Origin of the sequence: Afipia sp. Root123D2, assembly GCF_001425835.1 — a bacterium.
GTDB lineage: Bacteria > Pseudomonadota > Alphaproteobacteria > Rhizobiales > Xanthobacteraceae > Afipia.
Genome location: NZ_LMDP01000003.1, coordinates 579,630 through 637,300, shown reverse-complemented (window position 1 = coordinate 637,300; position 57,671 = coordinate 579,630). Strand labels below are relative to the sequence as shown.

General features: G+C 62.0%; 47 protein-coding genes and 1 tRNA gene (2 of these 48 cut by a window edge). 20 read left to right on the top strand and 28 right to left on the bottom strand.

Going from position 1 to position 57,671, the window contains the following annotated elements:
* From ASC80_RS18185 to ASC80_RS18175, 3 genes are all read right to left on the bottom strand, one after another.
* On the bottom strand, window positions 1-1,099 hold the 5' portion of the coding sequence (locus ASC80_RS18185; protein ID WP_056300175.1) for a malonyl-CoA decarboxylase. It extends 296 nt beyond the left edge of the window; the window shows 1,099 of its 1,395 coding nt (coding positions 1-1,099); its start codon is at window positions 1,097-1,099; its stop codon lies off the left edge, out of view.
* Window positions 1,100-1,168: 69 nt separating this feature from the next.
* Window positions 1,169-2,086: a pirin family protein gene (locus ASC80_RS18180; protein WP_056300172.1), complete on the bottom strand. Its 918-nt coding sequence runs from the start codon at window positions 2,084-2,086 to the stop codon at window positions 1,169-1,171.
* 112 nt (window positions 2,087-2,198) lie between these two features.
* Window positions 2,199-3,569, bottom strand: coding sequence for an MmgE/PrpD family protein (locus ASC80_RS18175; protein WP_056300169.1), 1,371 nt, complete (start codon window positions 3,567-3,569; stop codon window positions 2,199-2,201).
* A gap of 209 nt (window positions 3,570-3,778) precedes the next feature.
* On the opposite strand from ASC80_RS18175, the gene ASC80_RS18170 reads away from it, so the two are divergent.
* Window positions 3,779-6,088: a Tex family protein gene (locus tag ASC80_RS18170; RefSeq protein WP_056300166.1), complete on the top strand. Its 2,310-nt coding sequence runs from the start codon at window positions 3,779-3,781 to the stop codon at window positions 6,086-6,088.
* 48 nt (window positions 6,089-6,136) lie between these two features.
* Here ASC80_RS18170 and gyrB read toward each other — a convergent pair whose 3' ends face one another.
* The 5 genes from gyrB to rpsT form a co-directional block, all read right to left on the bottom strand.
* A complete protein-coding gene (gyrB, locus tag ASC80_RS18165) occupies window positions 6,137-8,578 on the bottom strand; it encodes a DNA topoisomerase (ATP-hydrolyzing) subunit B (protein WP_056300163.1) in 2,442 nt (813 codons plus the stop codon).
* Between the two features lie 234 nt (window positions 8,579-8,812).
* Complete coding sequence (gene recF, locus ASC80_RS18160; RefSeq protein ID WP_056300161.1) at window positions 8,813-9,958, bottom strand: DNA replication/repair protein RecF; 1,146 nt, start codon at window positions 9,956-9,958, stop codon at window positions 8,813-8,815.
* 181 nt (window positions 9,959-10,139) lie between these two features.
* Window positions 10,140-11,258 (bottom strand): DNA polymerase III subunit beta, encoded by a 1,119-nt coding sequence (gene dnaN, locus ASC80_RS18155; RefSeq protein ID WP_056300158.1) that lies wholly within the window; start codon window positions 11,256-11,258, stop codon window positions 10,140-10,142.
* Window positions 11,259-11,534: 276 nt separating this feature from the next.
* Window positions 11,535-12,977, bottom strand: coding sequence for a chromosomal replication initiator protein DnaA (gene dnaA, locus ASC80_RS18150; protein WP_056300155.1), 1,443 nt, complete (start codon window positions 12,975-12,977; stop codon window positions 11,535-11,537).
* Window positions 12,978-14,129: 1,152 nt separating this feature from the next.
* Entirely contained in the window at window positions 14,130-14,396 is a 267-nt protein-coding gene (gene rpsT / locus ASC80_RS18145) for a 30S ribosomal protein S20 (protein ID WP_056300982.1), read from the bottom strand.
* A 294-nt stretch (window positions 14,397-14,690) separates the two neighbouring features.
* On the opposite strand from rpsT, the gene ASC80_RS18140 reads away from it, so the two are divergent.
* Together ASC80_RS18140 and msrA are read left to right on the top strand one after the other, a co-directional pair.
* On the top strand, window positions 14,691-15,008 hold the full coding sequence (locus ASC80_RS18140; protein WP_056300153.1) for a hypothetical protein: 318 nt from the start codon (window positions 14,691-14,693) through the stop codon (window positions 15,006-15,008).
* Window positions 15,009-15,135: 127 nt separating this feature from the next.
* Window positions 15,136-15,792, top strand: coding sequence for a peptide-methionine (S)-S-oxide reductase MsrA (msrA, locus tag ASC80_RS18135; protein WP_056300150.1), 657 nt, complete (start codon window positions 15,136-15,138; stop codon window positions 15,790-15,792).
* A gap of 131 nt (window positions 15,793-15,923) precedes the next feature.
* On the opposite strand, the gene ASC80_RS18130 is transcribed toward msrA, so the two are convergent.
* The 6 genes from ASC80_RS18130 to ASC80_RS18105 all read right to left on the bottom strand — a co-directional run bounded on the left by ASC80_RS18130 (window position 15,924) and on the right by ASC80_RS18105 (window position 23,588).
* Window positions 15,924-16,595, bottom strand: a complete 672-nt coding sequence (locus tag ASC80_RS18130; RefSeq protein WP_056300148.1) for a dienelactone hydrolase family protein — start codon at window positions 16,593-16,595, stop codon at window positions 15,924-15,926.
* Window positions 16,596-16,673: 78 nt separating this feature from the next.
* A complete protein-coding gene (locus ASC80_RS18125; RefSeq protein WP_056300146.1) occupies window positions 16,674-17,003 on the bottom strand; it encodes a hypothetical protein in 330 nt (109 codons plus the stop codon).
* A gap of 86 nt (window positions 17,004-17,089) precedes the next feature.
* Window positions 17,090-19,411, bottom strand: a complete 2,322-nt coding sequence (locus tag ASC80_RS18120) for a cation:proton antiporter domain-containing protein (protein WP_244487311.1) — start codon at window positions 19,409-19,411, stop codon at window positions 17,090-17,092.
* 230 nt (window positions 19,412-19,641) lie between these two features.
* A tRNA-Arg gene (locus ASC80_RS18115) sits at window positions 19,642-19,718 on the bottom strand.
* 193 nt (window positions 19,719-19,911) lie between these two features.
* Window positions 19,912-22,089, bottom strand: a complete 2,178-nt coding sequence (gene mdoH, locus ASC80_RS18110) for a glucans biosynthesis glucosyltransferase MdoH (RefSeq protein ID WP_082512657.1) — start codon at window positions 22,087-22,089, stop codon at window positions 19,912-19,914.
* Window positions 22,077-23,588 (bottom strand): glucan biosynthesis protein G, encoded by a 1,512-nt coding sequence (locus tag ASC80_RS18105; protein ID WP_056300142.1) that lies wholly within the window; start codon window positions 23,586-23,588, stop codon window positions 22,077-22,079. Before ASC80_RS18105 ends, mdoH begins: the two co-directional genes overlap by 13 nt.
* Window positions 23,589-23,866: 278 nt before the next feature.
* On the opposite strand from ASC80_RS18105, the gene nthA reads away from it, so the two are divergent.
* The 4 genes from nthA to ASC80_RS18085 all read left to right on the top strand — a co-directional run bounded on the left by nthA (window position 23,867) and on the right by ASC80_RS18085 (window position 25,963).
* Complete coding sequence (gene nthA / locus ASC80_RS18100) at window positions 23,867-24,505, top strand: nitrile hydratase subunit alpha (RefSeq protein WP_056300139.1); 639 nt, start codon at window positions 23,867-23,869, stop codon at window positions 24,503-24,505.
* Window positions 24,502-25,164 (top strand): nitrile hydratase subunit beta, encoded by a 663-nt coding sequence (gene nthB / locus ASC80_RS18095; protein WP_056300137.1) that lies wholly within the window; start codon window positions 24,502-24,504, stop codon window positions 25,162-25,164. The genes nthA and nthB overlap by 4 nt, the downstream gene beginning before the upstream one ends.
* Complete coding sequence (locus tag ASC80_RS18090; protein WP_056300134.1) at window positions 25,161-25,550, top strand: nitrile hydratase accessory protein; 390 nt, start codon at window positions 25,161-25,163, stop codon at window positions 25,548-25,550. The genes nthB and ASC80_RS18090 overlap by 4 nt, the downstream gene beginning before the upstream one ends.
* 209 nt (window positions 25,551-25,759) lie before the next feature.
* A complete protein-coding gene (locus tag ASC80_RS18085) occupies window positions 25,760-25,963 on the top strand; it encodes a dodecin family protein (RefSeq protein ID WP_056300132.1) in 204 nt (67 codons plus the stop codon).
* Window positions 25,964-25,991: 28 nt separating this feature from the next.
* Here the strand turns inward: ASC80_RS18085 and ASC80_RS18080 are convergent, their stop codons facing one another.
* A complete protein-coding gene (locus ASC80_RS18080) occupies window positions 25,992-27,593 on the bottom strand; it encodes a sensor domain-containing diguanylate cyclase (RefSeq protein WP_056300129.1) in 1,602 nt (533 codons plus the stop codon).
* Window positions 27,594-27,815: 222 nt separating this feature from the next.
* Here ASC80_RS18080 and ASC80_RS18075 point away from each other — a divergent pair, with 222 nt between their 5' ends.
* Together ASC80_RS18075 and ASC80_RS18070 are read left to right on the top strand one after the other, a co-directional pair.
* On the top strand, window positions 27,816-28,964 hold the full coding sequence (locus tag ASC80_RS18075) for a DUF3095 domain-containing protein (protein WP_056300976.1): 1,149 nt from the start codon (window positions 27,816-27,818) through the stop codon (window positions 28,962-28,964).
* 110 nt (window positions 28,965-29,074) lie between these two features.
* A complete protein-coding gene (locus ASC80_RS18070) occupies window positions 29,075-30,532 on the top strand; it encodes an MFS transporter (RefSeq protein WP_082512655.1) in 1,458 nt (485 codons plus the stop codon).
* Between the two features lie 5 nt (window positions 30,533-30,537).
* Here the strand turns inward: ASC80_RS18070 and ASC80_RS18065 are convergent, their stop codons facing one another.
* On the bottom strand, window positions 30,538-31,200 hold the full coding sequence (locus ASC80_RS18065; RefSeq protein ID WP_056300971.1) for an MBL fold metallo-hydrolase: 663 nt from the start codon (window positions 31,198-31,200) through the stop codon (window positions 30,538-30,540).
* A 126-nt stretch (window positions 31,201-31,326) separates the two neighbouring features.
* On the opposite strand from ASC80_RS18065, the gene ASC80_RS18060 reads away from it, so the two are divergent.
* On the top strand, window positions 31,327-31,815 hold the full coding sequence (locus tag ASC80_RS18060) for an MmcB family DNA repair protein (RefSeq protein ID WP_056300127.1): 489 nt from the start codon (window positions 31,327-31,329) through the stop codon (window positions 31,813-31,815).
* A 14-nt stretch (window positions 31,816-31,829) separates the two neighbouring features.
* Here ASC80_RS18060 and ASC80_RS18055 read toward each other — a convergent pair whose 3' ends face one another.
* From ASC80_RS18055 to ASC80_RS18040, 4 genes are all read right to left on the bottom strand, one after another.
* Window positions 31,830-32,399, bottom strand: a complete 570-nt coding sequence (locus ASC80_RS18055) for a biliverdin-producing heme oxygenase (protein ID WP_244487309.1) — start codon at window positions 32,397-32,399, stop codon at window positions 31,830-31,832.
* A 384-nt stretch (window positions 32,400-32,783) separates the two neighbouring features.
* On the bottom strand, window positions 32,784-33,311 hold the full coding sequence (locus tag ASC80_RS18050) for an ActR/PrrA/RegA family redox response regulator transcription factor (RefSeq protein ID WP_056300125.1): 528 nt from the start codon (window positions 33,309-33,311) through the stop codon (window positions 32,784-32,786).
* Window positions 33,312-33,460: 149 nt separating this feature from the next.
* Window positions 33,461-34,795 carry an ActS/PrrB/RegB family redox-sensitive histidine kinase gene (locus ASC80_RS18045; RefSeq protein ID WP_056300121.1) on the bottom strand — a complete coding sequence of 445 codons (1,335 nt, stop codon included), beginning with the start codon at window positions 34,793-34,795 and terminating at the stop codon, window positions 33,461-33,463.
* A gap of 83 nt (window positions 34,796-34,878) precedes the next feature.
* Entirely contained in the window at window positions 34,879-35,286 is a 408-nt protein-coding gene (locus ASC80_RS18040; protein WP_056300118.1) for a GFA family protein, read from the bottom strand.
* 230 nt (window positions 35,287-35,516) lie between these two features.
* Here ASC80_RS18040 and ASC80_RS18035 point away from each other — a divergent pair, with 230 nt between their 5' ends.
* Entirely contained in the window at window positions 35,517-36,842 is a 1,326-nt protein-coding gene (locus ASC80_RS18035; RefSeq protein ID WP_056300115.1) for a polyhydroxyalkanoate depolymerase, read from the top strand.
* A 250-nt stretch (window positions 36,843-37,092) separates the two neighbouring features.
* Window positions 37,093-37,932 carry a M48 family metallopeptidase gene (locus ASC80_RS18030; RefSeq protein ID WP_056300112.1) on the top strand — a complete coding sequence of 280 codons (840 nt, stop codon included), beginning with the start codon at window positions 37,093-37,095 and terminating at the stop codon, window positions 37,930-37,932.
* A gap of 119 nt (window positions 37,933-38,051) precedes the next feature.
* On the opposite strand, the gene ASC80_RS18025 is transcribed toward ASC80_RS18030, so the two are convergent.
* Window positions 38,052-40,295, bottom strand: coding sequence for a transglycosylase domain-containing protein (locus ASC80_RS18025; RefSeq protein WP_056300109.1), 2,244 nt, complete (start codon window positions 40,293-40,295; stop codon window positions 38,052-38,054).
* A 198-nt stretch (window positions 40,296-40,493) separates the two neighbouring features.
* Here ASC80_RS18025 and ASC80_RS18020 point away from each other — a divergent pair, with 198 nt between their 5' ends.
* The gene (locus tag ASC80_RS18020) at window positions 40,494-40,925 is read left to right on the top strand and encodes a DUF1330 domain-containing protein (RefSeq protein ID WP_056300106.1); all 432 of its coding nucleotides are present in this window, start codon (window positions 40,494-40,496) and stop codon (window positions 40,923-40,925) included.
* Window positions 40,926-40,931: 6 nt separating this feature from the next.
* Here the strand turns inward: ASC80_RS18020 and ASC80_RS18015 are convergent, their stop codons facing one another.
* Both ASC80_RS18015 and ASC80_RS18010 read right to left on the bottom strand, forming a co-directional pair.
* The gene (locus ASC80_RS18015; RefSeq protein WP_082512654.1) at window positions 40,932-41,297 is read right to left on the bottom strand and encodes a DUF1304 domain-containing protein; all 366 of its coding nucleotides are present in this window, start codon (window positions 41,295-41,297) and stop codon (window positions 40,932-40,934) included.
* Between the two features lie 80 nt (window positions 41,298-41,377).
* Window positions 41,378-44,173: a [protein-PII] uridylyltransferase gene (locus ASC80_RS18010; protein WP_056300103.1), complete on the bottom strand. Its 2,796-nt coding sequence runs from the start codon at window positions 44,171-44,173 to the stop codon at window positions 41,378-41,380.
* Window positions 44,174-44,473: 300 nt separating this feature from the next.
* Between ASC80_RS18010 and ASC80_RS18005 the strand changes: the two genes are divergently transcribed.
* From ASC80_RS18005 to ASC80_RS17990, 4 genes are all read left to right on the top strand, one after another.
* Window positions 44,474-45,448 carry an aliphatic sulfonate ABC transporter substrate-binding protein gene (locus tag ASC80_RS18005; protein ID WP_056300102.1) on the top strand — a complete coding sequence of 325 codons (975 nt, stop codon included), beginning with the start codon at window positions 44,474-44,476 and terminating at the stop codon, window positions 45,446-45,448.
* 122 nt (window positions 45,449-45,570) lie between these two features.
* Window positions 45,571-46,407: an ABC transporter permease gene (locus ASC80_RS18000; protein ID WP_056300099.1), complete on the top strand. Its 837-nt coding sequence runs from the start codon at window positions 45,571-45,573 to the stop codon at window positions 46,405-46,407.
* The gene (locus ASC80_RS17995; RefSeq protein WP_056300095.1) at window positions 46,407-47,189 is read left to right on the top strand and encodes an ABC transporter ATP-binding protein; all 783 of its coding nucleotides are present in this window, start codon (window positions 46,407-46,409) and stop codon (window positions 47,187-47,189) included. Before ASC80_RS18000 ends, ASC80_RS17995 begins: the two co-directional genes overlap by 1 nt.
* Window positions 47,190-47,246: 57 nt before the next feature.
* Entirely contained in the window at window positions 47,247-47,759 is a 513-nt protein-coding gene (locus tag ASC80_RS17990; protein WP_056300093.1) for an OsmC family protein, read from the top strand.
* A gap of 6 nt (window positions 47,760-47,765) precedes the next feature.
* Here the strand turns inward: ASC80_RS17990 and mutS are convergent, their stop codons facing one another.
* Window positions 47,766-50,504 carry a DNA mismatch repair protein MutS gene (mutS, locus tag ASC80_RS17985; protein WP_056300089.1) on the bottom strand — a complete coding sequence of 913 codons (2,739 nt, stop codon included), beginning with the start codon at window positions 50,502-50,504 and terminating at the stop codon, window positions 47,766-47,768.
* A 236-nt stretch (window positions 50,505-50,740) separates the two neighbouring features.
* Here mutS and pcaF point away from each other — a divergent pair, with 236 nt between their 5' ends.
* From pcaF to pcaG, 3 genes are read left to right on the top strand one after another with little or no spacing between them, the layout of a single operon-like run.
* Entirely contained in the window at window positions 50,741-51,949 is a 1,209-nt protein-coding gene (pcaF, locus tag ASC80_RS17980) for a 3-oxoadipyl-CoA thiolase (protein ID WP_056300087.1), read from the top strand.
* A 45-nt stretch (window positions 51,950-51,994) separates the two neighbouring features.
* A complete protein-coding gene (gene pcaH / locus ASC80_RS17975; protein ID WP_056300084.1) occupies window positions 51,995-52,702 on the top strand; it encodes a protocatechuate 3,4-dioxygenase subunit beta in 708 nt (235 codons plus the stop codon).
* A complete protein-coding gene (gene pcaG / locus ASC80_RS17970; RefSeq protein WP_056300082.1) occupies window positions 52,695-53,282 on the top strand; it encodes a protocatechuate 3,4-dioxygenase subunit alpha in 588 nt (195 codons plus the stop codon). Before pcaH ends, pcaG begins: the two co-directional genes overlap by 8 nt.
* Before the next feature lie 9 nt (window positions 53,283-53,291).
* Here the strand turns inward: pcaG and ASC80_RS17965 are convergent, their stop codons facing one another.
* The 4 genes from ASC80_RS17965 to ASC80_RS17950 form a co-directional block, all read right to left on the bottom strand.
* Window positions 53,292-54,803: an MDR family MFS transporter gene (locus ASC80_RS17965; RefSeq protein WP_056300965.1), complete on the bottom strand. Its 1,512-nt coding sequence runs from the start codon at window positions 54,801-54,803 to the stop codon at window positions 53,292-53,294.
* A gap of 47 nt (window positions 54,804-54,850) precedes the next feature.
* Window positions 54,851-56,017, bottom strand: coding sequence for an HlyD family secretion protein (locus ASC80_RS17960; RefSeq protein ID WP_056300079.1), 1,167 nt, complete (start codon window positions 56,015-56,017; stop codon window positions 54,851-54,853).
* A 4-nt stretch (window positions 56,018-56,021) separates the two neighbouring features.
* Entirely contained in the window at window positions 56,022-56,480 is a 459-nt protein-coding gene (locus ASC80_RS17955; RefSeq protein WP_056300077.1) for a MarR family winged helix-turn-helix transcriptional regulator, read from the bottom strand.
* A 130-nt stretch (window positions 56,481-56,610) separates the two neighbouring features.
* Window positions 56,611-57,671, bottom strand: partial view of a patatin-like phospholipase family protein gene (locus ASC80_RS17950; RefSeq protein ID WP_056300074.1) — the 3' portion only. 49 nt of this gene lie beyond the right edge of the window; only the last 1,061 of its 1,110 coding nucleotides appear in the window; its start codon lies beyond the right edge, outside the window — the gene reads right to left on this strand; the stop codon is at window positions 56,611-56,613.

Genomic DNA, 57,671 nt, shown 5'->3' with positions numbered 1-57,671 from the left:
CCGCCAGCAGCACCGGGCGCACCTTTTCGGTCATTTCCGCATCCTCGAACCAGCCGGGCTGATCGATCAGCGCCAGCACATCCTTGTCGTTGGCGTCGAGAACGGTGGATTCGTCCGCGGCGCGCTCGCGCTTCAGCCAGTTGGCGAAGCCGGGCACCGGCGACAGCGTGACGAATGTATTCAGGTCCGGCAGTTCGCGCTTGAGGTCCTCGACCACCTGCTTGATCAGGAAATTGCCGAAGGAAATGCCGCCGAGCCCGCGCTGGGTGTTGGAGATCGAATAGAACACCGCAGTGGTCGCCTGCGATGCCATGATCGGCGCGCGGTCCATTTCGAGCAGCGGCGCGATCGCCGCCGGAATCTCCTTTGTCAACGCGACCTCGACGAAGATCAGCGGCTCGTCGACGAGTTGCGGATGAAAGAAACCGTAGCAGCGCCGATCCGGCGGCGCGAGACGGTTACGCAGATCGTCCCAGTTCTTGATGGCATGAACAGCCTCATAGCGGATGATCTTCTCGAGGATGTTCGCCGGTGTCGTCCAGTCGATCCGCTGCAGCACCAGAAAGCCGCGATTGAACCACGACGCGAACAGGTGCACGAAGTCGCTGTCGACGGGCTGCAACTGCGGATATTCGGACATGTTGCTGAGCAGCGCTTCACGCATCCGCACCAGCGCGGCGGTGCCGCCCGGCGCAAGGTTGAGGCGGCGGATCAGTTCCTGCCGCCGCGGTTCGGCGGCCTCATGCAGGGCGTTGATGGTCTCGGCGCTGAAGCCGTTGGTGCGGACTGCGTCCATGGCTTCTTCGACCAGCTTTTGATCCGGCCCGAACAAATCCGCGAGCGCCTTGAGGAAGGCCAGCCGTTCCGTCTGCGACGCGGCCGCGTAGCCGGCGAGGAGCGTCTGGGCCAGCGCCACGCCGGTTGCTTCGCCGCGACGCGACAACAGCGTTTCACCGAGCTCGATCATCTCGTTTTCGGACAGTGCCCCGGTCGGCGATCCGCTGCGCCCGAGCATCAGCAGGCTGCGGCCGCGTTCGGTCAGCGTGTTGAGCAGGTTGCTCAGGAAGGCCGGCGCGCGTTCAAATCCCAAGGTCGCCATCGTGATCCTCAACTCCTGACAGAACCCGTTGCCGGGCGGCAATTGCGATATTCAACATAAGCGCGAACATCATTCGGGCAATGGAATGAATTCCGTTTCGTCCGGCACATGGGCGAAGCGGCCGGCTTTCCAGTCCTGCTTGGCCTGTTCGATGCGTTCCTTGCTCGACGATACGAAATTCCACCAGATGTGGCGCGGCCCTTCAAGCGCGTCGCCGCCGAGAAACATCATGCGCGCGGCACGGATCGCGGTAATCGTGATGCGATCGCCGGGACGAAAGATCAGGAGACGCGGTCCTTCGAACCGTTCACCGGCGATCTGCACTTCGCCGTCGACCACATAGACAGCACGTTCCTCGTGATCGGTGTCGAGCGGGACTTTCATGCCGGCGTCGAGGCTGACTTCGACATAGAACCACGGTGAAACCATCTCGACCGGCGACGCCGCGCCGAAAGCGGAGCCGGCGATGATACGCGCCTTGAATCCGGTGTCGGTGACGGTTGGCAGGCGGGCGGCATCGTAATGCTGAAACGACGGCGCGATTTCCTCACGTCCTGCCGGCAGGGCGACCCAGCTTTGCAGGCCCAGCATCTGCTGCCCGTTCGTACGCTGCACGTCGGGGGTGCGTTCGGAGTGCGCGATGCCGCGCCCAGCGGTCATGAGATTCATCGCACCGGGCTGGATTTCCTGAATGTTGCCCTCGCTATCGCGGTGCATGATGCTGCCGTCGAACAGATAGGTCACCGTGGCGAGCCCGATATGCGGATGCGGGCGCACATCCATGCCTTGTCCGGCGATGAACTGCACCGGGCCGAAGTGATCGAAAAAGATGAATGGCCCCACCATCTGGCGCTTGCCGTGGGGGAGGGCGCGGCGGACGGCGAAGCCGTCGCCAAGATCGCGGGTGCGCGGCACGATGACGAGTTCGAGCGCGTCGCAGGACTGCGGGTCGCCGAGGATCGGATCGTTGGATGGCATCCAGCTCATGGTGTCGCTCCGTCGTCTGGTCGAGCGAACTATACACCGATCCCGATGACGTGCGAATTGAACGAACGCCGCAGACGCGCAGTCCCGAAATACCGGTCAGGAGGGTCTGTTGTTACTGCCGCGCGAGCCGGATCGCGGAATCGGCACGGTCATGCCGTTCCAGTGACAGGATCGCGTCGGCGAAGCGCTCGGCGCGATCTTTCAGCACCGGGCGGGCAAGCTGCAAAAATTTCTGCCGCATGGCCTGCGCGTCCGGGAACGATGACGGCTCGCCGGACGGATCGGGAACGAGGCGCTCGATCGGTCCGTCGCCGCTGACGATGCTGACGCGCGCGCCGAACGGATGGCGCCGTCCGGTCTCGAGCCGGTCGTCCTGCACCACGTCGATCTTGTCAGACAGCGCCTCGATCGCCGGATCGCCAAGCCGCTTGTAGTCGTCCCAGCCGAAACTGCCCTGGTCGAGCGCTAGCGCGCCGGTGAAGAACATCGAGAACTGGCCGCCGACGACGTTTTTCGGGTGACGCTTGGTGGCGGGATCTCCGGTCAGCGTGATGCCGTTGCGGTGCAGTCCGATCTCGACGCGCTTGATGTTCTCCGGCGTGAGATTGTGCTCGCGGCGCATGGCGATCAGAGCGTCGATCGCGGCATGGGTGTAGCGGCAGCTCGGATAGGGTTTGACGCCGATCTTCATGGTTTCATAGACACTGCCGAGGTCCGCCGTCGCTTTCGCCGGATGGGCGTTGTCACTGTAGCCGACTAGCAAACCATGCTTGCCCTCGACGGCCTCGCTCGAGCCGATGAAGCCTTCGCGGGCCAGTGATGCCGCGACCACGCCGTTCATGGCGGCGGCGCCGACCTGATAGCGCTTGTTCCAGGCGCCGTTGACAAGAAACTGCAGCGATCCCGCCGCCTGGCTGCCCGAGACGCCAAACGCTGCGGCAATCTGGTCCGCCGACAGGCCGAACAGCTTGCCGGCGGCGGCGGCGGCTCCGAAAGTACCTGCAGTCGCGGTGGGATGAAAGCCGCGCGCATAATGGGAGGTGGGGTCGAGCGCATTGCCGAGCCGGCAGCACACTTCGTAACCGGCGACGATGGCGGTCAGCACATCGCGGCCGCTGGCGCCGGTCATTTCCCCCGCGGCGAAGGCGGCCGGTACCACAGGCGCGCTGGGATGCAGCGACGAGTCGGCGTGGGTGTCGTCGAAATCGAGCGAATGGCCGAGCGCGCCGTTGAGCAGCGCAGCGACCGCAGGCGTGTAGGTGCGGGTATCGCCACAAACAGTCGAGTCGCCTTGGCCGTCGAGGCCCAGCGTCTTGAGCATGGCGACGATTGACGGCGTGGAATCGGCCTCGCTGCGGGCGCGCACCGCGCTGCCGAGAAAATCGAGCGTCAGCGTCTTGGCGCGCTCCAGGACTTCGGCCGGAATGTCGTCGTATTTGAGATTTGCGACATAGGAGGCGAGCGTCGCAGTTTCGTTTGCCATGGCTGTGGTTCCTTGCAAGCAGGCCGCAGGCTATGCGTTGTGCGCGTTGCGTTCAAGTCGCGGTCGTTGCATGGCGGTATCGCGATTGCATGGCCGGCGACAGAACCAGTCGCGCGGTTGTGAATAAATCATAGCTGAATAAAGGATGCTTGGCGTGAGCCGTGCAGCGCCACTATGGTCAGCGCCCGTTCACTGATTCCGAGACAGGCATGGCATCCGACGTTACACGTATTGCAGCACTTATCGCCGCCGAGATTGGCGCGCGTCCCGATCAGGCCAAGGTTGCCATCACGCTGCTGGATGAAGGCGCGACCGTTCCCTTCATCGCGCGCTACCGCAAGGAGATGACCGGCGGACTGGACGACTGCCAGCTTCGGTCGCTGTCCGAGCGGCTGGTGTATCTGCGCGGGCTCGATGCGCGCCGTGAAACGATTCTCGGTTCGATCCGTGAGCAGGGCAAGTTGACGGCGGAGCTTGAGACAGCGCTCGCGGGTGCTGCGACCATGGCGGAACTGGAAGACATTTATCTGCCGTACAAGCCGAAGCGGCGGACCAAGGCCGAGATCGCACGCGAGCGTGGATTGGGCCCGCTTGCGGAGACAATTCTCGGCGACAGGGCCGCTGTCCCGGCGGAGTTGGCGAAGGCCTATGTCACGGATGAGGTGAAGGACGAGAAGACGGCTCTTGATGGCGCCCGCGACATCCTGGCCGAACAGTTCTCCGAAAACGCCGATCTGGTCGGACGACTGCGGAGCTACATGAAAGAGCACGCGGTGCTTCGCTCCAAGCTGATTGAGGGCAAGGCGGAAGCTGGTGCGAAGTTTTCCGATTACTTCGACCATGTCGAGCGCTGGACCAATGTTCCCAGCCATCGCGCGCTGGCGATGCTGCGCGGGCGCAATGAAGATCTGCTGACGCTCGACATCGAGGTCGATGCGGATGACAAGTCGCCGGTCAAGCCGGCTGCGCGCATGATCGCCGAAGCCTATCAGATCGGTCGCGATCTCCCCGGAGATCAATGGCTGATGGAGGTCGCAAGCTGGGCCTGGCGCGTAAAGCTCTCGCTGCATTTGATGCTCGACCTGATGCGCGATCTGCGCGAACGGGCGGAAGAAGAGGCGATCAGGGTCTTCGCGCGTAACCTGAACGATCTGTTGCTGGCAGCGCCAGCCGGCTCGCGGCCGACGATGGGGCTCGATCCGGGCATCCGCACCGGCGTCAAGGTCGCGGTGGTCGACGGCACCGGGAAGCTGGTGACGACCACGACCGTCTATCCGTTCCCGCCACGCAATGATGTGCGCGGGACGGCTGCGGAGCTGGCCTCGCTGATCCGCAAGCATGGTGTCGAACTGGTCGCCATCGGCAACGGCACCGGCAGCCGCGAGACCGAAAAGCTGGTCACGGAGATGCTGTCGGACATGCCGGCTCCCAAGCCCCTGAAAGTCATCGTCTCGGAAGCCGGCGCGTCGGTATATTCGGCATCGGCAACGGCGGCGGCCGAATTTCCCGATCTGGATGTGTCGTTGCGCGGCGCAGTCTCGATCGCGCGGCGCTTGCAGGATCCACTCGCTGAACTGGTGAAGATCGAACCGAAGTCGATCGGTGTGGGACAGTACCAGCACGACGTCGATCAATATCGCCTCGCCCGCTCACTCGATGCGGTGGTGGAGGATGCGGTGAACGCTGTCGGCGTGGACCTCAACATGGCGTCGGCACCGCTGCTGGCCCGTGTCTCGGGTCTCGGTGGCTCGTTGGCAGAGGCGATCGTCGCGCATCGCAACGCCAACGGTCCGTTTTCGAGCCGGAAGGATTTGCTGAAAGTCGCGCGGCTCGGTCAACGGACGTTCGAGCAATGCGCCGGGTTCTTGCGGATTCCGAACGGAAGCGAGCCGCTCGATGCCTCGGCGGTTCACCCCGAAGCCTATGGCGTGGCGAGGAAGATCGTTGCCGCATGCGGCCGCGACGTTCGTACATTGATGAGCGACAGCGCGGCACTGAAGGCGCTCGATCCGCGTGTGTTCGTCGATGAACGGTTTGGGTTGCCGACAGTGCGGGACATTCTTGTCGAACTCGAAAAGCCCGGGCGCGATCCGCGCCCGGCGTTCCGCACCGCGACGTTCGCCGAGGGTATCGATGACATCAAGGATCTGAAGCCGGGCATGATGCTGGAAGGCACGGTCACGAACGTCGCCGCGTTCGGTGCGTTCGTTGACATCGGCGTTCATCAGGACGGATTGGTTCACGTCTCCCAGCTGGCGGATCGCTTCGTGAAGGATGCGCATGAGGTGGTGAAGGCCGGCGACGTGGTGAAGGTCCGGGTGGTCGATGTGGACATCAAGCGCAAGCGGATCGGCCTGTCCATGCGCAAGGATGGCGATGGCGGCGTCAAGGCGCCGCAGCGGGAAAGCCGGCCGGCGCGTGATGACACGCCTCGCGGCGGACGCGGGACGGCCGCGCGAAGCACTGCGTCTCAAGGTGCATTTGCCTCCGCGTTCGCCGACGCGCTCAGGCGAAAATAGGCTGAGTACAGCGGATCGTGTGGAGCGCGGCACGCAACGTGCCGTGCCTCACACGTCGACGTTGGCGTCCAGTGAGTTGTCCTGGATGAACTCGCGGCGCGGTTCGACGACGTCGCCCATCAGCTTGGTGAAGATGTCGTCGGCGGCGTCGACTTCGCGAATCTTGACCTGCAGCAGCGAGCGGGCATTGACGTCGAGGGTGGTCTCCCACAACTGCTGCGGGTTCATTTCGCCGAGGCCTTTGTAGCGCTGAAGCGCCACGCCCTTGCGGCCGGCATCCGTCACCGCCTCGAACAGGCTGACGGGACCGTGGATCGGCGTTTCGCTGTCCTTGCGGCGAAGCATGCCGGGGCGCGGATAGGTCTCCTGCAGCGCTGCTGCGTATTCGTCGAGCTTGCGGGCTTCGGCGGAGCCCAGCAGCGCGTCGTCGATCACCGCGACATCCTTGACCCCGCGCACCGTGCGCTCGAACTGGAAACCCTCGCCTTCGACGAACCGGCCGACCCAGCCGCGCTCGACCTCGTCGGCCAGCGCATCGAGGCGTTTGGCGATGTAGTCCGCTGCGGCGGTCGCGGTCTCGAGACTGCTGGTGACGCGGGGATTGAGCACGCCGGCGATCGCCGCCTGCTCGATGACGCTGCGGTTGTAGCGGCTGTGAAGATTGTGGAGCGAGCTACGGATAATGCGCGCATCCTCGACCAGCGCCAGCAGGTCGCGCCCGCGGCGGTCCTCGCCGGTCGACAGTTTGAGAACACAGTCGTCGAGACCGGTCTCGATCAGATATTCCTCCAGAGCCCGTTCATCCTTGAGGTATTGCTCGGACTTGCCGCGTGCGACCTTGTAGAGCGGCGGCTGGGCGATGTAGAGGTGCCCCGCCTCGATCATCTGCGGCATCTGGCGAAAGAAGAACGTCAGCAGCAGCGTTCGGATATGGGCGCCGTCGACGTCGGCGTCGGTCATCACGATGATCTTGTGATAGCGCAATTTCGAGAGGTCGAAATCCTCGCGCCCGATACCGGTGCCGAGCGCGGTGATCAGCGTGCCGATCTGTTCGGACGACAGCATCTTGTCGAAGCGCGCGCGCTCGACGTTGAGGATCTTGCCGCGCAGCGGCAGCACCGCCTGGAACTCACGGTTGCGGCCCTGCTTGGCGGAGCCGCCGGCGGAGTCACCCTCGACGATGAACAGTTCGGACTTCGCCGGATCGCGTTCCTGACAGTCGGCGAGCTTGCCGGGCAGGGAGGCGATGTCGAGCGCACCCTTGCGGCGGGTGAGATCGCGGGCCTTGCGCGCGGCTTCGCGCGCGGCGGCGGCTTCGATCACCTTGCCGACAATGGTCTTGGCTTCGGACGGATGTTCCTCGAACCATGCCGACAGCGCGGCATTGAGCACGTTCTCCACCACGGGCCGCACTTCGGAGGAGACCAGCTTGTCCTTGGTCTGCGACGAGAACTTCGGATCCGGCACCTTCACCGACAGCACGGCGGTCAGGCCTTCGCGGCAATCGTCGCCGGTCAGGGCGACCTTTTCCTTCTTGGCGATGGTTTCGGCATAGCCGGTGACCTGACGCGTCAGCGCGCCGCGGAAGCCGGCCAGATGGGTGCCGCCGTCACGTTGTGGAATGTTGTTGGTGAAGCACAGCACGTTCTCGTGGTAGCTGTCGTTCCACCACATCGCGACTTCGACGCTGATGCCGTTCTGCTCGGCGCGCATGACGATCGGCTCAGGCACCACCGGCTTCTTGTTGCGGTCGAGATATTTGACGAACGCTTCGACGCCGCCCTCGTAGTGCAGCTCTTCGCGCTGCTCGACGGCATGACGCATGTCGGACAGCACGATGTTGACGCCGGAATTCAGGAATGCCAGTTCGCGCAGACGGTGTTCGAGCGTCGCGAAATCGTATTCGACGTTCGTGAACGTCTCGGTCGAAGCAAGAAAAGTCACTTCGGTGCCGCGCTTGCCGCCGGAGTCGCCGACCACTTCCAGCGGTGCCACCGCGTCGCCGTGCTTGAACTGGATGTAGTGTTCCTTGCCGCCGCGCCAGATACGCAGATCGAGCCTGCTCGACAATGCATTGACGACCGACACGCCGACGCCGTGCAGACCGCCGGAGACCTTGTAAGAATTCTGGTCGAACTTTCCGCCGGCATGAAGCTGGGTCATGATGACCTCGGCTGCCGAAATGCCTTCGCCCTTGTGAATGTCGGTCGGGATGCCGCGGCCGTCGTCGCGCACCGTTACCGATCCGTCGGGATTGAGCACCACTTCAACCGCGGTCGCATGACCGGCCAGCGCCTCGTCGATGGCATTGTCGACCACTTCGTAGACCATGTGATGCAGACCGGAGCCGTCATCGGTGTCGCCGATATACATGCCCGGACGCTTGCGCACGGCGTCGAGACCCTTGAGGACCCGGATCGATTCAGCGCCGTATTCCGCACCAGAAGAGGACACTGGTTCGGCGGTCGGCAGCCGGGCTGGTTCAGTCATGGATGAGCCTTCGTGGAGTGGTCGAATCAGGCTGCAAAAATTGCGCCCTCACATGTCAATTTGTGCCATGAAATCGGGTAGCCGCATAGGATAAACTGGCACCCGGCAACATGTTGAATAAATGGGATTTTTTAGCTCTTTTTCAAGTCCGCCGAGAGCCCTTTTTCAGGCTGTGGAAAAGCCTGATTCGTGAACCTCCGGAAGGCCGGGTTTGGGTCCGGCGGACGGATCGTTTCAGCCTCGGGGACGACCGGAAATTTGACCAGCCGCGACGTCGAAAATCTCCGCGTTCGCGCCGACCTCAGCAAATGCCGCAGGATCCGCGCCGGTCATCCAGACCTGCGCGCCGAGTCTGGCGAGTTCCTCGAACAGTGCCGCGCGCCGCCCCGGATCGAGATGTGCGATCACCTCGTCCAGCAACAGTAGCGGCGTGATGCCGGTCATGTCGGCGACGAGACTGGCATGGGCGAGCACAAGGCCGATCAGCAGCGCTTTCTGCTCGCCGGTCGAGGCATCCTTCGCCGGCATGTTCTTCGGCGCGTAGACGACCTGAAGATCAGTAAGATGCGGACCGTTGAGGGTGCGGCCGGCGGCGGCGTCCTTGGCGCGGCTATCGCGCAGGATGTCGCGGTAGCGATCTTCGACCACGGTGGCGGTCTCGGTCATCAGTGCATTTTCCATCCAGCCGTCGAGCGCGATCGCGGCCGAGGGGAACGCTGAGGTTGCTCCGCGCGATGTCAACGCTGCCGCCAGCCGTTGCAGGGTCTGCCCGCGCTGGGCCGCAACCGCGACCGCGAGTTCCGCAGTCTCCCGCTCGATCGCCTCAAGCCAGTGCGCGTCGTAGTCGCGGTCCTCGAGCAGGCGGTTGCGCGAGCGTAACGAGCGATCGAGCGCCGACACGCGCCCGGAGTGATGGCTGTCGATCGCCAGCACCAGACGGTCGAAAAAGCGCCGCCGCTCGGATGCTGCGCCCATGAACAGGCCATCCATCGACGGTGTCAGCCACACCATGCGCAGATGATCGCCGAAAGCTGCTGACGACGACACCGGTTCGCGATCGATCCTGGCGCGGCGTCCGGTGGTGGCGCCGTTCGCGCCCGGCGCGTCGATGCCGGTGCCGAGCGTGGCGAGGCCGAACTCACCTTCGACTTCGGCGGATACCGCCCACGAGCCGTCGCCCTGAATGTCGGCGACGTCATCGAGCGTGGCGCGCCGCAGTCCGCGCCCGGGAGACAGGAAGGAAATCGCCTCCAGGCAATTGGTTTTGCCGGCGCCGTTGGCGCCGACCAGCACCACCAGATCGCCCTGCGTCTGCACGCTCGCCGCGCGATAGCTGCGGAAATGAGTGAGGCTGAGACGCCGGATGCGGGAGACGGTCATAGAGCTACTCTGTCGCCATTCCTGGCGTTAGGCCGGGCATCTGCGCCTTGTAGAACCGCAATGCACGTGACGCACCAAGACGTGGATAGCCGGGACATCGGCAAGCGAAAGCGACGCCGTTTTTCGGACGGCTATCCCCGGCCATGACGACTCTGATGCAGTCTATTTAGACCGAGACGTTCTATACCCGCATCGGCATCAGGACGTACAGCGCGCCCTTGGCGTCCTTGTCCTGCACCAGCGTCGGCGAGCCGGGGTCCGCAAGCCGCAGCACCGCGACCTCGCCCTCGATCTGGGCGGCGATATCCAGCAGATAGCGCGAGTTGAAGCCGATATCGAGCGGCTCGGAGGCGTACTCGACCTCCAGTTCTTCCGTGGCGCTGCCTGAATCCGGGTTGGTTACCGACAGCACCAGTTTGCCGGCTGACAGCGCGAGTTTCACTGCGCGGCCGCGTTCGCTGGAAATCGTCGAGACGCGATCGACCGCCGCCTCGAAATCTTTCTTGTCGACGATTAGTTCCTTATCGTTGTTCTGGGGAATGACGCGGCCGTAGTCGGGGAAGGTGCCGTCGATCAGCTTCGAGGTGAGAACAACATTGGCAATGGTGAAACGAATCTTGCCTTGCGACAGTTCGATGGTGAGTTCGGTTTCGCTGTCCTCGATCAGGCGCTGAACTTCGCCGACGGTTTTGCGCGGCACGATGACGCCCGGCATGCCGGTAGCGGTTTTCGGCAGCGGCAGGTCGATCTGTGCGAGCCGATGTCCGTCGGTGGCCACCGCGCGCAGGGTCGGGGCCTTGGCGGTGCCGGCGCTGTGCAGGTAGATGCCGTTGAGATAGTAGCGGGTTTCTTCGGTCGAGATCGCGAACTGGGTGCGGTCAATCAGCCGCTTCATGTCGGACGCGGCAAGCGCGAACGAATGCGTCATCTCGCCGGCGGCGAGATCGGGGAAATCGCTCTCGGGGAGGGTCTGCAGCGTGAAACGCGAGCGCCCGGCGCGGATCGCGAGCACCGAACGATCGCCGTCGCCTTCGAGCACGATCTGCGAGCCGTCGGGCAGTTTGCGCACGATGTCGTAGAACATGTGGGCCGGGACGGTGGTCGATCCGCCGGTCGCGACTTCCGCAGCAAGCGTTTCGGTGACTTCGAGATCGAGGTCGGTCGCCTTCAGGCTGAGGCGGGCGTTCTCGGCACGGATCAGCACGTTGCCGAGAATGGGAATGGTGTTGCGGCGTTCGACGACGCGGTGAACGTGTCCCAGAGACTTCAAGAGTTGCGCGCGCTCGACGGTCACTTTCATGGCAATTCCGCCCAATCCCGATCTGCATCACTCAATACGGCGCCTGCTCCTTTCGCAAACATGCGCCCACGGATGCGGGCGACGTGCTGGCGGGACACGCGCGATGGAAAATTCCGGGCCGCTCGAAAGGGCCCAGACGTGACACCCATCGGCTCAGCCGTCGTGGCTGCTCCGATGGGGATCGTAAGGTGACGCGGATAGCCGTCCGGCGCAAGAGTGCGCCGTCGCCGGGCGGATATTTCCCCGTGTTTTCAGCGGTTGTGGAGGCTTCGCCGGTCAGTCCTGAAGCTGGCGCTTGAGCAGCTCAACCTCGTCGGACAGTGTCAGATCCTTGGAGACGAGCGCCTCGATCTTGCGCACCGCATGCAGCACGGTGGTGTGGTCGCGGCCGCCGAACCGCCGGCCGATTTCCGGCAGCGAGCGCAACGTCAGGGTCTTGGCCAGATACATCGCGACCTGACGGGGGCGCACCACGTTAGCGGTGCGGCGCGATGACAGCAGGTCCGACCGGCTGACATTGTATTGCCGGGCCACCACCCGCTGAATGTCCTCGATCTTGACCCGCTTCGGCTCCTGCGGGCGGACCAGATCGCGCACCTCGCGTTCGGCCATTTCCAGCGTCACCGGCTGGGCATTGAGCTTGCTGTGGGCGAGCAGGCGGTTGATCGCGCCTTCGAGGTCGCGGCCGTTATGGGTAATGGCGCGCGCCAGATATTCGAGCACCGGAAGCGGCACGTCGAAGCTCGCATGATGAACCCGCGCCGCGGCGACCCGCGATTTGAGGATTTCGAGCCGCAGTTCCTCGCCGAGCGAGCCCATCTCGACCACGAGGCCACCGGCCAAACGCGAGCGGACGCGGTCGTCGAGGCTTTCGAGATCGGAGGGCGGACGATCAGCCGCGATCACTACCTGGCGGCCTGCGTCGATCAGCGCATTCAGCGTGTGGCAGAACTCGGCCTGCGTCGATTTGCCTTGCAGGAACTGGAGATCGTCGATCACCAGCACGTCGATGCCACGCAGTGCTTCCTTGAAGGCCAGCGCCGTCTGGGTCTTCAGCGCGGCGACGAAGCCGTACATGAATTTCTCGGCGGTGAGGTACAGCACCTTGCGCTCGGGGCCGGAATTGCCGGCCCAGGTTACGGCCTGCAGCAGGTGGGTTTTGCCGAGGCCTACGCCGGCATGGATATAGAGCGGGTTGAACATCACGCTGTCGCCGCGGCGGCCTTCGGCGACCTGGCGGGCGGCAGCATGGGCCAGCGTGTTGGAGCGGCCCATCACGAAACTTGCGAAGGTCAGACGCGGGTCAAGCGGCGATCCGCCGAGTGCTTCGTGGCTGGCAGAGACCGGAACGGTCGCGACTGCGCGCAGCTCCGTGGGGCCGCGGTGGTTGCCATTGTCGTTACGGCGCTCGTCCAGCGTTGCCTTGGCGTCCTTTACCGGCGCGGCGCAACGCATCGGGCTGCGCACTGTGAGGTCGATCCGGTGCACGGCTGGCAATTCGGCCTGCCAGCAGGTCAGCACGCGCTCGGCATAATGCGTCTGAATCCAGCTTTTGAGAAAACGCGTCGGCACCGACAGATGCACGCTTTCATCGCTAACGGCTTCCAGATCCATGCGCGCGAACCAGCTCGAATACACATCCTCGCCGACAGTGGAACGCAGCCGCCCCTTCACTCGTGTCCAGCGGTCCTGTTCCGTAGCTGCTGCGTTGCTTGTCATGGATGTCTAACTTTTCTGGTTGAGTTTTTGTAGTTCGATGTCGATGAAGTCGCCGCTCGCTCACTTCTGCCGACAGGCCGTCGTTCGGCGAACGCTGCCGCGGGCACTGTCGAAGGTTGTGAGGTAGGCGGTTGGGCTTAGTGGGGGTTTGGGGGAGGGCGACTTGGCGCCAAGGATGCGCGCGCACTGGCTGGCGACGATGACGTGTCGTGGTCCGCCTGGCGATCAACTGGCATAGCAACTCCCCCTCTCGCCGCGCGCAAGGCGCGGCAAGTTGTCATCGTTTGATCTGTTTCAAATACCGCGCACGCGATCCGGACAGCGCTCTGTCTCGTCCTGCGCAGCGGCTCTTGCCCCGTCCTGCCCGTCTTCATTCCATACCGCTTCCGGCGATCGACCAACTTCGTCAACTGTGCGCCCCTCCGTTGAGGCTGTGCTCGATCTTGAGCGCAGCAGCCGAGAGAATTTTCGACACAGCAATCCGCTCTCACAACCGGGTGAGTGCGAATCCGATCATCGCTTGGGAAACATCGCTAATGTGCACACCGTCGCTAATCTGCACATCCGCCCCGGTTCTCAGGTCGCTCTGACCTGACGAGCCGCGGGCGCCGCGACGACATAGAGATACACGAGGGGATATTTCTCGCAACGGGTTTGATCGCACGACGCTGCATGCCAAACCAAGTTGAGCCTGCCGCAACTGACGGGAAGGAATTTTTTGAACAGACAAGGTTTTGAATCTTCGCGTAGATTCGAAATGCCGATCAGCTGTCACAAAACCTGTAAGCACGAAAAATAAATTCACTAATCGTTTACATTCGCTCCGGCTTCGAGCCGGTTTTGCAAGTGGTGCTCGGCGCTATGTTGATAAGTGACTACCTCGCCGCGTTTTTTCCTGATCAATGAAACAGGGTAACCTGCATGTCGCATCGTTGGTGCAAGACTGCGACGCGGCCGTATGCCAAGCGCTTCCGGTGAGACAGCTTGGCGGAACATGCTATCGATTGAAGAAAGCCGTTTGTCGTCATCTCCGGCAATGCGTATTCGCCGCTCAGTCGCATAACCCGTTCGGCTTATTCCAGGAGCAGGGTCCAAAAAAGAAAAAGCCTGGCAAATGCCAGGCTGTCTCACGTTCCGGATGCTGCTGCCGAGTTACTTGGCGAGCTTCGCGATCTGATGGGTCAGACGCGATACCTTCCGGCTCGCATTGTTCTTGTGAATGATGTTGCGCTGGGCGGCTTGCATCAGCTCGGGCTCAGCGCGCTTCATTGCTTCCAGTGCTGCGGCGCGGTCGCCGTTCGCGATAGCGTCTTCAACGATGCGAACCGATCCGCGCATCTGGGTGCGGCGAGACTTGTTGACGATGGTGCGGCGGGCAATCTTGCGCGTCGCCTTCTTGGCAGAAGTGGTGTTGGCCATGTTCTCTCGGTCCTTCAGTCGGGCGGCTTTTCGAAAGCCGCCGGGCTGATCGTTCTCGACCGTTCGGTCGATGTGTGTGACGGTGAAAGTGTTCCTGAAAATCAATTCTCAAAGAACATCGGCGGCAGGATTGCGCCCGCCGCCAGTTGCAGTCCTTATAGTGGGGCGGACTTGGACCGTCAACGACTTCCGGGCCCCGTTTAAGCCCCGAAACCGCCAAAACAGGGCGGTTTCGGTTGAATTCGCCGCCCCCTGGGGCTATTGCTGGGCAGTCAACGTCGAAAAGGAAGAGGCATGATCCGCGGGTTCTTCCGGCTTGTAGGGCTGCTGCTGCTGGCCGGCGCCTTCATTTTTCTGGTCTATGACGGGGCGCGGTCGATCGCCGATCAGACCTTGCGTCTCACCCGTCTGGGCGAGTTCTGGAACGACATCAATCAGGCAAGCCAGCAAGCGGCCCAGTCCGCCATCGACGGCATTTCTCCGGCGCTCTGGAATAACGGGGTCAAGCTCATCCTGAATCAGCCGACCTGGGCGGTGCTCGGGATTCTCGGCATCGTATTGCTGATCCTGTTCCGGCCTGCGAAGCCGCTGATCGGCTACGCCCGGGATTGATCGCGAACCGCGTACAGTCCGCGTCAAGGGTCGATGACGGCGATATGATCGACCGTTCCGGCGTAACGAGCGGCGGTACCTGACGTAACTACCTATATGATGCGTTCAGCAGGGTAAGGAGACCGTCATGTTCTTTTCGCGCAAATCCCTCGAAATCCCGAGTGCGGCCGACGCGCTGCCCGGTCGTGCGGCGCCGATCCCGACCGCCAGAACTCATTTCGTCAACGGCCATGTGCTGAAGCCGCCTTATCCCGAAGGGTTTGAGACGGCGGTATTCGGCCTCGGTTGTTTCTGGGGCGCGGAGCGCAAGTTCTGGGAGTTGGGCGACAGCGTTTATGTCACCGCAGTCGGCTATGCCGGCGGGTCGACGCCGAATCCCACTTATGAAGAAGCCTGTTCAGGCCGCACGGGCCATACCGAGGCGGTGCTGGTGGTGTTCGATCCGAAGAAAGTTTCGTACGAGCAGCTTCTGAAGACGTTTTGGGAGAGCCACGATCCGACCCAGGGCATGCGCCAAGGCAACGACATCGGTACGCAGTATCGCTCTGCGATATACACTAACGGCGACGCGCAGATGAAGGCTGCGCTGGCGTCCAAGGCTGCTTACGGCAAGGCGCTGGCTGCGAAGAAGCTGGGTTCGATCACCACCGAGATCGCGCCGGCCGGCGAGTTCTATTTCGCCGAGGACTACCACCAGCAGTATCTGGCGAAGAATCCAGCCGGGTATTGCGGGCTGGGCGGTACCGGAGTGTCGTGCCCGATTGGCGTTGGCGTCAGCGCATAAGGCGGCGTCCGATCGACATTAACCACGAATGCAGACTGCAAATGCAAGACGCCGGACCTGTTTCCAATCGGAAACAGGTCCGGCTTTCTTGATGCCAGATCGTTGCGATCTGTGCGGCTATTCACGCACAGCTATTTCAGATGGCCAGCGAAGAACGCGAGACTGCGCTGCCAGGCAAGATCCGAACTCGGCTTGTCGTAGCTCGCCCGCTCGTCACAGCCGAAGCCGTGCTGGGCACCGGGATAAACGAAGATCTCGACCTCCGGCCGCTTGGCGCGGATAGCCTCGACATCGGTCTGCGGAATGCCGCTATCCTTCTCGCCGAAATGCAGTTGCGTCGGCACTTGTGGTTTGTCGTCAGCGAACCGCACAATGGCGCCGCCATAGTAGCCGACCGCCGCCTTGAGGCCGGATAGTTTCGTCGCCGCGGCATAGGCGACGCTGCCACCGAGGCAGAATCCGATAATGCCCACCGGGCCGACGGTCTTCGCGGCGTCGATCGCCGCTTGGACGTCGCGCAGCATCGCGGTCCAGTCCGGATTGGCGACGAATTTGCGTGCGACCGCGACTTCCTCAGGGGAATAGCCGGACTGGAAATTGGGTTCGATGCGATCGAAGATCGCCGGTGCGATCGCGGTGTACCCCTCGGCAGCGAAACGGTCGCAGACGTTGCGGATGTGTGAATTGACCCCGAAGATTTCCTGGATCACCACGATGGCGCCTTTGGGCTTGCCGGCGGGATCGGCGCGATAAGCGCCAAGCTTGAAACTGTCTGACGCGGTCAGTGTGATGGTTTGTGCCACGGGCAGTCCTTTCCTCAATTGCATGGAGATGACGATGTTGCGTCGAAGGCGCGATGAATGGACGCCGGTGTGCGGCGGCTATTGCCACATCCAGTTGCGGTTCCAGTCGCCCTTCCAGCCAGCCAGGCGGCCCTTGCGAAACTGCAGATAGAGCGGATCGTCGCGGAAGGAAAATCCGTTGCCGTTGACCTTGCGGACCACCACGAAGGTTTCGTTGCCCGGCTTGCCCTTTACATAGGTCAACGGAGTGCCGAGCGCCGCCGCGGCGTCATCGGCGGTCATGCCGTAGGCGAGGGGTGTGGTGTTGGACAACGTCGTTGTGAAATGTCCAGCCCGGGGCTGCTCCGCGCGCGCAGGCGTATGCACAAGACTGAGGGCGACAAGGGCGGTGAACAACACTAATTTCATGCGGCACATTGTTCTTCGGATTGCATTGCAACACAAGTCGAAAGCGTCAGAGACGAATTAACATTGCCGGCATTGCGGGTGCAGGATCAGCGTTCTTGCTTTCTTGTGCCGTTGGTTCGGCCATTCGATTCTCCACTGGAGACCAGAACGATCGACACGTCGGACTTCTGCAAAATGGCCGATGCCACGCCGCCGAAATTCAGCGCGTCGCCCTGAATACGATCGACCCCCATCACCACGAGGTTCGATCCGGATTTCCGGATTTCACGAAGGATCGCTTCCTCGGGCGCGGCGTTGGCTTGAATCGATGTGACGACATCGACGCCGTAACGTGCCGCAAGCGAGACGATCTCCTTGAGGATGGCTTCTTCCTGCAAAACCGATGCACCGGTCGAACTGCGGCGGCTGCCCTTGTCTCGGGTTGTCGACACATAGATCGCATGAAGCGGCAGCGAACTGGTGCGGGCAAGAGCGATCGCAACTTCCGCTCCGCGATGCGATACGGCGCTTCCGGAGACCGGGACCAGAACCTGAAAGGAGCCGCCTTGAGGGCGGTCGAGGTGTTCGCCTTTCGCGTCTACCACCGCCAGCGGCCCCTCGAAGGCGGCGGCGACTTCGCCGACTGCGCTGTCGAATTCTCCGTCGGGGCTCACGGTCGACTCCAGCCCGATCAGGAGGAAATCAAAACCCTTTCGCGCCTCGTCAGCAACGGCCTCGCCCACTTCTTTCTGGCTCTCATGGATCGTGACGTCGACCTTTCGGGCCTCGGCTTCGGGATCGGCGTCAGATGCAGCCTTGGCGGCCTTCTTGACGGCGGCTTCATGAGTTTGGTCCTTGCTCACCTCCTTTTCCGGCGTAGCGCCGAGGTTAAGCACGCTGATGGGGATGCCGCGCGCGCCTGCCAGCAAACCGGCGATCGTGGAAGCGAACTTCGCATTGGCGCTGCCGTCGACTGCGAGAAGCATCCGCTCCAGATTCGCGACGAAGCCTTTTTCTTCCGTCTCCTCCCGTTCGAGCCGCGCCTTCTCATTGGCTCCCAGAGGCAGACGGGCGAGAGCGGCGCGCAACATCGGCGGCATCGCCATGGTGGTGACGATCGCCATGGTGACGATCATGGAAAACATGTCGTTGCTCAGCACCCCCATCGACAGGCCGATGGTGGCGATGATGACCTCGGTCGAACCGCGCGCGTTCATTCCGCTCGCCAGTGCCAGCGATTCCCGGCCGCTCAACCCGCCGATAGTGCCGCCGATGAAAGCCCCGCCGAACTTTCCGAGACTGGCGATCAGGATCAATCCTCCGGTCAGAAGGAGCAGGTCGGGATTCTTGAGCACTGTCAGATCTGCGTTGAGCCCCGCGAGCCCAAAAAACACCGGCATGAAAAGACTGGTGATCAGCCCGCGCAGCCGTTCGTCGATTTGCCGGGTCAGGATTGGCGATTGCCCGACCAGCACGCCGGCGACGAAAGCACCGAGCACGGTATGAACGCCGATCAGATGTGTAATCGCTGCCATGACGCTCATCAGCAGCAGGATCACGGTGATGACTGCGCCCGAACTGGCGATGTAATCGTTCGCCCACCGGATAATCTGGAATGTCAGCCGCCGGCCGATCGTGAAACTGATCGCCAGAAACAGCAATGTTCCCAGGATCGCTTTTGAAATCGACGGAATGTCGAGCGTGCCGCTGGACGCCAGGCTGAAGATCACGGCGATCATGATCCAGCCGAGCGTGTCGTCGATCACCGCCGTCGCCACGATGATCTGACCGACATCGCGGCGCATGAAGTTCATCTCGCGAACGACCACCGCAACGATCTTCACCGAAGAGATTGACAGCGCGGTTCCAAGGAATAGCGAGGCGACAAATCTGGCTTCGGGATGCGGTAACAGCCGATCCGGCAGAAATTCTCCGAGCGTGAATCCGCATGCGAACGGAACCACGATTCCCGCGATCGAGACGACGATCGCCGCCTTTCCGACTTTCCGGACAAGCTTGAGGTCGGTCTCCATTCCGGTCAGCAGCAGCAGGAGCAGAATGCCGTATTGGGCGATTCCGCCGATCATCGCCTTTTGCTCCGGCGAGGGCGGGAAGATCGCGCTGTATCCGGCGGGCCAAACCCAGCCGAACAGCGAAGGGCCAAGAATGAGACCGCCGAGCAGTTCGCCGATTACCGAAGGCTGGCCAATTCTCTGCATGATCTCGCCGAGCCCTCGGCCGACCAGCACGAGCAAGGCAATCTGGATGAGCAGAATGAATTCGGACGGCGCATGTGCCCCGCGGCTCTCGGCGGCGTGCGCCAGCGAGGCCGTCAATGCAAAAACAGCCGCGACATAGAGAATGGGTTTGACGGTGCTAACGAGTGGGTTTGAAGGTTCCGTATCGGAGCGCATCCATTGAAACGCCATGCCGTGCCTTTTTGCGAGTCCTGGCGTTCTTAGCGCAGAATCGAACATCGTACAAAGGCGGCCATCGTGGTCATGATCGGCGCTACGTTCCGATCGCTCGCACGATCCGGTCTCGGGGAACGCGCCTTGATGTTTCGAATAAGAGGAGCGCGCGGATCGGCACCGAACTGACGCGAGCAGATCGGTGTCCGATCCATATTTCTCTCTCGCGCTAAAGCGGCGCCAAAAGCTGGCGCACCCGACACGATTCGAACGTGTGACCTTTGCCTTCGGAGGGCAACGCTCTATCCAGCTGAGCTACGGGTGCTTCGATCTCCATTTAGCCGATTGATCGGCTCCGGGCAACGGGTGCAAGGCTTTTTGACGCTCCATTGCAGCCGGCGAAGCCCTCCTCAGGCGTCGGTCACACGTTCGAATTGTCTCGGGTGTGGGTGGCTCGTGTGCCGGCACTGTGGCTGGCCTCGAGCAGGCAAAAGTTCGTTGAATGGATGTTTTTGGAGCTACGGCGCGACGGAAGAGGGGTCTGGAAGTTGCATCAGCCTGCAGAAGTCGCTTTCGCTGTTCAGTAGGGCGAAAGTCTCCCGGTTATTAAGAAAGCCGACGGCATCATCGAAAGCATCAGCGTCGTCGAGCTTCGCACGTGCAACAGCAAGATCTGGATCGATCTGGCCGCGCTCGCGGGGAGCTTGATTTTTAATCATCTCGAGATGCCTCTCCCGCAATGCGACATTGTCGCGTAACTCGTGAAGCGGGTTACCGATGCAGTCCGAAGCAGTCTGAGCGAGTTCGTTGGCCCGCCTTAAAACCGGAGGTGGTGTGATTTCTTCCGGCGTTGCAAAAAGACTGGAGGATCTTCCGTGCGATGATGGCCTCGATGTCAAGACCGCGAGCGGGATACTGAACAGGAGTCCGCCGATCACAGGTGTCATCCAGAGAAATAGTGGTAGGGACACGGCATAGGCAGTTAATGCCATTGTCACGCCAAATATCGACGGCATTGCATACTTGGAAAGCATTTCCCGGACAGCGATTCCGCCATCATCGCGGCGCTGCACCTGCCATCCAGCGTCACGACCCATCAGGATTGCGCTAACCGCAGCGGACTGAAAGATCATCATGACGGGCGCGATCAGGCCTGATAAAATCGTCTCGATGACGATCCCGAGCAGCACACGAGTGCCACCGCCAAATCGCTTCCGGTTCTTGGTCTGGGTCAAAAGAAGAATATAGGCCAGCAGCTTGGGAACAACTAGCAAACCCATGGTTACGGCGAATACCTTTGCCGCGCGAATGGGATCCTGCGCGGGCCATTTGGGAAACAGTGAATATTCATTGCCGAAGTATTCAGGCCGAATAAATTGCGCCTGCAAAGAGATGAGAATGCCTAGCGCTAGAAACAGCAGCCAAAGCGGAGCCGTTAGGTATGATCCGATTCCGGTCAACAAATGCAGCCGCGAGACCCAATGCAATTTTCGCGCAGGCAGCACCGCGAGATGCTGCAGATTGCCCTGACACCATCTGCGGTCACGCGCAGCGAAATCGATGAGCGACGGCGGGCATTCTTCGAAACTACCGCCAAGTCCTGGGGCCATGTGAATAGCCCAGCCGCCGCGTCGCATCAAAGCAGCTTCGATGAAGTCGTGACTGAGAATATGGCCACCAAAAGGTTTACGGCCTGCCATTTCGGGGAGGCCTGCGTTGTCGGCAAACGCTCGTACCCGGATGATGGCATTGTGGCCCCAATAATTGCCTTCTGACCCGTGCCACCAAGCAACTCCTGCGGCGATCATCGGCCCATATAGCCGGCCAGCAAATTGCTGTAGCCGCGCGAACATCGTTCTGGCGTTAACGACCACCGGTAGTGTTTGGATTAATGCGACGTCGTGATGCCGCTCCAATTCGCTGACCAGACGAACGATGGTGTCGCCGGTCATCAGGCTGTCAGCATCCAGAACGATCATGTGTTCATACCGGGCGCCGAAACGCTTAACCCAATCCTCAATGTTGCCCGACTTGCGGGCAATGTTGCGTGGACGGTGGCGATAGTAGATTCGGTCCGACCGTGTGCGGGCACGCATCTCGAGGATAGCCTTTTCCTCAGCAATCCAGATTGCAGGGTCGCTCGTATCGCTGAGAACAAACCAGTCGAAATGAAAGCCGTGCCCGGTGCCTTCGACCGATTCGAAGATCGCTTGGAGACGTGCCATGACTCGGTAGGGATTTTCATTGTATGTCGGCAGCAGCATCGCGTTCCTGCTGTCAATATCCGGAATTGGAGTGCCTGTTTCGATGTGGAAGGGGTCATGCCCCCGAAGCACCAGTCTTACGAAGCCAGCCAACGCCGACGTAAAGGAAAAGCTGACCCAGGCGAACAGTATCACGAACAGCGCGAGCACTATTGCCTCGAGCGTTGTTAGGCCGCCCACCTGCAAAACTTCATACATCTCATAGGCACCTGCCGTCGTCATCGCGACTGTGCCCAGGAAAATACAGACGCGGGGCACGGCTGTTCGTGATTGCAACAACTGCGTGCGGCGCGGCGATGCGGATCGGAGCCAGAACGACTGGGCTGCCATTTCCATCGGCGCGTCTGCGGGAAGAAAGGGACCAGAAACTTCAGCAGCGGTGGCCGACGAGACATTCCTCGGCTTTGCGGTCTCTAGCCTCAGGGGGTCCATCGATAGACCCAGACTTCTGAGAGGGTCGCGTCTTCCTGCTTCAGGGAAGCGCGCAGTTCGATTGGCGTTTGGTCTTTGCTTAACATCTCAAAGCTAAGGCGCCATCCGCCGGTATGCGGATTTGGCTGCGTGACAATATTCTTAATCTCTGCCTTATCAGCGGTGACGACGCCTCTGATCGTCTTAGGGTCAACCGACTTGAGCCTTTCGCCAATCAGATCCAGCACAAACAGTCGCGTATTGTCGGCACGCATTCCAATGCCGGTCCGGCAGAAGGTGGCCAGCAGTGGTGCCCTGTGAGAGCCGGAACCCCAATGCAAGCGATAGGTGTAGATGTGTTCCCCTTTTGCCGCCAGCGGCGCTTTTGGATGCCAAAATGCAGCAATGTTGTCGTGTATTTCTTCCTTTGTAGGGATTTCGATCAATTGCACGGAGCCCTCACCCCAGTCGCCTATCGGCTCGACCCAAAGACTCGGGCGTCGCTCGAAACTTGACTCCAGATCCTGGTAATCGAAAAAGTTCTTCTCTCGCTGCAGTAACCCGAATCCTCGCGGATTGAGGTCTGAGAAAGTGCTGATCTGAAGATCGCGTGGATTGTTGAGCGGGCGCCAAAGTTGTTCGCCTCGGCCATTGAGTATCGCAAGACCATCGGAATCGTGCACTGCTGGACGAAAGTCATCGACGTTGTTGCGGTCGTTGGGCCCGAAGAAGAACATGCTCGTCGTTGGGGCTAGGCCTGGAAATTTCAGGTCAACCCTCGGATAAATTACCATTTCTACATCAAATACTGTGGTGTCACCGGGCCGGATTGTAAAACGATAGGCAGCTGCGGCGCTCTCGCTGTCGAGCAGTGCATGAACGACGATTGAGTTCACGTTTGGCGCCGGCTTCTCAATCCAGAAGGCTTTGAACTGCGGGAATTCTTCGCCAGACGCTTGGCCGGTATTGATGGATAGCCCGCGAGCGGACAGGCCGTAGACTTCGTTTTTGGCTACTGCACGAAAGTAGGTTGCTCCTAAGAAAACGCAAACTTCGTCGTAGTAGTCGGGCTTGTTGATCGGGGCATGAATCCGAAATCCCGCGAAGCCAATGTCGGATCCTGCTGGAGGTGGTGTGGTTGAGCCAAAGGAAAAATTTTCGGGCCGATAGGCAACCTTTGTCGCCTGCCCGCCCGACACCTCGTAAATGTCAACGCGGTCGGCATAGATGAACCCACGGTGAAAAAACTGGACCTCGAAGGGCAATTTGTCATCGTGCCACAAGGCCCGTTCTGGATTGAAGCGAATGGCGCGGTATTCGTCGTAGTTGAGATCTTTCAAGGCCTTGGGGAGTGCATTATCCGGAGCCTTGAAGGGTTTGCTCGCAGTGTCTCGGGCTAGCTTGCGAACCACCGAAGGATCGAATGGCGTAGCACTGACCTCCGCCATTGCCTTGGACCGCGCAAGAAGCGCCAGAACTGGCAGCGTTGATGAAGCTTTCAGGATCTGTCGTCGATTCAAGGCTGTTCCACTGGCTAGAGTGCTAATGCGAACAAACCTTCGGATGCGGCTCAAGTTCCATTTAGGGAAAAGTTTTGCGCGCCGCGTCTCGGCCGGTTGGCTCTATTCGCCATCGTCGCTCGGTCTCGGCTAGGGACGGTCACACGTTCGAATCGTGTCGGTGCGGGTGACGGCGGCCTCATCGGAGGTCTTGCGGGCGATCGCCGCACGGCATCCATGCGAATCGCGGGCAGTTGCCGCCCTCGACAGACTGCCGTGCCGGGCTTAACTTTGATTCCATGACCGGCCACGATCACGACCATCATCATCACGACCACGATCATTCCGAACTATCGGAGACGGAGTTGCGGGTCCGTGCCCTCGAAACGGTCCTGACCGAGAAGGGCTATGTCGAACCGGCGGCGCTCGATGTGCTGATCGAGACCTATGAGACCAAGGTCGGGCCGCGCAATGGCGCTCGCGTCATCGCCAAAGCCTGGGCCGATCCCGCCTATCGTGCCCGTCTGATCGCCGATGCCACACCGGCGATCGCCGAACTTGGTTATGCCGGACGTCAGGGCGAGCACATTGTCGCGGTCGAGAACACCGAGCGTCAACACAACATGGTCGTTTGTACGCTGTGCTCCTGTTATCCGTGGTCGGTGCTGGGCCTGCCGCCGGTCTGGTACAAATCCGCGCCGTACCGGTCCCGTGCCGTGATCGACCCGCGCGGTGTGCTGCGCGATTTCGGGTTCGAACTGCCACCCGAGACCGAGATCCGGGTATGGGATTCCACCGCGGAGATTCGCTATCTCGTGGTGCCGATGCGCCCTCGTGGCACCGACGGCTGGAGTGAAGAGCAACTCGCCGAACTGGTGACGCGCGATAGCATGATCGGGACCGGTCTTGCCCGGCCCCCGGGACACGCAGACCCATGAACGGCGCGCAGGACATGGGCGGGGTCGACGGTTTTGGGCCGGTGAAGCCTGAGATCAATGAGCCCGCGTTTCATGCCGAGTGGGAGCGGCGCGCGTTTGCATTGACGCTCGCAATGGCAACCCCCGGCGGCTGGAATATCGACATGTCGCGCTTCGCCCGCGAAAACCGCTCGCCGGCGGATTATCTTGACAAGAGCTACTACCAGATATGGCTCGCCGGGCTCGAACAGTTGATGGAAGAGCGCGACCTGGTGTCGCGCGAGGAGATCGAATCCGGCCACGTATTGTATCCGCCCAAAACGGATGTGCGTGTGCTGGCGCCTGAAAACGTCGCCGCCGTGCTGCGTAAAGGTGGGCCAACCGAACGGGATGCGACGACGAAGCCGTTGTTTGCGATCGGCGATCGTGTGCGCGCGAAGAACATCCATCCGCAAGGCCACACGCGGCTGCCGCGCTATGTTCGCGGGCATGTCGGCGTGATCGAACGCCTTCATGGCTCTCACGTTTTTCCTGACAGCAACGCCCACGGCAAGGGTGAGAATCCACACTGGCTCTACACCGTTTGCTTCGCGGGCCGTGAGCTATGGGGCGAGCGCGCCGATGCCGGCGCGACCGTCTCGGTGGATGCGTGGGAGCCCTATCTGGAGCGCGTTGCATGAGCGTCGATCAGACTGCCGCCCGGCGTGCGACCGATGCAATTCCCGGCATCCCGCGCGACGACGAAGGTCCGGTCTTCCGGGAGCCATGGGAAGCGCGGGCCTTTGCGATGGCGGTTTCGCTGCACGCGCGCGGTCTTTTCACGTGGGCCGAATGGGCAGAGGTGCTCGCGCATCAGATCAAGCGTGCGCAAGCCGAGGGTGATGCAGATACTGGCGAGACCTACTACCGGCACTGGCTGGCCGCGCTCGAAACGCTGGTCGCGGCCAAGAACGTCACGACCGCCGACACTCTCGATCGCTATCGGGATGCCTGGGATCACGCCGCGGACCGGACGCCGCATGGCCAGCCGATCGAACTGGCGCCGGCTGATTTCGCTCGGAAGTAGGCTGCGACGTTAGCCCGATAACGCCACTGCGACGATTTCCTGATGCACTGCGCAACAGGGCCAGATGCTGGACCTGTGCGCTGCGATGCCGCGTCATATGACAGTCCGGACTGTGGCGTGGCTGCTTGACGGGTGAGATGGCGCGCATAAGCTGACTGCGCTCAAGTGCCGAATAGATTTTACGTCTTGATCCTAGTCAGGAGAAGATCATGTCAGTCGCACGCGTAACCGAGCTTATTTCCGCATCACCAAAGAGTTTCGAGGATGCCATCCAGGTCGGCGTCAAGCGCGCCGTCAAGACGCTGAAGAACGTCGAAGGCGTTTGGGTCGCCAATCAGAAATGCGTCATCAAAAACGGAAAGATTTCCGAGTATCGGGTCAATCTGAAGGTTACGTTCATCCTCAAGGATTGAGTACGCGCGGCGGCAGCTGCGTGAAACCCTAGCTGGTTTTACGACGAGGACGAGGGCTGGTGCGCGATACGTCGTTCACGACGAGCGCCGGCTCGCTGTCGTGTGACGGCGGCAGATCGATAATCCGGTCTGCCCGCGCGTTCGCGATTTCCGTACGGTTCCTGCCGAGAGCTTTGGCCCGATAGAGAGCTTTGTCGGCTGCGGCCACCAGGGCGTGACTGTCGTCATCGGCGTTCGGCTCCAGGCAGGCGATACCGATGCTGAGTCGCGAATACTGAGCAGTGATATCGTCGGCGTGACATGCCGCCACGAAGGCGTGGCGGATTTGCCGGGCCACCGTCTCGGTGCCGTCGAGTCCGTTGTCGGGCAGCAACACCGCGAATTCGTCGCCGCCGTAACGCGCGCCGATATCGCTCGGTCGCTGCAAATTTCTGACGATCGACCCCGCAAGCAGCGTCAGCAGCCTGTCGCCGGCCTGATGGCCGAATGTATCGTTGAATGCCTTGAAGTTGTCGGCGTCGATCATCAGAAGACCGAGGGACGAGGATGCTCGTCGCGCGATCCGCCATTGGGTTTCTATCGCGCTGTTGAACGACCTCCGGTTTGCGAGGCCGGTCAGGCCATCGGTGGTCGCAAGCGCCGTCAATTCAGCTTCTGCTGCGCGCTGAAGCTTCAGATTGCGCCGCAGGAAGAACACGAGCGCGATGATTGAGGTGACCAGTGCGACCATCAATGCGCCGACAGCATAAGCTTGCGGCCGCCACTGCGCATAGATGTCGCCGGCGGTCTGTCCGATCGCAACCAGTATCGGCAGTTGTCCGATCTGCCGGTAGTTGAACAGCGTAACTGCGCCGTCGGTCGTGGATTGCGTCACGAAGTCGCCGGAGCGGTTTTCGCTGAACAGGTCGATGATGCGCGCCGGATGGGGATCGCGTTCGAAGAACTCGGAATCCCCGGGAGATCGAATCAGGACGATGCCGTCGGTGCGCGCAAGCGTGACCGACGCGTGGGGACCGAGCGAGATCGCTTTGAAGAGGTCCTCGAAATAATTCAGTTTCATCGCCCCGACGACGATACCGGCAAAGTTTCCATTGGGATGCGACAGGCGGCGGCTGAATACGATGATCGATTGTCCCGTGAGCCGCGACCGGATCGGGCGGCTGATGAACAGGCCGACGAAATCGTTGTACTGGTGAATCCGGAAATAATCCCGATCGGCCAGATTCTCCTGGGAGACTTCGAGTTTCGTGGAGTCGAACCGGACGGTTCCGTCCTCGCGGATCACCACCAGTGAACTCAAATGACGCGCTGTGGCCGAGCGGTCGAATAGCAGGATCTGGCGAAAGTTCGGAGCGAGATCATCCAGTCCCGGCATAGCCAGATTGTCGATGACGCCTTGAAGCGACAGATTGAGATTTTCGATATTCCTGGCGATGTCCGAGGCGGCGGCGCCGGTCAACGTCGCGCCGACTTCCCTGGCATGGTTCCACGCCGTCTGGCGGGCCTTGAGAATGATCCATCCGCAGGTCGCGCAGAAGCAAAAGCAAATGACGAGGATCGCAACAACGAGGTATTTCGACTTGGCAGCAGATCGGGAACCTGGAGAGCCTGGTTCGGCTGCTCCGGGCATTCCTTGCCTCTTGTTGTGTGGTGTGGATGCGATACCGGTCATGGGTGTTCCTTGGATACCGATACGCAGGCAGCATTTAAGCGAATTTAATTGCGCGGTTCTGGTGCGTATCATCCTTCATGGCCGGTTAATCGGTATGGTGAAATTGTCCTCTCTTGTCGGGAGGTGCGGCAGACGCCATGGTTGACCATCCCGGCATATATTCGCGAACGGCACTGGCTCATGCACACTTATGATGCGACGGACGCATTCTACGGCAGCGTTCAGCCGTTCCGCGACTTCGGCCGCCTGATGGACCCGTCGCTGTATAGGCCCTTGCCGGATGATTGGCTGGTGGGCGTCGCCGATATCGTGCAGTCGACCAAAGCGATTGCCGCCAACCGCTACAAGGCGGTGAACATGGCTGGCGCCGCGGTGATCGCGGCGGTCACCAACGCGCTTGATAACCGGGACTTTCCATTCGTGTTCGGGGGCGACGGTGCAAGCTTCGCGGTTTCGCCGCACGATGCGGCACGCGCGCGTGACGGTCTGGCCGCGACCGCGACCTGGGTTCAGGAAGCGCTCGATCTCACCATGCGGATTGCGCTGGTGCCGATCGCTGAGTTGCGGTCCCGCGGGCTCGATGTCCGGGTCGCGCGCTATGCGCCGTCTCCACATGTGTCCTACGCGATGTTTTCCGGCGGCGGTCTGGCCTGGGCGGATGCGGCGATGAAGCGCGGCGAGTTCGCCGTCGCGGCGGCTGTACCCGGATCGCAACCGGATCTGACCGGTCTGTCGTGCCGGTTTTCGGAAATGCCATCATCGCGCGGCCTGATCCTGTCGATCCTGGTGGTGCCGGGTCGCGAGGTGGCGATGTTCCGGGAAGCGATCGAGGATGTGGTGACGCTTGTCGAAACCAGCCCCGATGCCGGAAGACCGGTCCCTTCAGGCGGTCCGCCGCTGCGCTGGCCCGCGCCAGGCGCCGAACTAGAGGCACGTGCCGGGCACGGCAACCCGTTGTTTATCCGCCGCCTCGCGGTTCACGGCTGGACGCTGTTTGTCTATCTGCTGATGCGCTACGGCATTTCCGCAGGCGGCTTTGTGCCCGGCGTCTATATGCAGCAGGTTGTCCAGAATTCCGATTTCAGGAAATTCGATGATGGTCTGCGCATGGTGATCGATTGCACACCGGCGCTCGGTGATCAGGTTGAGGAGCACCTCGCGGCGGCGGCATCGCGCGGCGCGATCCGTTATGGCGTGCACCGGCAGAGCGCGGCGATGATGACATGCTTCACGCTGGCGGCGTCCCGGCCCGATCACTTCCATTTTGTCGACGGTGCGCAAGGCGGCTACGCCTCGGCGGCGACCGCGCTGAAGGCCACCCTGAACTGACACCCGGAAGGGTGTGCAGCAGGACGAGTGGCGTCAATTACCTCCGAGGTTATCGACGCCACGACGCGGCGGTGAAAAGACTTGGCGCAACGTTCTCCGCAGGTGCGCCCATGACCGAGCTTTCCGTTTGCCGAATTTCCGTGTCCGATTTCACAGCATCCGCGACGCCACGCCCCTCGGGAGCCGATGACAGCGGCCGCCGCTGGTGGGTTCTCGCCACCGTAGTGGCTGCGCAATTCATGTTCGGCGTCGATGCGTTCATCGTCAACGTCGCGATCCCGACCATCGCCGTCGAACTGCACACCAGTGCTGCCCAGATCGAATCCGTCGTTGCAATCTATCTCATCGCTTACGGCACGCTGGTGGTGACCGGCGGACGGCTCGGCGACATCTTCGGCACCCGCTCCACGTTTCTTGCCGGTGTCGCAGGCTTTACGCTGACATCGTTGTGGTGCGGCGTCGCGCAGTCGGGGCCAGAGCTGATTCTGGCGCGCGCCGCACAGGGCGCGACCGCGGCGCTGATGGTGCCGCAGGTGCTTGCCACCTTGCATGTGCTGTTTCCCGATGAGGCGCGGGGCCGTGCCTTTGCGATCTATGGTGTCGTTCTGGGCCTTGCCGGGGCCGCAGGCTTTCTTCTCGGTGGTGTGCTGGTGACGCTCAACCCCGGCGGCCTCGGCTGGCGCTCGGTATTTTTTGTCAACGTGCCGTGCGGCCTTGCGATCATGATCACGGCATGGCGGTTGATGCCGCTGGCGCCGCGCCGGGTCGGCACACGACTCGATCTGGCCGGCGCGCTGCTGCTGTTCATCGGCCTGTTGTGCATCATTGGCCCACTGCTGTTCGGCCGCGAACTGAACTGGTCGGTCGCGGTGTGGGGAGCGATGGCAGCGGGGGTGGTGGTCCTCGTGGGTTTCATGTCGTTTGAACGCACGGTCGCCCGGCGGGGCGGAATGCCGCTGGTCGATCTCGCGCTGTTTTCGGATCGTGCATTCGTGCGGGGGTTGGGGGCGGTATTCTTTTTCTTCTTCGCCAATCTGTCATTCTATTTCGTGATGACACTGTTCATGCAGGAGGTCCTGCATTACGGCGCGCTGTTCTCCGGGCTGGTCGTCGTGCCGCTGGCGCTGGCATTTGTCATCGCCTCGCGCCATAGCGCGGTGCGGGCACGGCATCGCGGCACGCTGGTGCTGATCGAAGGCTGCGGATTGCAGATCGTGGGGCTGGCGGCGTTGGCGCTCGCCATCGTGTGGTTGCGTGAGTCGTCGCCGTGGGTGTTGATGTTGCTTCTGGTCGTATTCGGCTACGGGCAGGGGCTGGTGATGGCGCCGCTATCGAGCGTGGTGCTGTCCACCGTGCATTCGGCGAGCGCCGGAGCCGGTTCCGGCCTGTATGGCACCACCACCCAGATCGCCAATGCTGCCGGTGTGGCGGCGGTCGGCGCGGTGTTTTTCTCGCTTCGGGATACGACGTCCGACCATATCGCGCTGCTGGCAGCGTTCGCGATCTTCGCCGCGTCGATACTGTTGTGCGCCGGCTTCCTGATGTGGATGCGGCGCGCCGCGTCCTGAACGGCTTACATCGCGCCGTTCAGGAACGGGTTGGTCATGCGTTCGTGGCCGATGTTCGATCCCGGCCCGTGGCCGCAGATGAAGCCGACATGATCGCCGAGCGGCAGCAGCTTGTCCTTGATCGAGCGGATCAGCGTGGCGTGGTCGCCACCGGGCAGGTCGGTGCGGCCGACGGATCCATTGAACAGCACGTCGCCGACCAGCGCGAAACCCATCTCCTTGTTGGCGAACACCACGCTGCCCGGCGAATGGCCGGGGCAATGCAGGATGTCGAAAGTCAGTTCGCCGATCTGGGTCTGATCGCCTTCGTCGAGCCAGCGATCCGGTGTGAAATTGCGCACGTCGGTCATGCCGAAATTCGCACCGCTTTCGACGACATGGTCGAGCATATACTTGTCGGCGACATGCGGCCCCACGATCGGCACCTTGAGCGCGTCGCGCAATTCGGCGGCCCCGCCGACATGGTCGATGTGACCATGGGTCAGCCAGATCTGCTCCACCGTGATGCCGGCCTGTTTGATTGCAGCGAGGATCTGCGGGACGTCCCCGCCGGGATCGATAACGACGCCACGCTTGGTGGCTTGGTCCCAGAGCAGCGTGCAGTTTTGTTGAAACGGCGTCACCGGGATAATGGCGGCGCGCGCTTTAGCGGCTTGTTCCTGTTCCATGGTGCCTTTTTCGCATACGCCCTTGCGGGTTGTGAAGGGAATTTCGGCTGACGGCAGAAATTGTGACCGCAGGATTCGCCATTTTGCCGCTGAGGGTGAGGGCTGCATCTGTTATAGAATGAAGCGATGAATTCCCTGCTTCAATCTCCCGCCGTCACACTGCCGCCGGATCGCCGCCAGTCCGAAACCGCGCTGGCGATTGCGCGCGGCACCGCGCGGTTTCTGGCGTCACTGGGATTCTCGTGCGTCACCGAGGTGACATTGCCGTCAGGCAGGCGGGCCGATCTCGTCGCGATGAACGAACGCGGCGACATCTGGATCGTCGAAATCAAGTCGTCGCTCGAGGATCTGCGGGCCGATCAGAAATGGCAGGATTATCGTGCCCATTGCGATCGGCTGTTTTTTGCGTTCACGCAGGATTTGCCGTGCGAGGTGTTTCCCAACGATACCGGCCTGATCGTTGCCGACGCCTATGGGGCGCACCTGCATTGCGATGCTCCGGAACATCGGTTGCCGGCCGCGACGCGCAAGGTGATGATGATGCGGTTCGGGCTGGTCGCGGCGCGACGGATCAATCGTCTGGTCGATCCGCAGGGTCACGCCGGAATTGAATAACGTAGGCAGTCTCTTTATTCAGCAGCAACGCTCACCACCGGAATCAGCGTGCTATCGAACATCCCGAAAGCGATCTGAGCGCCTTCAACCACCCCTTCGACGTCAGCGCGGGTCTCAGGGTGGCTTTCGAGCGCGGCGAGGAACAGCGGCCATAGCCGTTTGCCGAAACCGTGCCGCAGATATTGCGTTGCGCCTATAGCGCTGGATTCCGGCTGCTGGTGCGCCAGTCGCATCAGCATCGTCCGCGCACTCATTCGCGACGCCTCCAGCACGTAGACGACTCCGAGCATCCTCGCTGTGTCGTTGAAATGCGGCACCGGCAGCGGATCGCACGAGACGTCCATCACGGTCAGATCGTGTTCGAGTGCCGGGGTTCTCGCGCGCTGCGGCCAGTCGCGCAGAATGGTTTCGATGCCGCCGGCTTCGAGCGCGGTTTCCAGCGGGAACAGAGCTTCTGCCTGACCGCGCAGGAATCCTGCGTAATAGCGCGGCTTGCTCAGATCGAGAGATGCAAGTGCCATATCGAGCCGGCGGCTCGATGTCCTGGTCGCATCCTGCACAATATCCTGGATCAATGTGCCCATCAGATTGCCTGCGATGAACCGAATGCCGGGAGATGGGGTCTCCCGCCCTACGCAACGCTCACGACAACGGGGTGTTATCTCGCGTCACGACGATCTCTCGCGCCGGGACCAGCGAGCCCAGCAACGTGGCGACATAACTTTGGGTTACGGTGACAGGACTGGACGGCCGCCCGCGCACGGTGACCCGAGGTGCGGCGAGTGCGTTGTGATGCCAGTCGATCCGATAGTCCTCAACCAGACCGAGCCCCTGGTCGCCTCGAGGCGAGTGGAAATATCGATGTGTCGAGCCTTGCGCATGTCCAACGCCGCAGCTTCGCTGCGTCCTTTCCTGACGATCCGCGCCATTAACGCGATCCCGGTCAGAAAAGTTCCGCGGACGGCAGGTCAGCGCGGCGCGCGCTTCGCCAGGATTCGCTGCAGGGTGCGGCGGTGCATGTTGAGCCGCCGGGCGGTCTCCGACACGTTGCGGTTACACATTTCGTAGATGCGCTGGATGTGTTCCCAACGTACGCGGTCCGCCGACATCGGGTTCTGCGGCAGTTCGGATTTGTCCGATCCAGTTGCCAGCAAAGCCGCGACGACATCGTCGGCATCGGCGGGTTTGGAGAGATAGTCCACCGCGCCGAGTTTCACCGCGGTGACGGCGGTGGCGATATTGCCGTAGCCGGTCAGGACGATGGCCCGGGCATCGGCGCGCTTGTCCTTGAGGGCGGCAACAACATCAAGACCATTGCCGTCGCCGAGCCGCAGATCGACCACCGCGAACGCCGGCGCGCCGCTGGCGATGTGAGCGAGGCCATCGGCCACATTGTCGCAAGCCGTCACGGTGAAGCCGCGGCTTTCCATGGCGCGGGACAGGCGATCGAGAAATGCCCGGTCGTCCTCGACGATCAGGAGCGATCGGTCGGGCATGGCGGAAATCGCGGCGCTGGGGGTCGCGGCTTGAACGGATGCGGTCACGGCAGAGGCCCTCGTTGATATGTGTCTTCGATATGGCGTGACATTGTGGCGCTGTGAAGTGCGTCGAGAAGTCCAGTCGCATAAATGATGATTTTCACCGGTTAGAGCCTCGAATTCGCAGGAGTTTCGTCCGTTTCGAAGCTTTCTCGCGGCCATGCTATGCTGACCACGGCTCCGTGATCGGGAAAAACCCGGTTGCTGAAGGTAATCCGGGCACCGGAGCGCTCCAGCAGGGTGCGGGCGATAAACACGCCAAGACCCAGTCCACGGCGCTCGCCCGCATCCTCGCCGGGCCGCCGTCGTGACAGATAAGGCTCGCCAATGCGCTTGAGAATGTCAGGAGCGATGCCGGGCCCGTCGTCCGAGATGACGATCTCGACCCGCTCGTTGTTCCACCATGCATTGACCTCGACATTTTCCCGCGCGAAGTCGACCGCGTTCTCCATGAAGTTGCCGACGCCGTAGAGAATCGCGGGATTCCGCATAACGACCGGCTCGTCGGTGTCGGAGTGGGCCATCCGGACCTTGATCGAAATGCCGAAGTCGCGATGAGGTGCGACCGTTTCCTCGATCAGCGACGAGATCGGCATCCGGTCAAACGGGGCGCCGCTGGACGACAGTTGCGCGATCTTGGCCAGAATGTCGCGACAGCGCTGCGCCTGCTCGCGGATAGTTTTGAGATCGCCTCTGACCTGATCGTCGAGCTGGCCGTTGTCCTGGGCGACTTTTTCGAGTTCCCGCGAAATCAGGAAAATCGTCGACAGCGGCGTCCCGAGTTCATGAGCGGCTGCGGCAGCCAGCCCATCGAGCTGGGTCAAATGCTGCTCGCGCGTCAGCACCAGTTCGGTTGCGGCCAGCGCATCGGAGAGCTTGCGCGCCTCCTCCGTCACCTGAAAGGCGTAAAGGCTGGTAACGCCGATCGCGAGCAGAATCGAGAGCCAGACCCCGACCATGTAGACGAGGGGCAGCACCAGCGGCTCGGTATTGTCCCACGGCAGCGGCAGATGGAAGAAGGCGAGCGCGGTGGCGCAGGCGGCCGCCAGAATTCCGAGTGCAATGGTGAAGCGGGTCGGGAGCGCGGTGGCCGAAATCAGGACCGGCGCGAGAAACAGAAACGAGAACGGATTTTGCAGCCCGCCGGTCAGGAACAGCAGCGCAGCGAGTTCTGCAATATTGACGGCGAGCAGCAGCGCTGCGTAAGGCGGTTCGAGCCGGTGGACCGGATCGAACATGATCTGCAGCGCGATGTTCAGCAGCACCGACAGGCCGACGATCGCCAGACAGGGCAGGATCGGCAGATCGAAGCCGAGACCTTGCGAGACCACAAAAATCGCCGCCAACTGGCCCAGCATCGCCAGCCAGCGCAATCGCAAAACGGTATCGAGACGGACGTAACGGCGAGGCTGTCGGAAATCGGTATCGGCAATGTCGCTCATGCGCCGATCCTATCCGCCGGGCATCAGGATCACAAACGCAGGCTGTTGCACAAGCGGCGCGACGGCGATTTTCGTCGCGATGACTATCGCTCCGGCAGTCGCTCGAAGGCTGGCACGCCGTCGGGGATCTGGTGGAAGGGTTGCTTGTCGATCGTGTAGATCGCCATCCGCGCAGTACCGAACAGACCTGGATCGTCGAGGGTGCCGATTTTCAGGATGATCGCAGGCTGGCCCGGTCGCCGAGTGATCAGGTGCGTGCCGCATTCGGCGCAGAATTCGCGGGTCACGGCGCTTTCAAGGTCATTGCGCGAAAACTGTTTGGGCGTGCCGGCAGTGTAGCGGAAGCCTTCGGGCGGCATCAGCATGAACAGGTTCGGAGCACCGCCGCTGATATACTGACATTCGCGGCAGTAGCATTGCGCTTTCAGCGTCGGCTTGCCTTCAGCCACGTAGCGCACCTTGCCGCAATAACATCCGCCTTCGAGCTTCATGACGTTCCCCTGATTGCGAGGGACTTATTTCAGCGCCCGCGATTTCGCTTGGCAATTCTTTTCGGCACCGCCGTTACAGCCAAATGGCCTCCAAAATGAGCCGATTCCGGTTCCAGCCTTAATAATCAGCCGATAACCATGTGCGGAATTAGGCCCAAGCGCATTGACGCTTTGTCGCAGGCCCGACAGTATGCTGCACTGCGGAACCGGGAATCAGGGAATCGGATCAGATGCCTATTGGTGAATTCGGCAGGCCTCCTGCGCTGCCAATCGAAGTCAGCCCGGCGCTGACCACGCCGATGTACTGGATGTACGAGATGGGGCAGGCCTCACTCAATCCAGCGCGGGCGTTCGCCGACGCCACCCGGCTGATGTTCCAGAATCCGCTCAATCCGTTTTCCACCACCGAGTTTGGCAAGTCCGTCGCCGCCAGTTGTGAGGTATTCGAGCGCACCACCCGGCGCTACGGCAAACCGGAGTGGGGCATCGACGAGACCGAGGTCAACGGCGTCCGCACGCCGGTCGAAATCAAGTTGGTCTGGGAGAAACCGTTCTGCCGTGTTTTGCATTTTGAGCGCAAGTTCGCCCGGCCTTTGCGCGAGCCGCAGCCGCGCGTGCTGCTGGTGGCTCCGATGTCCGGCCACTACGCGACACTGTTGCGCGGCACGGTCGAGGCATTTTTGCCCGGTCACGACGTTTACATCACCGACTGGTCGGATGCGCGCATGGTGCCTGTAGCTGCGGGGCGCTTCGATCTTGAAGACTACGTCGACTACGTGATCGAGATGCTGCACGCACTCGGCGGCAATGTTCATGTTGTCGCTGTGTGCCAGCCTTCTGTGCCGGTTCTTGCGGCGGTCTCGGTGATGGAAGCGGCAAAGGACCCCTATGTCCCGACGTCGATGACATTGATGGGTGGGCCGATCGACACGCGGCGCAATCCGACGGCGGTGAACAATCTCGCGGCCGAAAAGGGCATCGACTGGTTCCGCAACAACGTCATCACCAAGGTGCCGTTTCCGCATCCCGGCTTCATGCGCGACGTCTATCCGGGCTTCCTGCAGCTCACCGGCTTCGTGAGCATGAATCTCGATCGCCACATGGATGCGCACAAGAATCTGTTCAGCAATCTCGTCAAGGGCGATGGCGATCTCGTCGACAAGCATGTCGAGTTCTACGACGAATATCTCGCGGTTATGGATCTGACCGCGGAATTCTATCTGCAGACGGTCGATGTGGTGTTCGTGAAGCACGCTCTGCCGCTCGGTCAGATGACCCATCGCGGCAAACCGGTCGATCCGTCGCAGATCCGTCGTGTTGCATTGATGACGGTCGAGGGTGAGCACGACGACATTTCAGGTCTTGGCCAGACCGAGGCTACCCACGGCCTTTGTTCGTCGATCCCGGACGACCGCCGGGTGCATTATGTGCAGAAGGCCGTCGGCCATTACGGTGTGTTTAACGGTTCGCGCTTCCGCTCCGAAATTGTGCCGCGCATTTCCGATTTTATGGTTTCAGCGGCTCGCATTAAGGTCGCTCTTGCGGCTGCGGAATAGGGTGAACGGGCAGGATGTGGCGAAAAATGCCGTGTTTTCGGCATTTTGGTGCAGGTCACCTTCCGTTTTACGATCTGCGATTTAAGCTATTGATTTTATAGAGAAATCCAGCGTTTACAGATGTGGCGACGGAGTGAACTTCTGCTCAGGTCGTTCGAGCAGGTTCCATTATAAGATTGAATCCGCATTTCATGTTTCTTGACCCCGGATGTGGGAGGTCAACGCCCGGTATCTACGATATATTGGGCAAATGATTTGTTTTTGCGCCGATGAATTTCACTGGCGGCGGATATGGCAGAATCCCGGCGATTTCCTGCTGTCCGGACCTGCTGACATGGCCTTTCGCGCACTTCTTTATCGTCGTCCCACCGAACCCCGCACCATCGCGGTCAAAATTGGGGCGGCGATCTACCCGATTCAGTTGCGGCGACATCGCCGCGCGCGGCGATACACGCTGCGCATTCATCCGAGCGCGCGTCAGGCCATTCTCACCATGCCACCGCGCGGAAATCTCGCCGACGCCAAGGATTTCGCGCAACGTCATGGCGCCTGGATCGCGGCGCGGCTCGGCGGGTTGCCGAAAGCAGCGCCGTTCGCGCCGGGGACATCGGTTCCGCTGCGCGGCGTCGCGCACAGAATTGTTCATCGCTCCGGTGAACGCGGCACGGTGTGGACTGAGACACGCGACAGCGGTGATAAAATCCTCTGTGTTGCCGGGGGGATAGAGCATATCGATCGCCGCGTTCACGATTTTCTCAAGCGCGAGGCTCGCCGCGAACTGGCCAAGGCCTCGCAGCACTACGCGGATGCACTCGGCGTGAAGGTGAAGCGCATCACCATCCGCGATCAATCGAGCCGCTGGGGTTCGTGCACCTCGGCGGGATCGTTGTCATTCTCGTGGCGTCTGATCCTCGCGCCGGCTTACGTGCTCGATTATCTAGCTGCCCATGAAGTCGCGCATCTGGTCGAGATGAATCACTCGCCGCGATTCTGGAGGGTCGTTGCGCGGATTTGTCCGCCAACGGAACGCGCCAAGAAGTGGCTCGATGTTCACGGCAACGATCTTCATCGTTATGGTGTCGATGAGTAATCGGGTCGATCAATCGTCGCTCAGATGGCCGGGTTCGTTCCCGGCCATTTTCATTTTGGATTGCAGGATACATTGCGCGTCGCGCCGATCGCGCCGATCGCGCGGCAACGCGCGACAGTCTAGCGTCGGCCACCGAACAAACGATCCACCAGCCAGCCATCGAGGCCGTTCGATGCTTCAGGTCGCGTCGATGTTCGCGTGACACGCGGGTTCGCTGCGGCGTTGGCTTGCGGCGGATACGGATAGGGCGACGGCGTATCCGGTGTCGGCGGAGCAGGCGGTGCGCTTTGCCGTCCCGGCGACTGGAACATGCTCGACAGGAATCCACCCCGCGGCGCTCGCGGCAGTTCCGCGACCGGCACATTCTGATGCGCGGCCTTCATGAAACGGGTCCACACCTCGACCGGCAATCCGCCGCCCGTGGCCTTGTGGGTCGGCGAGTTGTCATCGTTGCCGAACCAGACGCCGGTGACGAGATTGGCGGTGTAGCCGATGAACCAGGCATCGCGGAAATCCTGACTGGTGCCGGTCTTGCCGGCGGCGGACCAGCCGGGAATGTCGGCCTTGCGCGCGGTTCCTGTCACCAATGTCTCGTGCATCATGGAATTCATCATGCCGACGTAGCGCGGATCGATGACTTGCGCCGCCGGATCGGCTGGCCGGACGTAGAGCACCTTGCCGGCCGGCGTGCGGATCCGGTTGATGACATGCGGCGATACGCTGCGGCCGCCATTGGCAAACGGCGCGTAGGCGCCGACCAGTTCTGTAAGTGACACCTCAGAGGTGCCGAGCGCGATCGACGGGTTCGGATCGAGCTTCGAGGCGATGCCGAGCCGGTGGGCCGTGCGCACCACAGCGGCGGGGCCGACCTCGATGCCGAGCCGCACCGCGACGGTGTTCAGCGACATCGCCAGCGCTTGCGTCAGCGTCACCGCACCGAAATATTCGTGGCTGTAATTCTCCGGCTTCCAGCCCTTGAGCGCGAGGGGCGCATCCTGGCGGATGGTGTCCGGCGTCAGGCCCGCTTCGATCGCGGTCAGATAGACGAAGGGTTTGAAAGCCGAGCCGGGCTGGCGTTTCGCGGTGACGGCACGGTTGAACTGGCTTTCGGCGTAATTGCGACCGCCGACCATCGCGCGCACGGCTCCGGTCGGAGTCATGGCAACCATCGCGCCCTGCGTGACCTTGAATTTCACGCTCTTTGCAGCGAGTTCGTCGATTACGGCGGCTTCAGCGACGCTCTGCAGTTTCGGATCGATCGAGGTTTCGACAACGATGTTCTGCTCGACCTGCCCGATGAGATCGTCGAGCACTTCGCCGATCCAGTCCGCGACGTAGTTGATGGTGCCGGCGCCCGCCGGCTTCATCGCGTAGGACGGATGGACGATCGCCGCCTTGGCCTGGGCCTCGGTGATGAACTTGCCGTCGGCCATGGCGTTGAGCACGAGTTTCGCGCGCGCTTCCGCCCCTTCGGGGTTGCGGTTCGGCGCCAGCCGCGACGGCGATTTGACCAGTCCCGCCAGCATTGCAGCTTCGGGAAGCGTCACGTTGCGCGCCGACTTTCCAAAGTATTTCTGTGCCGCCGCTTCGACGCCGTAGGCGCCAGAGCCGAAATAGACGCGGTTGAGATAAAGCTCGAGAATATCGTTCTTGGAGTATTTGCGCTCCAGCCATAGTGCCAGTTCGGCTTCCTGCAGCTTGCGCTGGATTGTTCGTTCCTGCGTGAGGAACAGGTTCTTCGCGAGTTGCTGGGTCAGCGTCGAGCCGCCCTGCGACACTCCCCGATGGAGCACGTTGGCAAGCGCCGCGCGTGCGATGCCGGTCGGGTCGATACCGAAATGCGAATAGAAGCGCCGGTCCTCGATGGCGATGAAAGCCTTCGGCAGGTACGGCGGCAGTTCTTTCAGCGAGACATTGGCGCCCGGCATCTCGCCGCGTGTGGCGATCACGCTGCCATCGGTGCCGACGATCTGGATGGTCGGCGGTCGCTTGGGGATTTCGAGCGATTGAATCGGCGGCAGATGCGCGCCGACCCAGACGATGACGCCGCCGGTTGCGATCACCGCCCACAGACTCAGCACCGCGCCCCAATAAACAAGGCGGCCGATGCTCCCTCGCGTACGATTGCGCGATGCTTTCTTGTCTTTCTTCGTCTGAGTGCGGGTCTTGCCCGGCTTGCGCTCGCGCGGCGCGTCGTCTTCTTCGTCGCGGGAACTATTGCGTGGACTCGCGCGCCGTTTCGGCTTGTTGTCGCCCGAATTGCCGACGCGATCCGACGCACTGAGGCGCAGGCCGTCAAGCGGTGACGAAGCCTCGAACTTAGGCTCCTTGCGTCCGCCTGATTTTTTTCGCCCCAACGCCATTCACAACGCCCGCACTCATCTACTCGTCAGATCGGCGTGCAGGCTAGCGGTGGCGGTTTAAAGGCACGTTAAGTGAGCGTTAACCTGGCATTAGAGTGTTTGGCGTGTTCCCTGCCGGAACGGCCATTTTCAGCGCTGCGGTCGCCAGTGTAGGCTCGCCGCTATGCACGTCCCAGACATGATCTGAAGGAGACCCGGATGGCTGGCCATATTGATCCCACCAAGGAGACGTTCAAGGCTTTCCGTGAAAGCGTCCGGCCGGGTCCGATCCATATGCTCAATCTGGTGCAACTCTACCCGCAGGCGAAATACCCTGATGGCCGCAAGGCGACCGGGGCAGAAGCCTATGCGAGCTACGGCCGGGAGAGCGGTCCGGTGTTTGAGCGGCTCGGTGGCACGATCGTGTGGCAAGGCCGATTTGAATTGATGCTGATCGGCCCCTCGGAGGAGCACTGGGATCTTTGTTTCATCGCGCAATATCCGTCGGTCGCGGCGTTCGTCGAGATGATCCGCGATCCGGTCTATCGCGAGGCGGTGAAACACCGGCAGGCGGCGGTGGAGGATTCACGCCTCATTCGCTTGGCGCCGCTTACGCCCGGCAAGAATTTTGGCGAGCCGCCATCGGCGTGAGGGCTGCTAGCTCGCGAGCCAAAGGCAGATCAGCGCAATCGCGGCCGGTAGGGCCTGCACCATGGTGATGCGCTTGCTGACGGAGTAGCCGCCATAGAGACCGGCCACGATCACGCAGAGCAGGAAAAACACCGCGATCTGGAAACCGAACGCCGGATTGGGATGAAGCAGGCTCCAGATCAGGCCGGCGGTGAGGAAGCCATTATACAGACCCTGATTGGCGGCGAGCACGGCGGTATCGGCCGCTTTCGCCGGGGTATTGCCGAAGGTCTTCAGGCCTTGCGGCTTGGTCCAGAGGCACATCTCGAGAATGAGAAAATAGGCGTGCAGCGCCGCCACCAGCACGACCAGACATTTCGCGACGTAGATCATTGTGCCCCCCGAGACAGATTGATCGCTAACGGTATTACGCCGCGCGGCAAAGACGATGGGGACTCTGAAGGGCGCGGATGTCAGGCGGCAGGCTTGTCGGCCGCGTCACCGTTGGCGAGCAGGTGAACCACCGCGCGCTTGATCGCGGCCTGCCGGGTCGGCGCGGTGATCTGCGCGCCGAGAAGGTCGGTGACATAGAACACGTCGCGCGCCCGCTCGCCAAAGGTCGCGACGTGCGCCGAGGCGATGTTGAGGTTGAGCTTCGAGATGGCGGTGGTGAGCTGATACAGCAGGCCCGGCCGGTCGAGACCGGACACCTCAATCACGGTGTAACGATCCGACCACTGGTTGTTGATGACGACTTCCGGTTCGACCACGAAGGGCCGCAGCTTCGGCTTGGCCGCGACGCGACGCGCCATGACTTCGGGCAAGCGCAGTTTGCCCTCGAGGGTCTGTTCGACGATTTCGCCGATCCGGGTGGCGCGTCGTGCCTCGTCTTCGTCGCGATCATATTCGCGGGAAATCGCGATGGTATCGAGCGCGAGCCCGTCGGTCGTGGTGTAGATCTGCGCATCGACGATATTGGCGCCCGCTGACGCGCAGGCGCCGGCGATGATCGACAGCAGCCACGGATGATCGGGCGCGAGGATCGTCAGCTCGGTGACAGCGCGCGCCTCGTCGAAGCCGACATGGATCGAGAGTTTGCCCTTGCTATGCTCGCTGCTCTTGACGAAACGGGCGTGGCGGATCTTGCGCGGCAGGTCGACCTTGAGCCAGTAGGCCGGATAGTGCCGGGCGATGTAGGAGTCGAGTTCGCGCTCCGGCCATTCGTTGAAGGCGGCGCGGAATTCGGCCTGCGCCACCTCGATGCGCTGGGCGCGATTGACCTCGGAGAAGCCGCCGGTCAGCACCGGTTCGGTCTCATAATACAGCGTGCGGATGAGCTGGGCTTTCCAGCCGTTCCACACTCCGGGGCCGACGCCACGGATGTCGGCGGTGGTGAGAATGGTCAGGAGCTTCATATGCTCGACCGACTGCACCACGGCGGCGAAATTCTCGATGGTCTTGCGGTCCGACAGGTCGCGCGATTGCGCCAACGTGGACATCGTCAGATGTTCCTGAATCAGCCAGGCGATCGTCTCGGTGTCGGCGGGATTGAAGCCGAAGCGTGGGCATAGGCGCCTTGCCACCTTCGCCCCGGCGACCGAGTGATCCTCGGGCCGGCCCTTGGCGATATCGTGGAGAAACACGCTCATATAGAGAACTGCGCGGTTTTCCGGCCGGATCTTGCGCATCAGGTCGGTGGTGACGACGAATTCCTCATGGCCGCCGCGCTCGATGTCCTGAAGGATGCCGATGCAGCGCAGCAGGTGCTCGTCCACCGTGTAGTGATGATACATGTTGAACTGCATCATCGAGACGATCTTGCCGAAGGCGCGGATGAACTGGCCGAGCACGCCGGTTTCGTTCATTCGCCGCAGCACGATCTCCGCGTCGTTCGACGTCAGGATCTCCATGAACAGCTTGTTGGCTTCGGAATTTTCGCGCAGCTGCGGCGTGATGAGATTGAGCGAACGGGTGGCGGCGCGCATCGCATCGGGATGGAACGCCAGATTGTTCTTCTGCGCGAGGCGGAAGATACGGATGAGGTTGACGGGATCGTTCTTGAAGACGTCCGGCGCGGCGAGGTTGATGCGATTGTTGTCGATAATGAAATCGCTGCTGCCGGGGACCTTGCTGCGTTTGCGGCTCGGTCGCAGCCGCGCCATCATCCGGCTCAGCACCGGTGCGGGCTTGGCTTCCTGATCCTCGAGCTTGGCGCACAGGATCGCGGTGAGGTCGCCGACGTCCTTCGCCATCAGGAAGTAGTGTTTCATGAAGCGCTCGACATCCTGCATCCCGGGATGCGAGGTGTAGCCGAGCCGCTGCGCGATCTCGCGCTGCATGTCGAACGACAGCCGCTCTTCGGCACGGCCGGTGAAGAAATGCATGTTGCAGCGGACCGACCACAGGAAATCGGCGCAGCGCCGGAAAGTGCGATACTCCTGAGCGTCGAACACGCCCCGTTGGAGCAGTTCCTTGGTGTCGCTGACGCGATAGACGTATTTGGCGATCCAGAACAGCGTGTGCAGGTCGCGTAGTCCGCCCTTGCCGTCCTTGACGTTGGGTTCGACCAGATAGCGCGACTGGCCGGCGCGACGATGGCGCTCCTCGCGCTCGGCAAGCTTGGCGGCGACAAATTCCGCGGCGGTGCCTTGGACGACATCCTTGTCGAAGCGGGTGAGGAGTTCGTCATACAGCGCCGCGTCGCCGGTGAGAAAACGTGTTTCCAGAATTGAGGTGCGGATGGTCATGTCGGCGCGCGCCTGCCGGATCGATTCATCGACCGAGCGCGTGGCGTGTCCGACCTTGAGGCCCATATCCCACAGGCAATACAGGATCGCTTCGGCGACCTGCTCGCCCCACGCTGTCTGCTTGTAGGGAAGCACGAACAGCAGATCGATGTCGGATTCCGGCGCCATCAGTCCACGGCCATAGCCGCCGGTGGCGACCACGGCCATGCGTTCCGAATCCGACGGCGTCGGCGACCGATAGAGGCGTTTGGTGGCGACGTTGAACAGGATGCGGATGATTTCGTCCTGCACGTAACACAGCCGTTCGGCGCAATGCCGCCCATGCCGATCCTTCAGGAGTTCGGCCTGCGCCATGTCGCGCGCGTGCGTGTGTTCGGCCTTGAGAAGTTGCGCCATGGCGGCGCGGAAGGTGTCGTCGTTGCCGGCATGGCGATCGGCCAGCGCGTCGATCTCCCGCGCGATCCGCTCCGGATCGAACTGCAGCAGGTCCTGAGGGGAACGGTCCAATGTCGCGCCATCCATGACAACCGGATATCGGACTGCCAACGCGGTGTCACGAGGGATTGTCGGCGGCTTGGAACATCCCTGCTGACTTGCCCGGCTTACCGGCAATTCCGTGCTGCGCCGGCGTTCGTTTAAGCAACTATTTTCTCGTTGACTCGGTTGTCTAACTTACTGAAATTGCGTGAGTAATTTGCTGTATCGCGCGGCGTCCGAGGCTTGGGGGCTTTGCCGCGACAACGGATTTTATCTCAACCTGCTGGCCGGACTCGCGACGACGGGAACGCGGCATCGACCATTTATCTCACGGAGAAGTGCATCATGTTTTCGATCTCACGGCACGCGTTTGCCGTCATCGTTGCCAGCGTTCTGTTCGCGCCGGGCGCGTTTGCCGCTACCGAAAAACCAAAACAGATCGCGATCGATTGGGCGACCTACAACCCGGTGTCGATGGTCCTGAAGGATAAGGGCCTGCTCGAAAAGGAATTCGCCAAGGACGGGATCAAGATCGTCTGGGTGCAGTCGGCGGGGTCCAACAAGGCGCTCGAATTCCTCAACGCCGGCTCGATCGATTTCGGCTCGACTGCGGGTTCGGCCGCGCTGGTGGCGAAGATCAACGGCAATCCGATCAAATCGATCTATGTCTATTCGCGTCCCGAATGGACCGCGCTGGTTACGACCAAGGATTCCAAGATCACCAAGGTCGCCGATCTCAAGGGCAAGCGCGTCGCGGTAACGCGCGGCACCGATCCGCACATTTTCCTCGTGCGTGCGTTGCTCGATGCCGGACTGACCGAAAAGGACATCACGCCGGTGCTATTGCAGCATCCCGATGGCAAGACCGCGCTCATTCGTGGCGACGTCGATGCGTGGGCCGGGCTCGATCCGATGATGGCGCAGGCCGAACTCGAGGACGGTGCAAAGCTGTTCTATCGCAAGCCTGAAGCCAACACCTGGGGCATCCTGAACGTTCGCGAGGAGTTCCTGAAGGATCATCCCGATCTGGTGCGCCGTGTGCTCGCGGTCTACGAGGAAGCGCGCAAGTATTCGCTCACGCACTACGATGAACTCAAGCACACCTTCATCGCCGTCACCAAGCTGCCGGACGCTGTCGTCGACAAGCAGCTCAAGGAGCGCACCGAGCTTACGCATAACCGCATCGGCGCGCCGCAGCGTGACTCGATTCTCGCGGCTGGTCTTGCGCTCCAGCAGGCGGGCGTCATCAAGAAGGACGTCGACGTCAAGGCTGCGCTGGATTCGCTGGTCGACGATCAGGTGCCGCTACCGACCAACTGATCCGGGCGCCGTCCCACGGTGAACGTGTTTCGGCCCACATGGCGATTGCCTGTGGGCCGTTCGTTTGATCTCGACGCCGCCGATCCGCGGCTTGCATTTTCCGGCCGACGGGCGTTTTAGCTATGTCCATGACACTTGAGACGACTGCACCAGCGACCAGGGCGCTCCCGGGAAACCGCGCACGGCGGTTCGTCCGGCCTGCGCTTGGGCTGTTGCTGCCGCTTGGTCTCGCGGTGGTGTGGGAATTGGCGGTGCGCCTTGGCTTTTCCAATGGCCGGCTGGTGCCGCCGCCGAGTGAAATCTACAGGACATTGACCGAACTCGGCACAAGCGGTGAGTTGAGCCGGCACATCCTGATCACGCTATGGCGCGTCGGCGCCGGCTTCGGACTGGGCGTCGTTGCCGGGACGCTGTTCGGCGCGATCTGCGGCTATTGGCAACTGGCGGCGCGGCTGCTCGATCCGACGCTGCAGGCATTGCGCGCGATCCCATCGATCGCGTGGGTGCCGCTGTTCATTCTGTGGCTCGGTATTTTCGAAATGTCGAAGGTGGCGCTGATCGCGGTCGGCGTGTTCTTTCCAATCTATCTCGGCGTCATGGGCGCGATCCTGTCGGTGGACCGCAAGGTCGTCGAGGTCGGCCGCATCTTCCGGCTCAGCGGACCGGCGATGATCCGCCGCATCTTCCTGCCTGCGGTGCTGCCGGAATACGTCGTGTCGCTGCGCTCCGGCCTCGGTCTTGGCTGGATGTTCGTGGTTGCCGCCGAATTCATGGGCGCATCGCAAGGCCTCGGCTATCTGCTGATCGACGGTCAGCAACTCGGCAAGCCCGCCCAGATCATGGCTGCGATCATCGTGTTTGCGATCCTCGGCAAAACCACCGACTGGCTGATCCAGCTTGCGACGGCGCCGCTGTTGCGCTGGCAGGATTCGTTCAGCACGCACGGAGACAAGAGCTGATGCTTGCGCTCGATCGTGTCGGCAAGATCTATCCCAACGGCGTCAACGCGCTGGAGGGATTTTCCGCGCGCGTCCAGCCCGGCGAGATCGTTGCGATCATCGGGGGGTCGGGATGCGGCAAGTCGACCTTGCTGCGCGCAATCTCCGGCCTCGATCGCGTGACAACGGGCAGTATCTCGCTGGACGGCGCCGCCATCACTGCGCCTCACGAAAAGATCGGCATCATCTTTCAGGAACCGCGATTGCTGCCGTGGCTGACCGTCGCGGACAATATCGGGTTCGGGCTTTCCGGTTTGCCGCCAGCGGAGCGCGCGGACAGGGTCGCCCGCGCGCTGTTGCGTGTCGGGTTGCCGGATAAGGCCGAGGCCTGGCCGCGCGAACTGTCCGGCGGGCAGGCGCAGCGTGTCGCCATTGCCCGCGCGTTGGTGCCGCGTCCCGAAGTGCTGCTGCTCGACGAGCCGTTCTCGGCACTCGATGCCTTTACGCGGACTGATTTGCAGGACCATCTGCTCGACTTGTGGGCCGACACCCGTCCCACGCTGATCCTCGTCACTCATGATGTCGATGAAGCCGTGGTACTCGCGGACCGGATCGTGGTGATGCGGCCGCGGCCGGGACGATTGTTCGAGGAAATCCGGGTCGATCTGACCCGTCCGCGCGATCGTGCCTCGCCGGCGTTCGAGATCGTCAAGCATCAGGTGCTGGCGTCGCTGGATCGTTCGCTCGATCGCGGCGTCCGCCGTCCGATGAATGACTTGCTGACGGTGGGCGAGGGCATATAAGCGGAATGAACCGCGACCGGCAGGGTTGATGCTGGTGTTGTCGAAATGGAGAGTGACATGGACTCGGCCGAACTGCGCGCGATGCAGGCTCCGATCAAGAGCCGCTACAAGGAAGATCCGAAGGCCGCCTTCATCACGCTGAAGGCGAAAGGGTCGCTGGAGAGCGAGGGCCTTTCCTGCAAGGTCGAAACCGGCCGCGCTGCCGCAGCCGTTGCGGGACTTCACCCAGCCACCGGCGGTTCGGGGCTCGAACTGTGCTCCGGCGATATGCTGCTCGAGGCGCTGGTCGCCTGCGCCGGCGTCACGCTGAAATCGGTTGCGACCGCGATCGAGGTGCCGCTCAAATCCGGGCAGGTCAGTGCCGAAGGCGATCTCGATTTTCGTGGCACGCTCGGTGTCGACAAGGAAGCGCCGGTCGGATTTGCGGAAATTCGCCTGCGTTTTGATGTCGATACCGACGCGCCGCAGGAGAAGCTCGATCAGCTTCTGAAACTCACCGAGCGGTATTGCGTGGTCTACCAGACCATCAGGAACGGCCCCAAAGTGAACGTGTCGCTGCACAGGACCTAACGCGAGCTAGGTGGTCTTCGGCAGCTTCGCCTTCAGCGCATAAAGCGCGTCGAGCGCCTCGCGCGGCGACAGTTCGTCGGGATGGATCGCGTTCAGCGCGTCCATCAGCAGCTCCGCCTCAGTTGGCGGCTGCGGTTCGGCGGCAGCGCGCGACGGCACCGCGAACAGCGGCAGGTCATCCACCAGCGCGCGGGCTGTCGATCCACGATCCTGCGCTTCGAGTTTCGCCAGTACCGATTTCGCCCGCGCGATCACCGGCGTTGGCAGGCCGGCGAGCTTTGCCACCTGAATTCCGTAAGAGCGGTCGGCCGAGCCGGGCAGCACTTCGTGCAGGAACACGACGTCGCCCTGCCATTCCTTGACGCGCACGGTGGCGTTGAACAGGCGGGGCAGCTTCGCCGACAGCGCTGTGAGTTCGTGATAATGCGTCGCGAACAGCGCGCGGCACTTGTTGCTTTCGTGCAGATGCTCGATCGATGCCCATGCAATTGACAGACCGTCGAAGGTCGCGGTGCCACGGCCGATCTCGTCGAGAATGACGAGTGCGCGTTCGCCGGCCTGATTGAGAATCGCGGCGGTCTCGACCATTTCAACCATGAAGGTCGAGCGTCCGCGAGCGAGGTCATCTGCCGCGCCGACGCGCGAGAACAGCCGGTCGATCACGCCGATGCGCGCATTTTTCGCTGGCACGTAACTGCCCGTTTGCGCCATCAATGCGATCAGCGCGTTCTGGCGCAGGAAAGTCGATTTACCCGCCATGTTCGGGCCGGTCAGCAGCCAGATCTGGCCTGAAGCCTGTCCCGGTCCGGGCGAGAGATCGCAGGCGTTGGCGATGAATGGTTCGCCCTTGCGCTTGAGGGCCTGTTCGACGACCGGATGCCGACCGCCATCGATGGCAAACGCCAGCGAATCGTCGACATCGGGTCGTACGTAATTTTCGTCGACGGCGAGTTTGGCAAGCGCAGTCGCGACATCGAGGAACGCGAACGCGTGGGCAGCCGCACGCAAATCGTCGCTCGCGGCCATCGCCTGTTCGCACAGCTTGTCGAAGATTTCGAGTTCGAGGCCGAGCGCGCGGTCCCCGGCATTGGCGATCTTGGCTTCGGTTTCGCCGAGTTCGGTGGTGGTGAAGCGCACCTGACCGGCCAGCGTCTGGCGATGGATGAAGGTCGCGTTCAGAGGAGGCGCCATCAGCTTGTCGCCGTGCTGCGCCGTCACTTCGACGAAATAGCCGAGCACGTTGTTGTGGCGGATCTTGAGCGCCTTGATGCCGGTGTCGTCGGCGTAGCGCGCCTGCATCGCCGCAACCACGAGGCGCGAGGCGTCGCGCAGCGAGCGCGTCTCGTCCAGCGCGGCGTGATAGTTCTGGCGGACGAAGCCGCCGTCGCGCTTGAACAGCGGCAGATCGTCGGCCAGGGCGCGGGACAGTTCCTGGGTGAGATCGCGCGAGGGGCGCCGCAATGCGTCCATCGCGGCGAGAATATCGAGCGGCAGGTTTTCGATCTGCGACAATCGCGCCAGCGCGGCGTCGGCGGCAACGATGCCGTCGCGCAGGCCAGCAAGATCGCGCGGCCCGCCGCGTCCGACCGACAGCCGCGCCAGCGCGCGCGACATGTCCGGCGCACCGCGCAGGAAGCCGCGCAGATCCTCGCGTGCCGCGCTGTCATCGACGAAGGTCGCGATGGCGTCCAGCCGCCGCGCAATCGCTGCCGTCTCAGTCAACGGCGCGGCGAGGCGGCGTGCCAGCAGGCGCGATCCCGCAGCCGTCACGGTCGAGTCGATGGCATCGAGCAGTGAACCGCGCCGTTCGCCGGACAGCGTGCGCGTTAGTTCAAGATTGGCGCGCGTTGCCGGATCGATCGCCATCGTCGCGCCGATGGCTTCGCGCGACGGCGGCGACAGTGGCGGACGCTTGCCGACCTGGGTGCGGTCGATATAGGTCACGGCCGCAGCTGCAGCGGTCGCCTCCAGCCGCGACAGCGTGCCGAAGCCGTCCATCGTCGCTACCGCGAAATAATCGCACAACCTGCGTTCGGCCGTAGCGCCGTCGAACACGTCGCGGGTCAGCGGCGTCACCGACGGCAGTTCGCGCAGAAGCGGCCCAAGGTCAGGATCGCTGAACAATGCGTCAGTGACGATCACTTCGTTGGGGTTGATGCGAGCCAGCGTTGCCGACAATTCGCCGGCGCTGCATTCGGTGGCGGTGAACTCCGAGGTCGAAATATCGATCCAGGCGAGGCCGATCCGGTCCTCGCCGCTCGATGAGGCCCGCGCCCGTGCAATCGCCATCAGGTAATTGTTGGCCTTGGGGTCGAGCAGCGTGTCTTCGGTCAGCGTGCCCGGTGTCACCAGCCGGACGACGTCGCGTCGCACGACGCTCTTGTTGCCGCGCTTTCGGGCGGCGGCCGGGTCTTCCATCTGCTCGCAGACTGCGACGCGATGACCAAGTGCGATCAGCCGGTGCAGATAGTCGTCGGATTTCTCCACGGGAACGCCGCACATCGGGATGTCCTGCCCAAGGTGCTTGCCACGCTTGGTCAGCATGATGCCAAGCGCGCGCGATGCGGTTTCGGCGTCCTCGAAGAACAGCTCGTAGAAATCGCCCATCCGGTAGAATAGCAGCAGGCCGGGATTGGCGGCCTTGATCTCAAGGTACTGTTCCATCATCGGCGTCACGCGGCCGTTCACCTCCGGCTCGGGTGCCGGGGTGTCGGTCGGTGCAGGTGGCGTCGAATGGATTGTCATGGCGCGGCACGCTAGCAAAGTTTTGCAGCGCAATCACACCCGGTAGCCCCGGTTATCCGGGTTTTCCGCAGGCCGTTTCCGACAGGCGAAACTCCGGGCCAATGAGGCTGCATATCGGGCAGCCGGATTCGCGGTGCTGCGCGTGCAGCGAGGATTTGACGCCGCCGATACCGCTTCCTAAAACTCAGCCTCATCGTTGTCAGAGATGCGACCGGCCTTGGTCAGGGAGAAACAAGATGCGTGATGTTTTCATTTGCGACGCCGTGCGTACCCCGATCGGCCGTTTCGGCGGCTCGCTGGCCAATGTTCGCGCGGACGATCTCGGCGCAGCGCCCCTGAAGGCCCTGATGGCGCGCAATCCCAAGGTAGATTGGGACGCGCTCGAGGAAGTCTCATACGGCTGCGCCAATCAGGCCGGCGAGGATAATCGCAACGTCGCGCGCATGGCGCTGCTGCTGGCCGGCCTGCCGGAGTCGATTCCTGGCATGACTGTGAACCGGCTGTGCGCCTCGGGGCTCGATGCGGTCGGCGGCGTGGCGCGCTCGATCCGTGCCGGCGAGGTCGATTTCGCCATCGCCGGCGGTGTGGAGTCGATGACGCGTGCTCCTTTTGTCACCGGTAAGGCGTCGGTGCCGTTCCAGCGCACCTTCGAGACCTTCGACACCACCATCGGCTGGCGATTCATCAATCCGCTGCTGAAGCAGCAATATGGCGTCGATTCGATGCCGGAAACCGGTGAGAATGTTGCGGAGGAATTCCAGATCTCGCGTGCCGATCAGGACGCGTTCGCAATCCGCTCGCAGCAGCGCGCCGGCAAGGCGATGGCCTCGGGCTACTTCGCCGAGGAGATCGTGCCGGTTTCTGCACCCGGCGGCAAGAAGGGTCCCATCACGGTGGATGCGGACGAACATCCGCGTCCGGACACCACGTTCGAAGGTCTTGCCAAGCTCAAGCCGATCGTGCGCGGCAACGGTACGGTGACGGCCGGCAATGCCTCCGGCGTCAATGACGGCGCGGCCGCTCTCATTCTCGCCTCGGAAGAGGCGGTCAGGAAGCATGGCCTGACCCCGCGGGCGAAAATTCTCGGCATGGCGTCGGCTGGGGTGCCGCCGCGCATCATGGGCATCGGTCCGGTACCGGCGACGAAGAAGCTGTTGGAGCGTCTCGGCCTCAAGATCAGCGACTTCGATTTGATCGAGCTCAATGAAGCTTTCGCCTCGCAGGGTATTGCCGTGTTGCGCCAGCTCGGCGTCAAGGAAGATGCCGATTTCGTCAACCCGCACGGCGGTGCGATCGCGCTCGGGCATCCGCTCGGCATGAGCGGTGCGCGGCTGGCGTTGACCGCGGTGCACGGGCTGGAAGCGCGCGGCGGCAAACTGGCGCTGGCGACGTTGTGTGTCGGCGTCGGGCAGGGCGTCGCGGTGGCGATCGAGAAAGTGAACTGAGGCGCCAATAAAGCGGAGCGCTGAAGCGGAGAGGCAGATGCAAAGATGACCCTGATCTATCCGCGCGACAGCAATGCCGCTCACGCGCCCCGCCTGTCACCCGACTACAAGAGCACGATCAAGCGCGCGCCGTCCAAACCGCTGATAGTGATGCCGCACACCCTGTCCGAATTGACCGGACCGGTATACGGCCATGAAACCGTGCGCGAGCACGATCACGATCTGACGATCCAGCACAAGGGCGAACCACTCGGCGAGCGCATCATCGTCCACGGTCATGTGCGCGACGAGGACGGACGCGGCGTGCCCAATACGCTTGTCGAGATCTGGCAGGCCAATGCCTGCGGCCGCTACATTCATGTCGGCGATCAGCATCCCGCGCCGCTCGATCCGAACTTCACCGGCGCCGGCCGCGCCCAGACCGATGCCGAGGGCTACTACAAGTTCATTACCGTCAAGCCCGGCGCCTACCCCTGGGGCAACCATTACAATGCGTGGCGGCCGGCCCACATCCATTTCTCGGTGTTCGGCTATTCGTTCATTTCGCGCATCGTGACGCAGATGTACTTCCCCGGCGATCCGCTGTTCGCTTACGATCCGATCTTCAATTCGGTGCCGGACGAGAAGGCGCGGATGCGAATGGTGTCGAGCTTCGATCTCGAAAACACCAGGCCGGACTGGGCGCTGTGCTATCGTTTCGACATCGTGCTACGCGGGCGCAACGCGACGCCACTGGATTCCGACGATGACTAAGATCACGCCTTCGCAGACCGTTGGCCCGTACTTCAAATACGGGCTGACGCCCGGCGGCAGCTATCATTGGAACGACGCCTTCGGCAATGATCTACTGACGCCGGACGTCTCTGGCGAGCGTATCCGTATCGTCGGCCGCGTGTTCGACGGCGACGGCAAGGTCGTGCCGGATTCGATGCTGGAAATCTGGCAGGCCGATGCGCAGGGCCGCTTCGCCGATCCGCAGGATACGCGCGGCGTTCCCAATTCGGCGTTCAAGGGTTTTGGCCGCTGCGGCACCAGCCCGGACGGCGAGTTTTCGTTTCACACCATTAAGCCGGGCGTCGTGCCGGGCCCGAAGGGCAAGCCGCAGGCGCCGCACATCGTGATGGCGGTGTTCGCGCGCGGCATGACCCAGCAGACAATGACCCGAATCTACTTCGAGGGCGATGCGGCCAACGCCGGCGATCCGATCCTTGCGTTGGTGCCGGCCGATCGCCACGCCACGCTGATCGCCAAACGCGAACCGGGCGAGGGAAGCGTTTATCGCTTTGACGTTCACCTGCAGGGCGACGGCGAGACGGTGTTCTTCGATCTTTGATCGCAGCCGTTAGTCGATTACCGCAGCGTGGTCGGGTGCCTGCGATTGCTTTTGCATCGCTGCTTTGCTTGATCCGATCATCATCGCCATCGGGATCGCGCACAGGGTCACGATCAGAACCATTTGATAGTCGTGCGAGAAGGCGATGATCTGCGCCTGTACGTTGACAAGAACGTCCATCAATGCGCGGCCCATATCGGTGTTCAGGTTGAGCGAGCGGGCGACATCCTGCATCTGCAAGGCGTGATTGAATGGAGTCACGTGCTCGCTGAGGATGGCGTGGGCTTCGCGCGTGCCTGACGTCAGCTTGGCGATCACGATGGAAATGCCGATCGAACTGGCGACGTTGCGGACCAGCGTCAACATCGCAGTGCCGTCGGTGCGCAAGTGGTTGGGCAGAGTCATGAAGGCCACGGTGCTGAGCGGTACGAATACCAGTCCCAGTCCGAAGCCCTGCGCGATACTGACGACAACAATCTCCGGCACGCCGGTCTGGTCGGTCCAGCCCGTCATGATAAACAGTGAGGCCGACATCAGGATCATGCCGCTCGCGATCAGCGTGCGCGCTTCGATGTATTTCATGAAACGGCCGACCAGCATCATTGCAACGAAGGTTCCGACCCCGCGGGTTGCGAGCAGCAGACCGGCGGTCATGATCGGGTAGCCGATGACGTTCTGCAGATAGGGCGATGCCAGTGCCATCGTGGAATACAGCACAAGCCCCATGATCGCCATGAACACGCATCCGCTGAGGAAGTTGCGATCCTTGAATATCGCAAACTGGACGAACGGCCGCTGGCTCGTGAGCGAATGGGCGAGGAAGTAGTACAGGCCGATAACGGCAATGATGCTCTCGATCACGATTTCCGGCGAGTTGAACCAGTCGAGCTGTTCGCCGCGGTCGAGCGCAAGCTGCATGGACCCGATGCCGATCGCGAGCGCCGCGAAGCCGAACCAGTCGAAGCGCAGGTTCAGATCGAGATCGGTTTCATCCATGAAGGCGATCAGGCCCAGCACGGTGATGATCCCGAACGGCAGGTTGACGAAGAACACCCAGTGCCAGGAATAAGTCTCGGTCAGCCAGGCGCCGAGCGAGGGGCCCATGATTGGGCCGAGCATCACGCCCATGCCCCAGATCGCCATGGCCTTGGCGCGCTCATGCAGCGCGTAGGAATCGAGCATGACAGCCTGGGACAGCGGCACAAGGGCTGCGCCGAACACACCTTGCAACAGCCGGAACAGCACCATCTGGGTGATGTCCTGTGCGAGCCCGCACATGACGGATGCTACGGTGAAACCGGCCGAGCAGACAATGAAGACCTTCTTCCGGCCGAAGCGGTTGGCGACCCATCCGACCGGCGCAGTCATGATCGCGGCCGCGACGATGTAGGAGGTCAGCACCCAGTTGATCTGGTCTTGCGAGGCCGAGAGTGTGCCTTGCATGTAGGGCAGGGCAACGTTCGCAATCGTGGTGTCGAGTGCCTGCATGATGGTCGCGGTCATCGCGCAGATCGTGACCATGTTGCGGCGAAAGCCCGGGACCGCCGCCGTGGAGGTGGCGGCGGCGGTCACCGGGTTTCCTCCTCGGCCGAAGCGGAGGAGAAACCAAACAGGCGCGCCAGCGAACGTTTGTGTCCGGTGTCGATCCAGACATAGGTGCTCATGCCGGCCTTGAGTTTGCGCACAGCGGCGTCATGCTTGTCGAAATAGATGCGCACCGGCACGCGCTGCACCACCTTGACGAAATTGCCGGTGGCGTTCTGCGGCGGCAGGATCGCGAATTGTGCGCCGGTGCCGGGGCTGAGCGAGCCGACGGTGCCCTTGAACGTATGATCGGGGAACGCGTCGATCTCCATCGTCACCTGCTGGCCGGGCGCGACATAGGTCAGGTCGGATTCCTTCAAGTTTGCGTCGACCCATGGCGCTGCGTCGTCGATGATGCTGAACACCGGCGTGCCGGCGGGCACGAACCGACCGAGCTGAATCTGATCGACCTGCGTGGCGGTGCCGCTGATCGGCGCGCGCAACACGGTATGGTCGAGATTGCGCTGCGCATCATCGCGCTTGGCCTTGGCTTCGGCGTAGGGCGGAAACTGTTCGAGCGGCAGGTCGGGATTGCCGAGCAACTGATTGCGCGCGGTCGAGAGCTGCTGCTTGATGAACTGGACTTGCGCTTGCGCCGTCACCAACGCAGTCGCACTGGTGTCGAGGTCGAGCTGCGAGCCGGCATTGCTTTTGACCAGCGAGTTCTTGCGCTCGACGTCGCGTTGTTTCAGTCCGACGCCTTTCTGCGCGAGATCCACCATCTGGGCGTAGATCTGGATGTTGGCGCGGAGGTTGTCGTAATTGGTCTTGGTTTGATCGAGAGCGGCCTGCGCCTCCTGCAGCGCCAGCCGGAACGGCATCGGATCGATTTCGAACAGAACGTCATTGGGTTTGACGCGCTGGCCTTCCTTGACAACAACCTTGTCGATCTTGCCCGAGATGTCCGGCGTGATCAGGACCTTCTGGGCGCCGACGTAGGCGTCGTCGGTTGTCGCGTAGCGTCCGCCAGAGAGATAAAACACAAGGCCTCCGATCAGGGCGATAATCGGAATCACCACAAGCAGCAGTGTTCGCCGCCGTTCGCGTGCGCGTTGCCGCCATGACTTGCGGGATGTGTCGCGCGGCGCCTCCGGCGCCGGTTGCTCGGGTTTCTTTTGCTCTGTCGGAAATTTTACGACTGGTTCAGCCATAGCGCTAATCTTTCACCTTGCTGTCGGCGCTCTGGATAGCGTCACGGACATTGTCTTTGATGGCTTCGAGTTGCCGGACCAGGCTCCTGGCTTCGGCGGCGTTCATGTGACTCAGTGCGGTCTGGGTGATGTCGGCGCGCAATTCGCCGAGTTTCTTCAGCAGCGGGCGAGCGGCGGGCCGGAGATAAAGGCGATTGGCGCGGCGATCGTTAGCGTCGGTCCGGCGCTCGATCAGATCGTTGCGGCACAGGCGATCGATCAGGCGGGTCAGCGAGATCGGCTGCATCTCCATCATTTCCGCGAGTTCGGACTGTTTTAGCCCCTCAGTGCGCTCAAGTTTGGCCAGCACCGCCCATTGCGCGCGGGTGATGCCAAAGCGCGTCGCCTGCTTGTCGGCATAAAGCCGCAGCATCCGCTGGGTCTCGAAAAGCGCGAACAGAAAATCGACATTGGTTTCGGGCACGGCTGCCTCTCAGTATGCAAGCTATATAATAAGCTAGCTTACTAATTTTTACAGCCGGGAAAACGAATACATGTCATGCAAAATGCGGATGAATAGAGAAGCGCAGTATATTCAACTAATTACAGCGAACCTAAGCCCATTCCACGGCGGATTCGGCCGCCACGTCAATCGAACTGCGCTGGCCGATATCGTCGAAATGCCGGTCGAGAAATTTCTTGCCGGCCCGCATGCCGGCGCGATGCAGCAGTTCGAAGAAATCGTAATCCGTCTTCATCTTGCTCGAGGCGGCGAGCCGCGTGCCGAGCCCTCCGAGATCGATGCGATGAATGTTCAGCCGGCGGTATTCGCCTTTGCCGGTGCCGCGCGGCAGGCGTCCTTCGTCGATCAACTGATTGACGAAATCCATCGTGCGCAGTTCGGAGATCAAGGCCGAGTTGAAGGTGATTTCATTCAGCCGGTTGATGATCTCGGCGGACGTTCGCGGCGTCGCTTCGCGGGATACTGGATTGACCTGCACCACGAGCACGTCCTCGGCGTCGGTGGAGTGCAGAAACGGGAAGATCGCCGGATTGCCCATGTAGCCGCCATCCCAATACGGGATGCCGTCGATCTCGACGGCGCGGAACAGAAACGGCAGCGCCGCCGACGCCATCACCGCATCGGCGGTGATCTTGTTACTGGGAAACATGTGCAGCCGCCCGGTGTGAACGTTGGTTGCCGAAATAAACAGAGAGAGATCGGTGTTGCTGCGCAGCGCGTCGAAATCGACAAAGCGCTCGATCAGATCGCTCAGCGGATTGATGTTGAGCGGATTGAGTTCGTACGGCGAGAAGTAATGCGACATCGCCTCGAACCAGTTCTGTACCGGCGTCGCGGCGAACGGCATCAGCGAGAACAGCCGGTCGGCCAGTGCGCGCTGCACCGGCGGAAGCTCGCCGCCGGCGCTGGCGGCGCGCCAGAACGCGGCGAGGCGCTTGCGTGCCTCATCAGGGCCGCCGCGTATAAGTCCGTCGGCCAGCATCACGGCATTGACCGCGCCGGCCGAGGCGCCGGAGATTCCGGTGATCTCCAGCCTGCCGTCGGATAGCAAATGATCGAGGACACCCCAGGTAAAGGCGCCATGGGATCCGCCACCTTGAAGCGCGAGATTGATTTTCTTCGCGGTTGGTGGCTTCGGCTTGCGTGAGCTGG

Bases quoted from the DNA above. Each gene is read 5' to 3' on its own strand.
- dnaA (WP_056300155.1), bottom strand. From the start codon at position 12,977: ATGACAAGCAACGCAGCAGCTACGGAACAGGACCGCTGGACACGAGTG.
- ASC80_RS18055 (WP_244487309.1), bottom strand. From the start codon at position 32,399: ATGGGCACATTGATCCAGGATATTGTGCAGGATGCGACCAGGACATCG.
- ASC80_RS18045 (WP_056300121.1), bottom strand. From the start codon at position 34,795: ATGAGCGACATTGCCGATACCGATTTCCGACAGCCTCGCCGTTACGTC.
- pcaG (WP_056300082.1), top strand. From the start codon at position 52,695: ATGACTAAGATCACGCCTTCGCAGACCGTTGGCCCGTACTTCAAATAC.
- ASC80_RS17960 (WP_056300079.1), bottom strand. From the start codon at position 56,017: ATGGCTGAACCAGTCGTAAAATTTCCGACAGAGCAAAAGAAACCCGAG.
- dnaN (WP_056300158.1), bottom strand. From the start codon at position 11,258: ATGAAAGTGACCGTCGAGCGCGCGCAACTCTTGAAGTCTCTGGGACAC.
- ASC80_RS18010 (WP_056300103.1), bottom strand. From the start codon at position 44,173: ATGGATGGCGCGACATTGGACCGTTCCCCTCAGGACCTGCTGCAGTTC.
- ASC80_RS18065 (WP_056300971.1), bottom strand. From the start codon at position 31,200: ATGGAACAGGAACAAGCCGCTAAAGCGCGCGCCGCCATTATCCCGGTG.
- gyrB (WP_056300163.1), bottom strand. From the start codon at position 8,578: ATGACTGAACCAGCCCGGCTGCCGACCGCCGAACCAGTGTCCTCTTCT.
- ASC80_RS18005 (WP_056300102.1), top strand. From the start codon at position 44,474: ATGTTTTCGATCTCACGGCACGCGTTTGCCGTCATCGTTGCCAGCGTT.
- ASC80_RS17995 (WP_056300095.1), top strand. From the start codon at position 46,407: ATGCTTGCGCTCGATCGTGTCGGCAAGATCTATCCCAACGGCGTCAAC.
- ASC80_RS18025 (WP_056300109.1), bottom strand. From the start codon at position 40,295: ATGGCGTTGGGGCGAAAAAAATCAGGCGGACGCAAGGAGCCTAAGTTC.
- ASC80_RS18015 (WP_082512654.1), bottom strand. From the start codon at position 41,297: ATGATCTACGTCGCGAAATGTCTGGTCGTGCTGGTGGCGGCGCTGCAC.
- ASC80_RS18040 (WP_056300118.1), bottom strand. From the start codon at position 35,286: ATGAAGCTCGAAGGCGGATGTTATTGCGGCAAGGTGCGCTACGTGGCT.
- recF (WP_056300161.1), bottom strand. From the start codon at position 9,958: ATGACCGTCTCCCGCATCCGGCGTCTCAGCCTCACTCATTTCCGCAGC.
- ASC80_RS18170 (WP_056300166.1), top strand. From the start codon at position 3,779: ATGGCATCCGACGTTACACGTATTGCAGCACTTATCGCCGCCGAGATT.
- mdoH (WP_082512657.1), bottom strand. From the start codon at position 22,089: ATGGACCCCCTGAGGCTAGAGACCGCAAAGCCGAGGAATGTCTCGTCG.
- ASC80_RS18020 (WP_056300106.1), top strand. From the start codon at position 40,494: ATGGCTGGCCATATTGATCCCACCAAGGAGACGTTCAAGGCTTTCCGT.
- ASC80_RS18120 (WP_244487311.1), bottom strand. From the start codon at position 19,411: ATGGCGTTTCAATGGATGCGCTCCGATACGGAACCTTCAAACCCACTC.
- rpsT (WP_056300982.1), bottom strand. From the start codon at position 14,396: ATGGCCAACACCACTTCTGCCAAGAAGGCGACGCGCAAGATTGCCCGC.
- ASC80_RS18175 (WP_056300169.1), bottom strand. From the start codon at position 3,569: ATGGCAAACGAAACTGCGACGCTCGCCTCCTATGTCGCAAATCTCAAA.
- ASC80_RS18090 (WP_056300134.1), top strand. From the start codon at position 25,161: ATGAGCGTCGATCAGACTGCCGCCCGGCGTGCGACCGATGCAATTCCC.
- ASC80_RS18080 (WP_056300129.1), bottom strand. From the start codon at position 27,593: ATGCCCGGAGCAGCCGAACCAGGCTCTCCAGGTTCCCGATCTGCTGCC.
- ASC80_RS18125 (WP_056300146.1), bottom strand. From the start codon at position 17,003: ATGAAATTAGTGTTGTTCACCGCCCTTGTCGCCCTCAGTCTTGTGCAT.
- ASC80_RS18085 (WP_056300132.1), top strand. From the start codon at position 25,760: ATGTCAGTCGCACGCGTAACCGAGCTTATTTCCGCATCACCAAAGAGT.
- ASC80_RS18030 (WP_056300112.1), top strand. From the start codon at position 37,093: ATGATTTGTTTTTGCGCCGATGAATTTCACTGGCGGCGGATATGGCAG.
- ASC80_RS18180 (WP_056300172.1), bottom strand. From the start codon at position 2,086: ATGAGCTGGATGCCATCCAACGATCCGATCCTCGGCGACCCGCAGTCC.
- ASC80_RS18140 (WP_056300153.1), top strand. From the start codon at position 14,691: ATGATCCGCGGGTTCTTCCGGCTTGTAGGGCTGCTGCTGCTGGCCGGC.
- msrA (WP_056300150.1), top strand. From the start codon at position 15,136: ATGTTCTTTTCGCGCAAATCCCTCGAAATCCCGAGTGCGGCCGACGCG.
- ASC80_RS18070 (WP_082512655.1), top strand. From the start codon at position 29,075: ATGACCGAGCTTTCCGTTTGCCGAATTTCCGTGTCCGATTTCACAGCA.
- nthB (WP_056300137.1), top strand. From the start codon at position 24,502: ATGAACGGCGCGCAGGACATGGGCGGGGTCGACGGTTTTGGGCCGGTG.
- ASC80_RS18060 (WP_056300127.1), top strand. From the start codon at position 31,327: ATGAATTCCCTGCTTCAATCTCCCGCCGTCACACTGCCGCCGGATCGC.
- ASC80_RS18035 (WP_056300115.1), top strand. From the start codon at position 35,517: ATGCCTATTGGTGAATTCGGCAGGCCTCCTGCGCTGCCAATCGAAGTC.
- ASC80_RS18050 (WP_056300125.1), bottom strand. From the start codon at position 33,311: ATGCCCGACCGATCGCTCCTGATCGTCGAGGACGACCGGGCATTTCTC.
- ASC80_RS18000 (WP_056300099.1), top strand. From the start codon at position 45,571: ATGTCCATGACACTTGAGACGACTGCACCAGCGACCAGGGCGCTCCCG.
- pcaH (WP_056300084.1), top strand. From the start codon at position 51,995: ATGACCCTGATCTATCCGCGCGACAGCAATGCCGCTCACGCGCCCCGC.
- ASC80_RS17965 (WP_056300965.1), bottom strand. From the start codon at position 54,803: ATGGTCACGATCTGCGCGATGACCGCGACCATCATGCAGGCACTCGAC.
- ASC80_RS18075 (WP_056300976.1), top strand. From the start codon at position 27,816: ATGCACACTTATGATGCGACGGACGCATTCTACGGCAGCGTTCAGCCG.
- mutS (WP_056300089.1), bottom strand. From the start codon at position 50,504: ATGACAATCCATTCGACGCCACCTGCACCGACCGACACCCCGGCACCC.
- ASC80_RS17990 (WP_056300093.1), top strand. From the start codon at position 47,247: ATGGACTCGGCCGAACTGCGCGCGATGCAGGCTCCGATCAAGAGCCGC.
- nthA (WP_056300139.1), top strand. From the start codon at position 23,867: ATGACCGGCCACGATCACGACCATCATCATCACGACCACGATCATTCC.
- pcaF (WP_056300087.1), top strand. From the start codon at position 50,741: ATGCGTGATGTTTTCATTTGCGACGCCGTGCGTACCCCGATCGGCCGT.